Raw genomic sequence first — 57146 nt, 5'->3', positions numbered from 1 at the left:
CGATATCACCGCCGCGCCGTCGGCGGTCAGATTGATGTTGCCGGATGCGCCGAGTTCGGAGGCGACGGTGGTCTCATCATAACTCTTGTGGCTGGACGAACCCTTGGACAGGAAGCCGCTGCGCGAGCCCTTATCGTCCTTGGCGCTGGTATCCATTCCGGAGGCGATGATCAGGTCACCGCCGGCGCTGATGTTGAGGTCCGCCGGGTCGGTGCCGTCGGCCTTGCCGGCCTCGATCTTCGAGGCCGAGATGACCGTATCCTTGCCCGACGTGATATCGACGCCGCCACCGCCTGTGATGGCGGAACCGACGGCCGTCGTCGTCTCCAGATGCGTGGTCGTCTTCTCGCTGCTGCCGAGGAAACCGCCCTTGAGGCTGAGCTTGGTGTCGAGGGTCGCGGTGTCGGTGGCTTCGGCGATCGTTACGTCGCCGTCGGCCTTGAGAGCGATCTTGCCGTCGGCGGCGAGTTTGCTGCCGACGATGTTGAGATCGTGATCGCCGCTGCTGTTGCCTGCCTTCACCGAGAGATCGCCGCCGGCCGATATTTCCGAGCCGACATGGGTGATCGACGAGGCGGACTTCTTGCCGAAGGTGGATGCCGAGTGCTCCTGGGCGGCGGTGATATTGATATCGTCGCCGGCGCCGAGCGCGACATTGCCGGCAGCCTTAACGGAGGAGCCGGAGAGCAGGATGTCGTCGCCGGCCTTGACCGTCGCATTCGTGCCGGCGGAAAGCTGCGATTGCTGCTGATCGGTGGAGAGGGTCCTAGTGTAGCCGGACTGGTTGTCGCGGGCGACATCGGTCGAGACCACGGCCACCGAACCCTTGTCGGCGGTCACCTCGAGTGTAGTGCCCGCCTTGGCGGAACTGCCGATGACGTTGACATTGTCGGTGGCCTTGATCGTCAAGGCCCCGCCGCTGGCGATCTGAGTGCCAGTGGCATTTTGTTGACCACTATTGTCGACCTTGGCAGCATCCAGCGTTACGTTTTTACCGGTGAGCGAAGCGTTGCCTGTGGCATTGACCTTGACGCCCGTCAGCGCCAGATCGCCGCCACCGGCAAGCTGCAGAGCGCCGCCTGCCGTCACGCCTGCATTGGTTTTGACGACGTTCTGGCCGCCGATCGTCATCGTCTGGGCGGCCAGCGTGATGCCGTTGGTGGCATTGAGCGCCGTGTCGCCGCGCGACAGGAAGGTGCCGCTGCCCTGGATGGAGCTGCCGGAGACGTTAAGGCTGCCGGCGGATGCGATCAGGCCGGAATTGTCGAGATTGCCGACATTGCCGAGGTTCATATCGACCGAGCCGCCCGCCATGACGGCGCCGGCGAACGGCAGGCCACAGCTCGGCATCGCCGGTTTTAGGCCCGCGAGGCTTTGCTTTGCCCTTTAGAAGTTCAGTGAGATTGGAGCGCGACACTCCTGAGCCAACGATAGAGAAGGTTTGGCGCAACTCCATGCCGCCGAGCCGCAGAGGAAACGGTCTCCCCGAGGCATAGCCCTGCTCGATGATCTGCAGTTTGCGTTCCGTTGTCCAGCGTCGCCGCCGGACGTCACCTGTCATCAAGTCAACCTGTCGAAACTCGTTAGACATAAGCTTATCCCCAAGCCTGTGCTTGAGCCTTCCTGCTTATGCTGAGTGTCCGGTCGAAAGTGGGGGCAGTTCACCTTCTTTCCCATAAAAAATAATGGTTCTCCGCGATGTCCTTTTAGAAGAGCCAACCGAAATAGCAAAAAAGCGTATATTCGCATTCTGATCCACGAACCCTCAAATCGACTGTTAAGCGATCAAGCCAAAATTCTCAGCGAAATTTTTCAGAAATTCTTTTTTTTCTTTGTTTTTTTCCGCATCTGCAATCTGTTTTACTATAGCGAGAAGATCCGATGCGGATTTCTCATCGATGTCCTGCAATTCAGCCCCAACAAACTCCATTAACTTCACCGAAAAATCGCTATTTATCATTTCCTCATCGGCTTTCTCTATTTGAAAGAGAAGCTCCGCGAAACAAGATGTTAGGGTTCTAATAAGCCTATCTGTCATTCTGGCACCACCTTTACAGTTATGTTCTTCACGCCTAAATCTTTAAACATTTTAAGCAAACAAACAGAATCACAACTGGCTGATTCCACTCAACTCTTTTTCGGTCAGGCTCTTAATTACCACTGTTACACCATCTCTCTGGCCATACTCTACCAGAGCCTGCGCGGCGTCGGCTCCGCCCGGCTACCGAGCGCTGGTCGGCCCGACGGCCTGGACGCCGGAGCGTAGCGGGCTGAGGGTGCAGTTTTCGAAGTTTTCGATCGGACCGGCGATTACGACGGGGCTGCATGATTTGAGTTAGGGGTTTCCAGAATGCGCTCAGGACGCACTCAGAAGCACCGATAATAACAATCCGACGACGCCAAACTATAAATCATGAGTCTCCGCTCGATAACCCTTCTCAATTCGCTCAACCAGCAAGGGTGCACTGATGATACCGTGGACCGGATATCTCTTTTCCTCATCAGAAAGGCCTCGAGTCAGCATCACTTCCGTTTCGCCATTCCATAACCACCAAGGCCCCCGCCGCCCGTCCCTATCCCGGGCACTGGTCCGAAAGATGGGAAAGACGGAATTTGCATCGGTCACGCTACTGTTTCCGACATTTGCCACTAGGCCTTCGTCAACTGCTTTTTGGACAGGAAAAAAGGCAGAAAACAACAGGAGAGCCAACCACTTCGCTAAAATTATCAAGTCTGTCAGCGTAAAATCCATCAAATACGCGGAGCAGGTGTCCATAGCGCAAATGCTTATGAGTGACCTGAGCGTAGGAAACTCCCTTCGACGTTAAAATTTGAATTACGTCTCCAATTTTAATGCGCTTGCCCATATTTAGAATCCTGGATATTTTGCGTTTCGTAGTAATGTGGCGCCCTTGATCAGAGCCCGCTCATAGGCTGTCGGATTCTTTGTTTTTGAAATTGAGTTAATCTTATTGATTAACGTGCCACCATTCTTTTCCAGCCCATAGTATTTTATTAGAGTTTGCTCAACTGCCCCTGGCATCCTGTCTCGACAAATTAGAAAGACCAGGAATTTCTGCAACGACGATTTCTTTCGATCGCAGGTGCTTAATTCCCCGCTTTGCAACATCGTCAGTAATGCCAACGTATCGGACGACACCGTTGATTTCGCAACTATAAACAAAACGCAGAGCGACTACGCGGCGACATTCTTCTTGGGCGCTCAACTTACCAAAACTTCGGACAAGCAGCGAAAGCCTCCCCCAAGTTGCGAAGAAACGGCCCATCCAGGTCGCTCTTCAAGTGAGCTTCGAGGCGTATCGTTCCTTGTGAAGTGATCGGCTCATGCACTTGAATTGTAATTTCAAAGCACGTTGCAGTGCGTTGGATAACAAAACAGAAGTATTCGCTCATGTCCAAAAGCTTGAGGATTTCCGGCTCTTTCGATGACAGATCGATCCTAAATTGATCCCATATCTCTGTATCGAACCAAACATCTGTCGCGAGGTAGGAAAAACATCCTGTGGAATGTTTTATACCCAACCGGACGCTCCAGCGCGTTGAGCGTTGATCGTTTGGATCGAGCTCAAGAAAGCCCAGCTCCAAGGAAACGTTTTCCGAGTCAAAAGTTATATCAGTCATTTGTACAAAGCATGTTTGATCACAGGGAGAGTTTCTTCGCACTGCGATGTGTGATCTATTGGGGCCAGAGCTTACTTCAAAATGGATCATTTAAACGGCGCAAGGTCAAAGGCTTATCCATGGTTGAGTCATCCAAATAATTCAGAAATGCTGTCCGGGACGGTTGGCGCAGACTTACCAATATTGTTTTTGATCAACCAAGGACCGGCAACGAGATCGATATTGTCGATGCCGCCTCCATCAAATAAATTCTCTAAATCTTGACGGAACTCCTCAAATCCACCTTCGTATAAGGTTTTTCTAAAGTTACCATTTTCCTGGCGGATGGATTTTCCAGGACTAAAATCTCCTTCAGAAATCAGGAAATTTGCCAGCCGGAGTGCGTGGTTAAATCTGTCGACTTCAGATTTTTCGTATGGGGCATCCTCTCTGTCGAAGCTAACGACACCGATGATGAACCCAAAGAATATTATATCTCTATCTCCTTCATCATAGAGGTAATCCACCGTTGTCTTTGCATATTCTCGATCCATAGTTTGCTTCTTGTCCGAATGGAAGCTTATCGGCGGCCCCCGGCACTGCGAAACTCAGCGCTTATCCGGAGGAATTTGAATATACTTTTCGGTTGGGCCGGAGAGGGCGCCAGCAGTATCTCGTCGATACACCTCTCAATAAACGTAGAAAACGTCCTGTTCACCACCGTCCAGGTCGTCTTCTCGCCCTTGCAGAGGAACCCGCCATTGGTGCTGACACATTGGAGACCGCCTTCTTTTACTTTCGGAGCTCGGCTCAATTGCTGGGCGGCGTCCTGAAGATTGAATGCATGCCTGGCAATTGATCCGCCTGCGCCAAAAAATCGTGTGCGACTTGTACATTTGCGTTGTCGCCTAAACCTATCACGCCAAAACCAAAATCATCGTGGGGGTAAAAAGCCAGATTCCATTCGCGTGAGATTATGAAGCAATGACCATACAGCCCATACACAACCATCTTTGCGATAAGTAAAGATCTTACACTTTCGATAGGGAAACCATGCACTATCATGAGGGCAATATTCGCCCATTCCCTTTCGACCGATTCAGTATATTCCTGCGAACTAGGATCACGCCCAAATCGTTCTTTGTAACCAAATTCTTTGATAAGCCCAGTCCCCACAAGGCCCTTTATCAAATTGCCGTCTCGCTGGTCATCCGCAGCATCGCCGTAATGCCCAACTTCGTCAGAGTTTGCGTGCACCGAGGATGCAATCACAAAATATTCAAGATCGTTTCTGAAATATCGCATGAAGAAGTCGACGGCGGATTCTTCGCTGCCCGGCTTATATCGGGTGTCTTTTTCGAAAAAACCGAGGAAGCGAGCTGATGCTCCATATCCCGCGAGGTTGACTGATTGCAGTAGCAACTGAAGGGTATCGCTCATTCTTCTCATAGACAGCTTGGTTCCGCCTTCCGGGACGCTGCTAGATGCCTCGTTGCTGAAAATGGACTGAGATTTTTTCTAGGATAGTCCCGACATTTAATCGAGTAGGTAATAGTCAGGTGTAAATCTTAATTCGCCGCGGTCAGTGACCACCAAAGCACCCTTTTGCAGGTTGGCTTCAAATCCAAGCTCGACGAACGTTAAGGCATGTATCGACGAGGGGCTTTTTGTCAGCAACAGAAAATCCCGCCAATGCCGTCGCCCGGCTCCTCCGCCAACTCCCCAGATTTGTCGTCCATTGTCGACACCATGACAAAGTTGGGAAATCGGGCGTCATTACGAAATTTGCCTATATCCCGCATAGCAATCATATCTATCGACGTCCAACATAAATCCATACTTGTCGAAAATCATGCCGTTACTAATTTTGTCTATCTTGTATGACCCGTACATTAATGGATCTTGATCAGGAACCGATAATACGCGCCTGAAAAACTCCAGATCGCTGAATTCTACATCAAGTGTATTCTTCAGAACTTGACCATTCTTCTCATACAACTCTAGAACAAGCGAAACTTGCATAAGGTCATCCTTTTGGTGTCGTTCGTCCAGGCTTAGGAGGTTTCGTTTGCGTCCCGGTCACCGGATCGTATTCACCGAGATGCTTCTTTCCCGACTTATCGAATTTCTCAAGTTTACCGTGTTGGTAGTCCCATTCATAAATGTTTCCCTTGCTGTCATACCACCGCGCCCTGCCGCCAACTGGCTTTCCCTTTTGCAAATCCGGAATTCCCGGTATTCCTTCTGCGGTCTTTGGTGGCGGGAAATATTTCTGATCACCACCTCCATTCGAATTCTGGCTCAACACGATGTTAGGCATGCCCGCATTGCTGAGCGTAATTTGCATGTCCTGCAACATGTACGCTGTCATCGGTTGATTGCCAATTGTCCCGCCGGTTAGGTAAATGGCGCCGCCATCGTCGTATACTTCAATAGTAAGGCTTGCCCTGGTTCCGTCAGGATAGGTCACCAAGACCAATCGGCCGGGTTGCTCACTTTGACCGGAAACCCGCACCGTACTTCCATCCGCAGCAGTAAACCTTTGATCGATATCTTGCCCTGTTGACCCTGCTGACACCAAAAGAATAGCGCCGGCCAAACCTGCGACTGCCACACCCGTGGTTCCTATGATCCCACGGACAATACCCGTCATTTGCTCGTAATCAGACAGGCAGTCCGCCGCCTGCGTCGCAGTAAACAGCTTTGTCTGTCCATTTGGCAGCGAAATCAGGCAGCCCGTCTGCGCGTATGCGGGGGTAATTATCCAGTCGAAGATATTGAAATCGATACTGCCTTGCTGTTGGCCGCACTGTTCGAGTTGATCACGGACTTGGGGGTCGTCAAGATAGGTGAACATTTCTTTTGACAAGGCAGCTTGCTCCGGGCTCCTCACTCCTTCAGCAACCATCCGGTCCAATAGATCACCGAGAACCTCAACTACTGTCTTGCCAGCGGATAGGGCGGCTCTCACGCTAGTGTCGGAAAGATAGAAGTCGATACTGGCATGTTTGTCTTTGGTAATTTCGTAGGCCTTTTGGGGATCCCGGTTGAGGTTTTGCAACGATGGCGTCGCGCCCTGCGCCGTCAGCTCGGACTGCTTCTCTTCGTTGCGAATGGTTATCTCGCCGGGACCGACGGTCGCACGGACGGTCTGGCGCGTGTCGTCGAGCTGATACGTGCCTTCGAGGGTATTGTTGGCCGGCGGCGCACCGGGCAGTTCGTTGCCGGGAACCTCGATGCCGATTTGGGCGCTGAAGCCCTCATAACCCTTCTGCCCGAGGAAATCGCTGTAGGTCAGTGTATCGGTTGAAAGCACCAGGTCGCCGCTATTGGAGATGATCTTGCCGGCCTGAAGATCGGTGTTGCCGCCGACTTCGATATCCATCTTGCCGGTGAACAGCAGGCCGGATTGCTCGCTGATCCAGTTCGTGGCACCCGAGCCGAGACCGCCGCCGAACTGCAAGCCCGAAAGCTGAGTGGTCACAGGCAGAAAGTTGCTTCCTACCGTCCCGCCCAACGAGAAGCCGGCAGAGGCAGAGCTGTTGGCGCTGCTGCCGAGATCGCGCGTAGAGATGATGCTGAGATCGCCGCGGACATCGGCCGTGATCGTATTGCCGGAAACGACGGCGCCCTTGAGTGTCGTGTCGTTGCCGGAGCTGATCGTAATGTCGCCGCTGCCGGTGACATGGCTGTTGACTTGTGTGATCGAGGTAGCATCGGATTTCGACGTTCCCGCGCCGGCGCCACCGGTGACACCTACGCCTACGCCTTGCAGGCCGATACCCGCGCTGACGCCGAAGCTGGCGTTCGCCGATTTGCTGTCGCTACCCGTCTCGCTGGTCGCCTGAGCGCTTTCCAGCGTGATGTCGTGACCGGCCTTCAGCGTGATATCGCCGAACTTGTCGTCGCCCACCAAAGGCGCAACGCCATAATCATATCCCGCCACTATCTGTGCGCCGTGCCCGGTTAGATCGCCAGAGGTCGCTTCGATAGCGACCGAGCGTCCGGCCTCGATGCTGGTGACGACGGGCGTAGAGGTGGACGCGAAGGCGCTGCTCTTTTCGTAGTTGAAGCCTGCCGTCAACGAGACAGAGGCGATGTTGCCTCCGTCCTTGGCGATGCTGGAGAGCTGCTGGAGCGCGTCATAGGCTTTAAGCGAGGCGAAGGCGGCGTTGGCTGCCGTGTACCCGTCGGAAATACCGGCGATCTTCTGTGCAGCGCCGGCAATACTCTGGCCCGCACTGACCAGCCCGGTCGAAACCGACAGCGTCACACCGGCAAAGAACTGCTCGTGTACGCTCTCGTAGTTCGACTTGTCTTCCGCACTGAGCAGATTGACGTCGCGCTCGGCGGTGATCGCAACATCGCGGTCGGCCGAGACATCGGCGGCCTGCAGATTGGCGTCGCGACCGGCCTTGATCGTCAGATCGTTGCCGGCCGAAAGGGTGGCCATCGCATTGGTCTGCGAGCCTTGCTTCGTCGTGTCGGAAACCGACGACATGCCTATACCGATCGAGAAGCCGCCGCTGCTCGAACCGAAGGAAATACCGAAACCGGAGCGTTTTTCCTTCTCCTCGGACGATGCGCTTTCGGCGCCCGGGGTGATATTGACGTCGCGGGCGGCATCGAGCGTGATATTGTTGTCGGCGTAGATCTGCGAGCCGAGAATGTTGACATCGGTGTCGCGGGACTTCAGCGCCACGTCGGTTCCGGCCGACAGCACCGAGGCCACGTTGAGCTCAGAAGCCTGCTTCCCGCTCTTCTGCTCCTTGCCCCAGAGCGACACGAAGCCGTCGCCGGAGCCGACGAAGAGGCCGGACTTCTTGCGCGTGACCTCAAGCTCATGCTGCTCGGCCGCACCGATGACCGAGACGCTGTCACCCTCGACGAAAATCGCGCCGTCGGAATAGACTTGTGAACCCGCGATCACCGCCGCGCCGCCGGCGTTCAGATTGATATCGCCGGATGCGCCGAGTTCGGAGGCGACCGTCGTCTCGTCATAGCTCTTGTAGCTGGATGAGCCTTTCGACAGGAAGCCGCTGCGTGAGCCCTTGTCATCCTTGGCACTGGTGTCCTTGCCGGAAGCAATGACGAGGTCGCCGCCGGCGGTGATGTTCAGATCCGCCGGGGTGGTCTCCTTGCCGGCTTCGATCTTCGAGGCGGAGATGACCGTGTCCTTGCCGGATTCAATATCGACGCCGCCAGCGCCTGTGATGGCGGAACCGACGGCCGTCGTCGTTTCCAGATGCGTAGTCGTCTTCTCGCTGCTGCCGAGGAAACCGCCCTTGAGGCTGAGCTTGGTATCGAGGGTCGCGGTGTCGGTGGCCTCGGCGATCGTTACGTCGCCGTCCGCCTTGAGAGCGACCTTGCCGTCGGCGGCAAGCTTGCTGCCGACGATGTTGAGATCGTGATCGCCGCTGCCGTTGCCCGCCGTCACCGAGAGGTCGCCGCCGGCCGATATTTCCGAGCCGACATGGGTGATCGATGAGGCGGATTTCTTGCCGAAGGTGGATTCGGAATGCTCCTGCGCGGCGGTGATGTTGATATCGTCGCCGGCGCTCAGCGCGACATTGCCACCTGCCTTGACGGAGGAGCCGGAGAGCAGGATGTCGTCGCCGGCCTTGATGGTCGCATTCGTGCCGGCAGAAAGCTGCGATTGCTGCTGGTCGGTGGAGAGGGTCTTGGTGTAGCCGGACTGGTTGTTGCGGGCGACATCGGTCGACACCACGGCCACCGAACCATTATCGGCGGTCACATCGAGCGTCGTTCCCGCCTTGGCGGAGCTGCCGATGATGTTGACATTGTCGGTTGCCTTAATCGTCAAGGCCCCGCCGCTGGCGATCTGGCTGCCGGTGGCATTTTGTTGACCTGAGTTGTCGACCTTGACGGCATCGAGCGTCACATTCTTGCCGGTGAGCGCGGCATTGCCTGTGGCATTGACGGCAGCGCCCTTCAACGTCAGGTCGGTCGCAGCAGCAAGCGTCGCATTGCCGCCGGCGGTGACTGCGGCGTTCGGGTTGACCATCGCCTGGCCGCCGAGATCCATGGATTGCGCGCTCAGCGTCAGCGCGCCGGAAGAGGAGAGCGACACGTCCTTGCCTGATTTGAAGCTGCCGCCGTTCGACGCAATCGAGGAGCCGGAAACGGAGAGGCCGTTAGAGGCGACCATGGCGCCGGAATTGTTGATCGCGCCGCCGCCAATGGTGACGGATGTGCCCGACATCAACGCGCCGGAGGCGGTCAGCTGCGCCGTTGCCGTGCTCGGGAGATAGACGACCGGCGCCCACACCTCGATGCCATTGACCACCTGCTTCTGATAGAGGACGACCGGCTTCGTCAGCGCGGCGACCGCTTCGGGGGTGAGCGCCTGGCCGACCTGCAGATGATTGTCGCGGGCGTAATTGGCGCCATTGTCAAGCAGCGTCTTGACCTGCTCGGTGGCATCGCTGCCGGGGATGAAGGAGCCCGGTCCCAGACCCTGACCGGCAAGCTGCTGGATCTGCTTTGCGATCAGCTGGTTCTCGAAATAGGCGTCGCCCAGGAAGGGAATGGTGGTGTCCGGCTGGTAGCCGATGCGGTCCATGAAATAGCTGGAGCCGTAGAGGGTGCCGACATCGAGGAACTTGGCGCGGGTTTCGAACAGGAAGGTCTGGCCGGGTATGTTGCCGCCGACGCCGCCTGATTGCGGATTGGTCGGGGCGACAAGCGTGGTGCCGAGGCCCGAATTGACGTTGAAGAGGGCGCCGCCGGCGGTCAGGCCGCTGAGAGCCGACAATGGATCGCCGGGATTGCTCGGCGCCGCGACGCTGGCGCCGCCGGCCACCGAGCCGGCCGCCGACGTGTTGTTGACGCTGCCGAAATTGACGGAGAGCGCGCCACCGGCCTTGATATTCGCCGATACGCCGCCGATCGCCTGGACGGAGTTGACGATCGTCGAGCCGTTGGCGATGTTCTTCGAAGGATTGGCGTTGCCGTTGGCATCATAGGCGGTGCAGGCGCCCTGGGCGTTGCAGGTCGTCGTCGTCGTGCGGAAGAGGGTGACGCCCTCATTGGTCAGCGTCGAGCCCTTCAGTGTCGCGTCGCCGCCGGCCTCGATCGAGCTGTAGGCATTGGTGAGATTGGTGGCGTCGATCGTAAGATTGCGGCTCGCCCGGATCGTCGCTTCGGGGCTCAACGTGCCGATCAGGCGGTCCTCATAGACCGACTGGCTGAGATGGGACGACCAATCCCATGTATAGGTGGTGCTTTCGTCCGAGCCGCTGAAATTCACCTCGTCGACGATGAAATAGCGCGACGGATTGTTGGGATCGGCAACCGGATTGCCGTTCGCATCCCGCGGCACGCGGGCCCTGATCCAGTCGATGATCGGCGTGACCTTCTCCGGTCCGTCGGCCGAGATCCAGGTCCAAGCGCGATAGGTCGTGCCGTCGGCCAGCGTCGCCTTCGACCAGAGCAGCGGCTCATAATCCTGCCACAGCCCCGGATCGACGCCGGCATAGAGCTGGAACATGTTCTGATCTGCGGTCTCGAGGTAACCGAAAGGCATGCCGGCAACCACAGGGTTGAGAGTAAAGCCGGTGACGACGCCTGATGAAACCAGTACGCCGGTCGTCCATTGCGGCGCAGCCGCCCGCTCGTTGGTCAGGTTGCCGGTCAGGATCGACATTTCGTTTCCGGCCTGGATGAGGCCGGAGATATTGGTGACCTCAGTGTTTCTCAGTCCCGATGCCGTCCCGGCGATCTCGAGGTCGTTGCCGGCGAGGATGGCGCCCTGATTGTTGGTGAGCACCCCGCCGATGAACAGGCGGGCGTCGTTGCCGGCATAGGCAAGGCCCGTGGCACTGTTGGTGAAATTGCCGGAAATATTGAGGGTCAGATCATCCTTGGCCGCCAATTGTCCGGCATTGGTGAGGGACGGCAGCGTCAGCGTCAGGTCGTCGGCGGCGAGCAGCGCCGTGCTGGCCGAGGTGGAGAGGCCGTCGGCATTGATGACGATGTCGCCGGAACCACCGGCATCGGTGACGGCATTGATGGTGGCGCCGCTGAGATCGGCCATGCCGGAGAGATTGAGGGCGAAGCCACCGAGCGTGAGGCTGTTGTTGCTGAGATCGGCGCTATCGGCGTTGAATGTCAGCGTGCCGCCGACGGCGATGTTGCCGGCGGCGCCATTGGCGAGATCGACGTTGGTGGTGGTGAAGGCCAGGTTGCCGGTGGTGCTGGTGGGATTGCCGTAACTGATCTGGCCCGAGGCCGTCAGCGCAGCGTTGCCGAGACTTCTGGAGTTGGCCATAGGCGATGTTCTCGCTCGCTGCAGCCGAAAGATTGCCGCTGCTCAGCATCGCGTCGCCGATGACGATCGAACCATTTGCGGCGGCAAGGCTCATGTCGCCCGCCTGCTGCAGCACCAATGTGCCGTTGGCGGATTGGGCGGTGGCGGCGAAATCGACGCCGGAGGCGACGGTCGCCGCCGCAATCGAGCGGCCGGTTGCCGTGACGTTGCCCTGCGCCAGGACATCGCCCGATATGCCGATGTCGGCGCCGGCGGAAAGGGTGAGATCGCTGCCGCTGACAAGCGACGCTGCGGAGATCGAGCCTGACGTCGCAGCGATCGTCAGCGTATCGCTGCTCTTGACCGCCCCTGCAATCTGGATGCCGCCGGATGTGGCGGAGAGGTCGAGCGTATTGCCGGCGACGACGCTGCCGGCGGCAATGCCTGCCGCCGAGGAGATCTCGACGTTGACGGCGCTGTTGACCTCGCCGCCGACGCTCAACAGGCCGCTGCCGCTCGACAGCACGATGTCGCCATCGGCAGCGATCGTATCGAGGGTGATCCCATTGTCGGCCTCGATGGCGGCTTTCGCTTTCGAGGTGACCTTGGCGGCCGTCACTTTCGCCTTCGAGGAGATCGAAACGCCCTGCTCACCGGAGACGTTGCCGAGCGAGATTTTGCCGTCGGCCGACAACGACAACTCGTTGGTGTTGGCGGCAAGATTGCCGCTCATGCGCACGCCGGCGCCCTGTTCGGTGACGACGATCTTGATGCGGTCGGCCTGCATGGCGCCGAGTGCGGTGCCGTCGATCGCATATTCGGGCGTGCCGGAGATCGGCGCGAGCGCCTGGGAATCGCCCGTCGCATAATCGAAATTGGACGCACCCGCCGTCACGCGGAGCGACTTGCCGTAGACCGGGCCGTTGACATGGACGGTGCGCGAGACGATGTCGAACAGATCAACCGCGCCGGAGCCGGCGGCGAAATTGCCGCCGTTCGGTCCGATGGTGACGTCGCCGCCATTGACGGTAAAGCCGTTGAGCTTGCCATCGGCACCGATATCGGGAACGCCCGTCGTCAATGTCGCATGCGGCGTGTTGATGAAGCCGCAGCCATCGCAGGTGATGCCGTTCGGGTTGGCGATGATCACATCGGCCCGCCCGCCGAACACCTCGGTCGGCCCGTTCAAGGCCGAGCGGTTGCCGCTGGTGACCTCGTTGAGGATGACCGATGCCGGCCCTGATGTGTTGAGATTGGGATTGCCCGGCGTGACGCCGCCGAGATTGGAATTGCCGATCTCGCCCTTGAAATTGTTGAGGATGAGGCCCGGGGTGCCGACATTGAAATTGTCGTATTTGTTGTGCGACAGACCCTTGCTGTTGGGCGTGACGATGTCGATGAGCGGCACGCCGTTGGGTGCCGCGCCGACGCCCGGCTGATTGGCGGCAGGCGCCGAGGTGCTTGCCGAGACCGACTGGGCATTGGCCAGCATCGGCTGAAAGACCAGCAGCGCGCTGAGCACGAGCGCAAGCGAGCGATGGGCACGCCTGCCGAGCCGGCAGCCAAGACCCTTGCCATTCGAACCAAGACCGGTTTTTTCACGCATCGCTTCGTCTTTCCAAACGCACAACTGGTTATTTGTCTCGAGATCAACCACGGCCCGGCGCTGCCTTGCCGGCAGCGCCTCGCCTCGTCTCATTATTTCTGGGTGAGCCAGGTCTTCACATTGCGGGTGAAGGACTTGGACAGGCGCTGTGCCATGACATCAGGCGCGCCGGACGTTGTCGCCGCATTGACCGCGACTGCGATGATTACGCCGTAACCGCTTCCGCGCATGGAGAGGTCTTCGCCATGGATGTTTTGCGCTTGGGCGATCAGTTGCCCGGTCTTGGCATCCTCCAGCCGAACGGTTCCGTCGATCATGCTGTCGTGACCACCGATAATGCGGGCCTGCTTTGTGGTGACGTCGAACACATGCAGCGTCACGACCAACCTGCCCCTGTTCGGGCCGCCCGGCACGCCGATCAGTTCCTTGGACATCGTGGCTTGGAGGGTACGAACCGCGTCGGAGACCTGCTGGTCGGGCTTATCGCCAAAACCGAATGTCTTGACGTCGGGAGCCAGCTCGATCCGGATCTCGCGCACAGACGTGCGCTGCAGGGCCGCAATCAGCCGAGGATCTGTCCTGGTGGTGACGCAGGACGCCAGTGTCGCCGCCAGCAAGAGAAGGGTTAGAAAACGCACAATACGCATACGGAACTCCGAATTCATGGATAAGATTCAAGGACCTGCTGAACTCAGTCCCGGTTGTCCGACGACGAGGCAGGCTTTGGCTTACTGTCCAGATGCTTGTAGAGCTCGGTCAGCTGGGACTTCGGCGGCGGGCACCCCTTCGATTTGGCGATGCTGGTCAGGACATTGTTCCTGTTGCGCAAGGCATCGATCTCGACCTTCTCAGGTGATTTCGGGTCCATGAAAAACAGCGCCGGCAGAAACAGCAGCACACCGGTCGCCCCAAGCACGATGTTCTTGCCTTGCGCATCGGTGCGCTCCTTCACCGTCGAGGTGATCTGCCGTTCGTTCGCCTCGAATTCGCGGGTGATGCCGGCGCAGTCGAAGGCGCTGTCGGTCGGATTGGTCGAAGCGACCGGACGGGCCTCGCGTCCGGCGCAGCCGGCAAGAGCGATGGAAAGGGAAAGGATCAGCGCCGTCGGCCGCGACAGGCTTCTGCCGCGCTTGATCGTCGAAGTGTCGTGGGTGGTCATTGTCTTGCTTTCGTTACCAATGCGCAGATGCGCTGAAATAAAAGAGCCCGCCGTCGACATGGTCGACGCTGCTGGCAAGGATGTCGGAATAGCCGAGGTCGGCGCTGATCGTGCCGCCGACGGCGCGGATCCCGGCCGTCCAGCCGGCAAGATCGCCGCCTGTCATGTCGAAGCGCTTTTGCGCGTAGACGTGGCCGTAGTCGAACCCGAGATAGGGGCGCAGTTCGCCGAACGCCTTGGCGGCGGCGCCGCCGCTTTCGTTGGATTTCGTTCTCCAGACGATCTCGTTGTGGCTGAACACGCCGTTATTGCCGAAGAGCACGCTTTCGCGGGTGCCGCGGACATTGCTGTAGCTGCCGAGGGACATCTGCTCGGCGCCGAGAAGATTATCCGGGGAATATTGGCCGCTGACGAGCGACGTCAGCTCGAACTGGCGGCCGATGGCCTGGAAGGGCTGCGTGACGGTGATGGTGGCGTTGAATTTCGAAAATCGCGGATCGGCATCTCCCGCGCCGGGCTCTCCAGCCTTGACGGCATCGAAAAGACCGAGCCCCCGGTCGTAGCTGGCATCAAAGACCCAGATACCGCCGAACATCCGCCGGGAATGAGAAATGCCGATCTCGCCGACCGTATAGCGGCGGCTGCCGACCTCGATCAGATTGCCGAGCAGGAAGTTGTTCGTCTGCTTGTAGGTGAGGCTGCTGCGGACCGTGGTGATCGAATCCTTGTCGCGCATGACGACGCGATCGATGCCGATGCCGGCCTGCCCCGAATTGCCGGAGGTTTCGAGCGTGCTGAAGTTTCCTTCGACGGCGCTTTCATATTGGTACCAAGAGCCGTTCAGCGAAACGGTGGAATAACCGTAAGGGACGCTGACGCTGCCAGAATAGCTGTTGCCATAGCCGTTTCCGTCATTCTCCCACGGATAGTCGGGACCGCTGTGCTCGTATGAGAAATTCCACTGGTCATTGATGCCGAGCAGATCGTCGTAGCCGAGCGATGCCGAGCTGCGGGAAAGGCCGGTGCTCTCCTGCCCCATATTGTTGTTGCCGAGCGAGACATGCCATGGCCGGCCCGGACGGTTTTCGATGTTGAGGATGGAGGTTCCATCCTTGGGACCGGGCAGCATGGCCGACTTGGCGTCGTTGGCCTGCAGCCGGTTCATCTGGTCGAGCCCCTGCTCGATGTCGCGGATATTGACGACCCGGCCGATCAGGCCGGGAAAGGCGCTCGCCAGCGAAGCGTTGCCGGCCGCTTTCTTGCCGTTGAGATAGATGTCCCACAGCGTGCCTTCGACGACGAGCAGGCGCAGGATCCTGGTCTTGCGGATATCCTGCTGCGGCACATAGGCCCGCGAGGTCACATAGCCGCGGTCGATATAGAGATGGGTGACATCCCTGAGCACCGCGTTGATCTCAGCAAGCCCGACGCAGCGGTTGCCGTAAGGCGCTGTCACCTTGCCGATCTCAGCCGCCGAGAGCAGGTTCGCCCCGTCGATTTCGACCCGGGCGATGTCGAAACAGGCGCCGTTCCCCTGGCCGGCGGGCAAAGTCCGGTCTTCCGCGTCCGCGCCGCCGCCCGGTGTCGCGCGCCGCAGGGCATCCAGCCGCTGCGTCTGCGACCGCTCCTCCTGACGGCGGTTGAAGTCGTCGGCTGGCGATTGCGCATAAGCAGGTGCGACAGCCGTCACGAGGACGGCGCCGGCGAGCAGGCAGTATCGAATTTCTGTTGTCATGGGTGAAATTCGGCTACTTCGCGGCAGTGGATTGGAGTTGATCGAGGGCCGGGCTCAGCCCTTTGAGCGAAAAGCGGATATTGACGTCCTGGCCGTTCATCAGCCGCACCAGCCCTTCGGCGGTCAAGCCCTTGCGCAGCGCTGCCGTCGTCTTTGCATCCAGGGCCTGCTGCGCCCAGCATCCGGCCTCGTTGCAATTGCGATAATCGAGTTTTGCGAGGGGCTTGCCGTCCGCCTTGATCGCCAGGCCGGAGGGCAGGAAGACGTTGAGCGGCAGAAGCGCGGTCAGCATCAGCCGCGGCTTGCCCTTGCTCTTGCCTTGAGAAGCGGCCGGCGCTGTGGCGATCGCCAGCGTCAGGACATTGACGTTCTTGCCGTCCTTGGCGACTTGCGCCACCTGCGCGACTTCGCAGGCTGCCGTGTCGCCGGAGCCCGTGCAGCGATAGTACCAGTCGTCGAATTTCTGCGATTTGATGGCCGGCGCCTGGCCTTGAACCACCGCATCAGGAGATTGCGAAAGGGACGGGCTGGAACAACCGAGGAATACGAGGAGGGAGGCGACGGTCCGGAGACCTCCCTTCATGTGGCTTATCGAAAACTTGCCCATCAAAAAATACAACTTCAGGAGGATTTTACTTGCGTGCAGTGCCATATCGCTACAATCGCGCTCACCGTCAACCTGAACGTGTCAGAACGGTAAAGTTTCGGTTAGATATTTACGTCGCGTTTCCAGCAGATAAATCCCTGTATTCGCCGGACTCTTGACAGAAATTTACCGGCAAATTCAAGACTCGGTAGTACTGAAATAACGAAAACGATGAGACAACACGCAACTTACGCGGAGCTGTCCAAATGCGCGCATGCATTGAAAATACGGATAGGCAAACGCGAAGGGTGAATAAAATAATACAATTTGAAATTAAGAAAGCCTGCAATGCCTCATCTTCCAAGAAGATTTGCCCGCCGCCCGTCGCACCCTTCCCCGAATAAACACTGAAACTGCGGCAGATCACGCAGGTATTGCGTCACCATCAAATATAATTTCATCTGAATTGCACCCATGGTTGCCGCTGTTATTCCTGACCAAAAAGGGAGGCAAAGGCCGGGCGTTCCGGGACGCCTTCCCGCAATGCTGCTGTCGCAACCCGAATCATTGGGCTCTCCGGCTGGCAAGATCCGCTGATCATCCGCCCCTAACCATGGCTCAGTCGCCCTCAGCCGCGAATGTCATTTTCGGGATGACAGCCGCGTCCTTCTCTGCGAAAAAGAGGGCGATGAGAGACAGGGGCGTTCGTCGACAGACGGGCTGAGAAGAACCCTTCGAACCTGAACCGGATAATGCCGGCGGAGGGAGTCGCTCGGGTCAGCGCCGTAGACGCCGCCCCGCGCCTGCCCCGCCTGAAAGGGGCGCCATGCAGAGCAAGACCACCTCGGGAGCCATGCTGGAGGCGATGCGCGAAAAGCCGCCGCTCGTCCACTGCATCACCAATTATGTCGCCATGAACATCGCTGCCAATGTGCTGCTTGCATCCGGCGCCTCGCCGGCCATGGTGCACGCGCCTGAGGAAGCCGGCGAATTCGCCGGCATCGCGGGCGCGCTGACCGTCAATATCGGCACGCTGTCGACGCAATGGCTCGACGGCATGCAGGCGGCAGCGAAGGCCGCGGCCTCAGCCGGCAAACCCTGGGTGCTCGATCCGGTGGCGCACTACGCGACGGGCTTTCGCCGCAATGCGGTCGCCGATCTGCTGGCGCTCAGGCCCACGATCATCCGCGGCAACGCTTCCGAGATCATCGCGCTTGCCGGCGGAGAGAGCCGCGGCCGGGGTGTCGACAGCCGCGATCCGGTCGAGCAGGCGGAAGGATCGGCCCGCCGGCTCGCGGAGCGGCAGCAGGCCATCGTCGCCGTTACCGGCGCCGTGGATTTCGTGACCGATGGCGCCAGGGCAGTGCGCATCAAGGGCGGATCGGTGCTGATGCCACAGGTCACCGCGCTCGGCTGCTCGCTCACCTGCCTCGTCGGCGCCTTTGCCGCCACAGTGCCCGAGGATCTGTTCGGCGCGACGGTCGCGGCGCTTGCGACCTTTGCCGTCGCCGGCGAAGATGCCGCGCTCGGGGCGGCCGGTCCCGGCTCATTCGCCTGGCGCTTCCTCGATGCGCTGGCCGCGCTCGACGGCGAAGCGCTGGATGCCAGGGCCAGGGTATCGATCGCATGAAGGCTTTCGACCTTTCGCTCTATCTCGTGCTTGATCCGGATCTCTGCGCCCGGATCGGCATGGTCGAGACTGCCCGTCTTGCCGTTGCCGGCGGCGCGACGATGGTACAGCTGCGTGACAAACAGGCCGGCACGCCGGGGATGATCGAGACCGGCCGCGCCTTGAAACAGGTGCTCGATGGCACCGGCGCCCGCCTCATCGTCAATGACGACGTCGAGGCGGCGATCGCCATCGGCGCCGACGGGTTGCATATCGGCCAGGAAGACATGGATGCGCGCACCGCGCGGGAGATGATCGGCCCCGACATGATCCTCGGCCTCTCGGTCGAAACCGAGGCGCTCTCCGCCGCCGTCGATCGAAATCTCGTCGATTATACCGGTGTCGGCCCGGTGTTTGCGACGCCGACCAAGGCCGACTACAAGCAGCCGATCGGCTTTGACGGTCTTGCCAGGCTGGTGCAGCTCTCGCCGGTGCCGTCCGTCGCCATCGGCGGGCTGAAGGCGGAGCATGTGGCCGACGTCTTTGCCGCCGGCGCCAAGGGACTTGCCGTCGTCTCCGCCATCTGCGGCACGCCGGATCCGGAAGCCGCCACCCGCCGCATCGCCGCAGAAATCCGAAAGGTCCCGGCATGATCCGCAACGTCCTCTCCATCGCCGGCTCCGATCCCTCGGGCGGCGCCGGTATCCAGGCCGATCTCAAGGCCTTCTCCGCCCGCGGCGTCTACGGCATGGCGGTGCTGACCGCACTGACGGCGCAGAACACCCGGGGCGTCACCGGCGTGCATCTGGTGCCGCCTCCATTCGTCGCCGACCAGGTCGATGCCGTCTTTGCCGATGTGCGCGTCGATGCCGTCAAGATCGGCATGATCGCCAATGCCGCCATCGCCGAGGCCGTCGCCGCCGCACTTACTGCAGCTCTGGCCGCAGCCAAGGCCAACGGGCGCAGCATTCCCGTCGTCCTCGATCCCGTCATGATCGCCAAAGGCGGTGCCGCCCTGCTCGCACCCGAAGCGGTCGACGTGCTGACCCTCCGCCTTCTGCCGCTTGCTACGCTGCTGACGCCGAACCTGCCGGAGGCCGCCGCGCTGCTGCACCAGCCGGTCGCGACGAGCCGGGCTGAGATGGCGGCGCAGGCCGAACAGCTGCGCGCGCTCGGCCCGGCCGCGGTGCTGGTCAAGGGCGGCCATCTCGACAGTGACGACAGCCCCGACGTGCTGGCCGCCGCCGACGGCCTGCACTGGTTCGAAGCCCGGCGGGTGCCGACCAAGAACACCCACGGCACCGGCTGCACGCTTTCGAGCGCGCTGGCGGCCGAACTCGCCAAAGGCGCCTCGGCGCGAGAAGCGGTCGCCATCGCCAAGGATTACCTTGCCGGCGCGGTCGCCGCCGCCGGACACCTTACCGTCGGCTCAGGCCACGGGCCGGTGCAGCATTTTCATGCGCTTTGGAAAGACGCCGAATAGGTCCCTTCACAGAGACGGAGACATCGCGACCACGATGGAAAACGGCCCCGCCTCCCGGGCCGTTTTTGCATTGCGCCACCTTGCATTGAAACCGCGGCCGCGGGTCGACGGCCGCGAGGCGCGATTTGAAATAGCCTGTTGACAAGACGGGTGAGATGGCCAAGTCTATGACATTAAAAGGGGATATATTCCGCAATAACGGAATAAGAGGAGGAATGACAGCTGCCAGACCTGCTTGTGAGCCTATATTCCGCGCGGCTCGCCGACCTGAAACAGAAAGCCGATGATGTCGGCGCCTCCATCCGCCCGGCCCTCCCCCGGAGCTGCATCTCGTCGTCAACTGGGTTCGCGAACACTTCAGCGAGAACTGGGCAAGCGAGGTCTCGGTCGCCTTCTCCCGCCAGCCGGTCGCCTGCCTGATCGCGATCGAAGGCGGAACGCTTCAAGGCTTTGCCTGCTACGACACGACGGCCTGCGGCTTCTTCGGCCCGACCGGCGTTGACCCGCAAGCCCGCGGCAGGGGCATCGGGCTCGCGCTGTTTTCCGCCTGTCTTGAGACGATGAAGAGGCTCGGCCATGCCTATGCCTTCATCGGCGATGCCGGTCCGGTCGATTTTTACGCCAGGACCGCAGGCGCCATCACCATCCAGGCCCCCGACAAGGGCATTTACGAAGGCATGCTGAGAAGCATGCCGAAATGACCATCTGATCGGAGCACTAGACTTGTCCTCGACCCCACTCGCCCTTTTCGTCGGCCTTCCCAATCCGGTTCTTTCGGATGAGGAATTCGCGCTGTTTCGCGAGACCAATCCGCTCGGCCTCTTCGTCGGCCGGCGCAATCAGTGCGAGCCGGAGCAGACCAAGCGGCTGATCGAGCGCTTTCGCGAAGCCGTCGGCCGCGACGACGCCCCCGTCTTCACCGACCAGGAGGGCGGCCGCGTCCAGCACCTCGATGCCGGTCCCTGGCCGCTCTTCCGCAGCTTCGGCCAGTTTGCCGAACTGGCGCGCCGCGATTTCGAGCTCGGCAGAAAAACATTGCGCCTTTCCTCCCAGGCCATGGGCGCGATGATGACGGAACTCGGCCTTTCGAGCGGCTGCTCGCCCGTTCTCGACCTCGTCTTCGAGACGACGAGCGCGGTTATCGGCGCCCGCTCCTTCGGCCCGGATCCCGATGTCATCGCCGCCCTCGGCCGCGAGGTGGTCGACGGCCTGCTCGAGACCGGCAACATGCCCGTGATGAAACATATTCCCGGCCATGGCCGGGCAACGCTCGATTCCCACAAGGAGCGCCCAGTGGTCGACGCCAGCCGGGAAACGCTGACCACGACTGATTTCAAACCCTTCGTCGCATTGAAGGACACACCCTGGGCCATGGTCGCCCATGTCGTTTATTCGGCTTATGACGCGGAGCTGCCGGCCTCCGTCTCACCGATCATGCACGACGTCATCCGCAAGGACTTGGGTTACGGGGGCGTGCTGATCTCCGACTGCATCTTCATGGAATCGCTCTCCGGTACCCTGCCGGAACGCGTCAAACAGGTGCTCGACGCCGGCTTCGACATCGCGCTCCACAGTCATGGCGATATCAGGGAAAGCGAAGCAGCCGCCAAGGCGGCGCGCCCGTTGACCGACGCCGCACTGCAGCGGATCGCCGCCGGCAAGGCCCGTCTCGGCAATCTCAAGATCGACTATCGGGCCGCCCATGCCGAGGTCGAAGACATATTTGCAAGCGCGCTGGTCTCCTGACTGGCGCGCCAACTCTCACCGTATAAAAGAAGGGGAATAAAACATGAAAAAATATCTTCTCGCAGCCGCTGCCCTGACACTGCTTTCGGGCTCTGCCATGGCGCAGACGATCCTGACGGCCAATATCGAACCGGCGACGACCTGGGTGCGCAACTTCAATCCGTTCAACCAGACCTCGGCGCGCCAGTCGACGCTCGATTTCATCTATGAGCCGCTTGTTATTTTCAATCGCTTCGACAGCAACAAGCCGGTCTACCGTCTGGCCGAAAGCTTCAAGCTTTCCGACGACCTGAAGAGCATCGATTTCAAGCTGCGTCCGAACCTGAAATGGTCGGACGGCAAGCCGTTGACCTCAGCCGACGTCAAGTTCACCTATGACTACCTGAAGAAATTCCCGGCGCTCGATTTCGTCAGCATCTGGACCTTCGTTACCGACGTCCAGGCCGTCGACGGCGAGACCGTGCGCTTCACGCTCGCCAATCCGAGTTCGCTCGCCGCCGAGCAGATCTCGCAGCTGCCGATCGTCCCCGAACATGTCTGGAAGGATGTCGCCGACCCAGTCACCTTCGCCAACGAGACGCCGGTCGGCAGCGGCCCGTTGACCGAGGTCCCGCGTTTCACCGGCCAGACCTACGACCAGTGCCGCAACCCGCACTATTGGGACAACGCGCATCTGAAGGTCGATTGCATCCGTTTCCCGCAGCTTGCCGACAACAATCAGATGCTGACGGCAACGGCCGACGGCACGCTCGACTGGGGCGTCTCCTTCATTCCCGATATCGACAATGTCTATGTCTCCAAGGACCCGGCGCATTTCCACTACTGGTATTCGCCGAGCAGCATGGTCGCCTTCCTGTTCAACCTGGAAACCGCGAACGAGAACAACAAGAAGGCCTTCAACGACCTGAAATTCCGCCGTGCCGTGTCGATGGCGCTCGACCGCAAGACGATGATCGACGTCGCCGGCTATGGCTACCCGACACTGAACGAAGATCCCGGCCTGATGGGCGAGCTTTACAAGAGCTGGGCGGATCCGTCGGTCAAGGCCGATTTCGGCAAGTTCGCCAGCTATGACGCCGACGCCGCCAAGGCGCTGCTCGACGAGGCCGCCTACAAGGACAAGGACGGCGACGGCTTCCGCGACAATCCCGACGGCAGCAAGATCTCCTTCTCGATCATTGTCCCGAACTCCTGGACCGACTGGGTCGATACCGTCAACATCGCCGTCGAAGGCATGCAGGCGGTCGGCATCGATGCCAAGATCGAAACGCCCGAAGAAGCCGTCTGGACCGGCAACCTCATCAACGGCAGCTTCGATGCGGCGATCAACAGCCTGCCGGCTTCGGCCTCGCCCTACTACCCCTACAAGCGCGCCTTCAGCGCTTCGGACAAGGGCAAGACCCGCTTTACCGCGCAGCGCTGGTTCAATCCTGAGGTCGAGAAACTCGTCACCGAGTTCACCCATACCGCGGATCTCGCCAAGCAGAAGGAAACGATGAACAAGGCGCAACGCATCGTCGCCGAAAACATGCCGATGATTCCGGTGTTCAACAACCCGAACTGGTATCAGTACAACACCAAGCGCTTCACCGGCTGGTCGACCAAGGAAAATCCCTTCGTCAATCCGTCTATCTCGCGGACGAACCCGGCACGCCTGTTGAACCTGCTCGCGCTGGAGCCGGCCAAGTAAAGGCATTGATCCCGGGAGCGGTGGCGTTCAACGCCGCTCCCGCCACGACGGAGTTCCCATGGCTTTCCTGCTTCGCCGCCTCGTCTTCTACATGGCGGCCTTCATCGCGGCAGCGACGATCAATTTCTTCCTGCCGCGGCTGATGCCGGGCGATCCGGTGCAGATCATGTTTTCGAGCGCCGGCACCGAATTGCCGCCGGAAAGCCTGCAGGCGCTGAAGCTCACTTTCGGCTTCGTCGACGGGCCGCTCTGGCAGCAATATCTCACCTATCTCGCCAGCATCTTCACCGGCGACCTCGGCCGCTCGATCAAGTATTTCCCGCTGCCGGTCACCTCGGTGCTCGGCCATGCGCTTGTCTGGACCGTCGCCCTGATGGGGACGGCGACGATCGTCAGCTTTGCGCTCGGCACCTTCCTCGGCATCCTCGCCGCCTGGCGTCGCGGCAGCAGGTTCGACGTCATCGTCTCCGTCGGCGCGATTTTCGCGACCTCGGTGCCCGCCGTCGTCACCTCGCTGATCGTGCTCTTCATCTTCGGTTTCACGCTCGGCTGGTTCCCGAACGGCTATGCCGCCGATCCCTCGCTCGATCCGGCCTTCAGCCTGCAATATCTCGGCAGCGTCGCCTATCACGGCATCCTACCGATGGTGACGCTCTGCACCGTGCTGATCGGCGGCTTCACCGTCACCATGCGCAACAACATGATCAACCTGCTCGGCGAGGACTATATCGTCATGGCCCGCGCCAAGGGCCTGTCCGACCGGCATGTGATGATCTGGTATGCGGCGCGCAACGCCCTGCTGCCGACCGTCTCCAGCCTTGCCATCGCCATCGGTACCATTCTCGGCGGCTCGCTGGTGACCGAGGTCGTCTATGATTATCCCGGCCTCGGCAACATTCTCTACCAGGCGATCCTCGCCCGCGATTATCCAGTCATCCAGGGCCAGCTGCTGATCATGACCGCGACCATGCTGATCGCCAATTTCATCGTCGACGTCAGCTACGTCATGCTCGACCCGCGGCTGAAGGGAGCGTGAAATGAAGACCCTGCTTCGGAACCGCAAGGCGCTCACCGGCCTCGTCATCATCGCCTTCATCGTCATCGTCGCGATCGCAGCGCCGCTGCTGACCCAATACGACCCCGCCGCCCGCACCGGGCGGCCGCACCAGCCGCCGTCGCTCGACCACATCCTCGGCACGACCCGCATCGGCCAGGATGTCTTTGCCCGGCTGATCTATGGCGCCCGCACCTCGCTGGCCGTCGGCTTCGGCGCCGGCTTGCTGATCACGCTGGTCGGCACCGCGCTCGGCATCATCTCCGGCTATCGCGGCGGCAAGACCGACGAAGTCATCAGCTTCTTCACCAATATGGTGTTGGTCGTTCCCAACCTGCCGCTGCTGCTGGTGCTCGCCGCCTTCATCGGCCAGGCAAGCCCGCTCGTCATCGCCCTCATCCTCGGCGCCACCTCCTGGGCCTGGGGCGCCCGCGTCACCCGTGCCGAAACCCTCTCTGTCAAGCAGAAGGATTTCGTCAAATCCGCCGAGATGATGGGCGAGCCGCAATGGCGGATCATGACATTCGAGATCTTCCCGAATGTGATCTCCATCGTCGGCATCAATTTCATCGGCAGCGTCATCTTCGCAATCATCACCGAGGCGACGCTGGAATTTCTCGGTCTCGGGGATCCCCGGGCGATATCCTGGGGCACCATGCTCTACAACGCGCAGAAGGCCTCGGCGCTTTCGGTCGGCGCGTGGTGGGATATTCTCACCCCCTGCTTCGCGCTCGCCTTCCTCGGCATCGGCATGTCGCTCCTCAATTTCGCCGTCGACGAGATCGCCAATCCGCGGCTGCGCACCGGCAATCATCTGAAGCGCTGGTCGCTGCTCGTTCGAACAGGGGAGGGCCGCCTGTGACGCAACCGCTGCTTTCGGTGAGAAACCTCACCATCGATTATATCGGCGAAGAGAAGGATTTCCGCGCCGTCGACGACGTCAATTTCGATGTCGCACCCGGCGAGGTCTTCGGGCTTGCCGGCGAATCCGGCTGCGGCAAGAGCACGATCGCCTTCGCCATCAGCCGCCTGCACAGGCCGCCGGCACTGATCCGCAAGAAGAGCCGCATCCTGCTCGACGGCCGCGACGTACTCGATCTCGACCAGCGGGCGCTTGGCGCCTTCCGCTGGCGCGCGGTCGCCATGGTCTTCCAGAGCGCCATGAATTCGCTGAACCCGGTGCTGCGCATCGAGGCGCAGTTTTACGACGTGTTGCGCACCCATAAGGGCATGAGCCGCGCGCAAGCCCGCGAGCGCACCGCCGAAATGCTGACGCTCGTCGACATCGCACCGGACCGCATGCGCGATTATCCGCATCAGTTTTCCGGCGGCATGCGCCAGCGCATCGTCATCGCCATCTGCATGGCGCTCGATCCGAAACTCGTCGTCATGGACGAGCCGACGACCGCGCTCGACGTCGTCGTCCAGCGCGAAATCCTGCAGCGGATCAACGAGCTGCGCCGCAGCTTCGGCTTCTCCGTGCTGTTCATCACCCATGATCTCGGGCTGATGGTGCAGTTCTGCGATCGCATCGGCATCATGCTGTCCGGCAGGCTGGTGGAGCAGAATAGCGCCGAGGCGATCTACCGGACGCCGGCGCACGACTATACGAAGAAGCTCTGGGCCTCCTTCCCCTCGCTTCATGGAGGCGTGCTGCTATGAGCGAGGCTATCCTTGCGCTCGACAAGGTGACCAAGACCTTCGGCCACGGCGCGTCCGCCGTTCATGCCGCCCGCTCCATCGCCTTTTCGCTGCGCGCCGGCCGGGCGCTGGCGCTCGTCGGCGAATCCGGCAGCGGCAAGACCACCTGCGCCCGCTTGGCGATGCGCGAATATCTGCCGACATCGGGCCGGATCCTCTATAAGGGCCGGCCGGTCGAGACGGCGAATTCCGCCGAAATCGCCCGCTACCGCCGATCCGTGCAGATGATCTTCCAGGATCCGTTCGCCTCGCTGAACCCCGCCCACACCATCGCTCACCATCTTCGACGGCCGCTGAAGCTGCATCGCCCCGATATCAAGGGGACTGAAATCAACGCGACGATCCGCGAACTGCTGGAGCGCGTCAGGCTCGATCCCGATCTCGTCGCGCCGAAATATCCGCATGAACTCTCCGGCGGCCAGCGCCAGCGCGTCAACATCGCCCGCGCCCTTGCCGTCAGGCCGGAGGTGATCGTCGCGGACGAACCGACCTCGATGCTCGATGTCTCAGTGCGTCTCGGCGTGCTCAACCTGTTGAACGAGATGAAGCGGGAGATGAATCTCGGCCTGCTCTACATCACCCATGACATCGCCACCGCGCGTTACGTCGCCGAAGACATCGCCGTGATGTATGCCGGCCAGATCGTCGAATGGGGCAGTACTGCCCGAGTGATCGCCAATCCGCTGCATCCCTATACCAGGCTGCTGCTCTCGGCCGTGCCCGATCCCGACGTCCGTTTCGAAGATCCGAAGGCGCGGCTGAGGCCCGACGAGGTCGAGGATATCCGCCGCCGTTCGGCCGCGCCGCAGGACGAGGTCGTCGAAGTGGAGCCGGGTCATTTCATGCGGGTGATCTGACGCCGGTTTGCTGGTTTCGCTCGTCTCCCTATGCTAGGGGACGGTTCTTTCAAGTGAGGCGAAACCGTCATGCTGCCCTGGATTCAACTCGATTCCGCGACCATTCCCGGCGAAGGCGGTGAACTCAGGCTGAAGCAGCGCGGCAGCGAGTTCTCGATCATGCTGGGCGCCAACGAGCTGATGAACAGCCGCCTCAGCGGCTCGGAAGAGGCGCTGGCGACCCTCTCCTGGGAGCGGATCAAAACGCATCCGAAGCCGAGGGTGCTGATCGGCGGGCTCGGCATGGGTTTCACCCTGCGCGCCGCGCTTGCCGTCCTTCCCGATGATGCCGGCGTCACCGTCGCCGAACTGGTGCCGGCCGTCGTCGCCTGGGCGCGCGGGCCGATGGCCGAGGTCTTCAAGGGCTGCCTCGACGATCCCCGCGTCGCCATCCATCAGGGCGATGTCGGCGAGGCGATCCGCGCCGGCAAGAACGCCTATGACGCGATCCTGCTCGACGTCGACAACGGACCGGATGGGCTGACCCGCAAATCCAACGACCGGCTCTACGATTTCGCCGGCCTGCGCGCCGCCCGAGACGCGCTTCGCCCCGGCGGCGTGTTGGCCGTCTGGTCATCCGGGCCGGATCCTGATTTCACCCGTCGCCTCAAAGACAGCGGCTTTTCCGTCGAAGCGGTCAACACCCGCGCCAACGGCAAACGCGGCGGCGCCCGCCACGCCATCTGGCTGGCGATCAAGCCGGCCCGCTGACGAAGATCAGCTGCCCGAAGCGATCCGACGGGCGGCATTGATGGCGCGGCGGGCGCCGGCGCGCAGCTGTATGGTCTCGGCGCCGGCGATGACCAGGTCAAAGCCGAACTTCAGCAGCTCGCCGGCCCGCTCGCCATCGCCGGCATAGGCACAGGCGAATTTGCCGTGGGCGCGGCAGCGCGCAACGGCGTGCTGCATGGCGCTGTCGATCTCGGCCGCATTCGGCGCCACCTGATCGCCGTTCGACAGGGCGATCGAAAGGTCGGCGGGGCCGACGAAAATACCGTCGATACCGGTTACGCCAAGAATGCCGTCGATCGCATCGAGCGCGGCGCGGGTCTCGACCATGGCGATGGCGACGGTGAGCTCGTTGGCAGTCTTCAGATAGGCGTCCGCCGACAGGCCGCTATGGTTCAGCGCCAGGGACGGTCCCCAGCTGCGCTCACCGAGGGGCGGATATTTCGTGGTCCTGACCAGGGCTCGCGCATCCTCGGCCGTATTGATCATCGGCGCGATGATGCCGGAGGCACCGGCGTCGAGCAGCCGCGAGGCGGAGGCGAAATCGCCGACCGGGATGCGCGCGATGGCCGGCTTGCCGGCAAGACGCGCCTGAGCAACGGCATTTGCCGCCGACTGCATATCCCACATGCCATGCTGCATATCGAGCACCACAGCATCGAAAGCTTCCTGCGCCAGATGGTTGACGAGCATCGCGTCGGGAATGCCGACCCAGGCCGAGATCATGCCGCCCTGGTGTTTCCTGATACGCTCGGCAAAACCGTCGATTTCAGCTGCGCTCATGCCATTCTCCTCATTTCGACAGGCCGTCAGCGGCCGGGTTGCCGCCAAACGGCAGCAGCAATTCATCCTCTGCGGCGAAGCCGCGAGATGCTGACCATCACGACGATGCCCGCAGCCGCCAGAATGGCGCCCCAGAGCATCCAGATCTTTTGGGCAATCATGAAACTCGATGCCGGATAGGGAAAATAGCCGCTTCCCTGCCCGATCCAGATCAGGCCGAACAGGACCATAAGCAGGCCGACGACATATCCGATGGTTCGCATGCTTCAGTCACCTCCGCTATGGATTCGGCCCACAATGTCGATCGTCATCGCCGATGACAAGGCTTCTTCCGAGGAGAAATGCAACCGCCGCTAATCATTCCTCTCCACCTCATTCGACAGCCAGGCGCTGAGCCTCTCGCTGTGGACGTTCGGAGATCGCGGAGGCACCAGCCAGTAACCGCGGTCTCGCGCCTCCAGCGACGGGCCGGCTTGCAGCAGCATGCCTGCCGAAAGGAGCGTGTCGACGAGCCCCATCCAGCCGAGCGCCACGCCCTGCTCGCTCAGCGCCGCCTGAACGACCAACGAATAGGTGTTGAAGCTGATATCACCGCGGTCGGCGTGGGCGCCGCGCAGGACGGAGAATTCGCCAAAATATGTGCGCCAGTCGAACCAGGGCGATGGCAGCGGCGCGTCGAGATGGATCAACCTCGCTCCGGCCAATTGTCCTGGATCGTCGAAGGGTCCGTTGCGATCGAGGAACCCCCGTGTGCAGACGGGCACGACCCTCTCCGGCAGCAGAAGTGTGCCGACGGCACCGAATTCCGCCCGCGTCCCGAACACGACCGCGACGTCGGCCTCGTCGCGAAACCCGACCGCAAGCCTCTGCGTCGCGACGATCTGTATGTCCGTTTCCGGGTGCAGCAGGCGAAAGCCATCCATGCGCGGGATCAGCCAAAGCGCCGAGAAAGCATAGTCGGTCCTGAGCCTGACGACCGGCCTCTGGGCTTCGAGGCGAAAACTGCGGGCGAGCGCATCGATATCGCCGACCGCCTTGGCGGCGATCTCCAGAAGCCGCTCGCCTTCCGCGGTCAACTCGACGCCACGATGCTGGCGGCGCAGCAGGCTGACGCCGAACTGCTGTTCCAGCCGGCGGATTTGGTAGCTGACGGCCGGCTGGGTCAGCCCGAGAAGCGTTGCGGCCGCCGAAAGGCTCCCGAGGCGCGCGACCTCGACGAAGAGGCGCATCCATCCAAGCTCGGGAGGGCGTTCTGACATCAAAATTCCTTTAGCCAGCCATCGAAAAAAGCTGTCTTTACAGGCGCGATAATAGGCGTTTCAATAAAATCTTCAAATAGCAAAAGGTATTCACATGGCACGCCCGAACATTCTCATCCTGATGGTGGACCAGTTGAACGGAACCTTCTTTCCCGATGGCCCCGCCGATTTTCTTCACGCGCCGCATCTGAAATCACTGGCAGGCCGCTCCGTGCGTTTTGCCAATAGCTATACGGCAAGTCCGCTCTGCGCGCCGGCGCGGGCGTCCTTCATGTCGGGACAGTTGCCGAGCCGGACGCGCGTCTATGACAACGCGGCTGAATTTGCCTCCGACATTCCGACCTACGCGCATCATCTGCGCGCCGCCGGATACCAGACGGCGCTGTCGGGCAAGATGCACTTCGTCGGCCCCGACCAGCTGCACGGCTTCGAAGAGCGCCTGACGACGGACATCTATCCGGCCGATTTCGGCTGGACACCTGATTATACCAAGCCCGGCGAGCGTATTGACTGGTGGTATCACAATCTCGGTTCGGTGACCGGCGCCGGCGTTGCCGAGATCACCAATCAGATGGAATATGACGACGAGGTCGCCTATCACGCCACCCGCAAGCTCTTCGACCTCTCGCGTGGTCACGACGAACGCCCCTGGTGCCTGACCGTCAGCTTCACCCATCCGCACGACCCCTATGTCGCGCGCCGCAAATTCTGGGATCTCTATGAGGACTGCCCGGCACTCGACCCGGCGGTCGCGGCGATCCCCTTCGAGCGGCAAGATCCTCATTCTCAGCGCCTGATGAAAGCCTGCGACCACGATGCTTTCGACATCCGCCAGGAGCAGATCAGGCGGGCGAGACGCGGCTATTTCGCCAATATCTCCTATGTCGACGAGAAGATCGGCGAGATTCTCGGTGTACTGGAACGCAGCCGCATGGCCGAGGACACGATCATCCTCTTCGTGTCCGACCATGGCGACATGCTTGGCGATCGCGGCCTCTGGTTCAAGATGAACTTCTTCGAAGGTTCGGCGCGGGTTCCGCTGATGATCGCAGCCCCCGGCTGGACGCCCAAGCGCATCGATCAGCCCGTCTCCACCCTTGACGTAACGCCGACGCTTGCCGGTCTCGCCGGAATCGATATCGCGTCATTGAAGCCGTGGACCGAAGGCCAAGATCTTGCAGCCGTCGCGACGGGCACCGGCAGCCGTGGCCCGGTACCGATGGAATATGCCGCGGAAGGCTCGGAAGCGCCGCTCGTCTGCCTCAGGGACGGGCGCTACAAGCTCTCGCTCTGCGAGAAGGACCCGCCGATGCTGTTCGATCTTGAGGCCGATCCGCAAGAGCTCGACGATCTCACGGGAAATCCGGCGCATGCCGAGACGCTGGCGCGGCTCATCGAACAGGCGGGCCGGCGCTGGAACCTTTCCGCTTTCGACGCGGCCGTGCGCGAAAGCCAGGCCCGCCGCTGGGTGGTCTACGCGGCGCTGCGCAACGGCGCCTATTATCCCTGGGATTATCAGCCGCTGCAGAAAGCATCGGAGCGCTATATGCGCAACCACATGGATCTGAACGTGCTGGAGGAAAGCCAGCGGTTCCCGCGCCAGGAATAACAGACGGTTCTAGGCCGTCCTGCTGGCCGGCGCCGCGCGCAGGAAATCCTCGATGAAGGTCTTTTGCAGCAGGATGCCGTCCCATTCGTCGGCGAAGAAGGGCGAATCATAGACCAGCGTGAAGGGACCGGCGTAACCGGCCCTTTCGCACATCTCCAGGCACTTGCGGTAATCGTCTGCATCGAGCCCGCCGGCATTGTAATCGGCCTTGGCGTGGCAGATTTCCGCCCGCCGCATGATATCGGCCAGACCCGCATATTTCGCGGGGCCTGACCAGTTGCCGAGATCGCCGTTGAGCCCGACCTTGCCGCCCAGCCGGTCGAGCAGCCAGTTCATTTCGACCGGCGACGGTAGCAGGTCGAACCAGTTCTCGACGACGATGCGCACGCCGCTGCCTTCGGCCTTCTCGGCCAGCCAGTTGAGGTGGCGAGCCGCACGGTCAAGGTTTTCCTCGCTCGGGTTCTGCTTGCCGGCGATGACGCGCATTCTCTGCGCCCCAAGGGCCGCCGCGATGCCGATCCACTCCGCCATCCAGCCGATGTCGCGCTCGGCCGTCCCGGCATGGCTGGGATCGCCGTCCTCGACGAGCAGGGTCTGGAACAGTACGTTCGAGGCCGCCATCGCATCGCTGAGTTCGCCGATATAAGCGGCATCGAGGCTCGGCAGATGGAAGGAGCAGATTTCCAGCCGGTTGACGCCGCGCGCCGCCAGCATCGCCGGCACGTCGATCAACGCCGCGCCGCCGGGGCCGTAGGGTTCCTTCGGCGCCGCGCTTTTGTCGGGGTCGGGGCTATAGGCGTGAACCGCGCCGAGCAACCGATGCAGTGACCATGTCGAAACCGCGAAGCGTCCGTTTTGCAAATGCTGCATGTTCCCTCCTCCAATTCCTCTCGCGCCAGTCAGTGGCGACAAAATCGAAATCAATCGCGAACTCAGTCGCCGCGGATGACTGCCTCCGCGGCAAGCGCCGTTCCCAACAATGCCTCGTCGCGACGGGCTGCGGCCGAAAGCAGGAGGCCGACGGGCATGCCCGCCTCGCCCGTGCCGCAAGGCACCGACACACCGCACCAGTCGAGAAAATTGCCGAACATCGTATTGCGCAGCGTCTTGTTGTTCGTGGCGAAGAAGAGTTCGTCATCCTGTTCGAGCGGCGCGATCGGCGGCGCCACATGGGCAACGGTCGGAAAGGCGATGAGGCGGTCGCCGACGAAGCGATCGACATCGGCAATGAGGCGGCGGCGAGCTTCGAGAAGCGCCATGTAATGCGGCGCCGTCGTCCTCGCTCCCAAGCGGGTGCGCATGACGACGCGATGATCCATGCGGTCCGCTTCCGGCCCCGCCAGCCGTTCCTGATGAAGGGCATAGGCTTGCGCAGTCACCAGCGGGCCGTAGGTCGTCAGCAGATCGATGATTGCGTCGAAAGCGGGGATGGTGATACGCAAAACTCGAACACCTGCCCGTTGAAGGCGCTCCAGGGCTGCCTCGAAGGCGACGACGACACCCGGTTCGGCCCCATCGAAGACGATGTTTTCAGGCACGAGCAATTCCAGCCCCTGCAAGGAACGCTCCGCGACATCGGGCGCCGTCAGGCCGCACATCGCCGCATCGATCCAGACCGCATCCTTGACGGTGCGACAGAGCGGCCCCAATGAATCCAGGCTTTTCGCCAGCGGATAGACACCGTCCATGGCATGGCGGCCGCGTGTCGCCTTGTAGCCGACGATGCCGTTGAGGGCGGCGGGAATACGCACCGACCCGCCGGTATCCGTGCCCATCGCGACCGGGACCAGTCCAGCGGCGACGGCCACACCGGCGCCGGAGGAGGAGCCGCCGGGGATGCGCGGGCGGTCGGCGCTTCGCGGATTTGCCGGCGTGCCGTAATGCGGATTGATGCCGAGGCCAGAAAAGGCAAACTCGCTCATATTGGTACAGCCGATGGCAACCATGCCGGCATTCCTGAGCAAAGCGACGATGGCCGCATCCCGCTCGGCCGGCGCATCCCCCGCCAGCACCCGCGAACCCGCCGTCGTCGTCCGGCCTTCGATGTCGAAAAGATCTTTCCAGGCGATCGGAATACCGTCCAACAGTCCGAGCGAGCGCCCTTGCCGCAGCCGTTCGGAAGACGCGCGCGCTTCGTCCATCGCCCGGTCTTCAAGCAGCGTGGTGAAGACGGCCTTGTCGGCGTAATTCGCGATGGCGTCGAAGACGGCCTCTGCCACATCGACCGGATCGGCTGCGCCGCCCTGAATGAGGACGGAAAGCTGGGCGGCCGACATGGCGCCGAAGGATTTGCTCATGGGACCATCCAGACGAAATATCCCTCCGGATTACCGCGGATCATTTCGATGAGCCAGAGCTTCACGATATTTTGCATGCATTAGTTCGATTTTTTGAACACTGCGTTTGCAGATCGCCCCTTCAATTGCCGCGATTGAAGACACACATGATGCTCGCATTTGGAGTAGGATTCGGCGCGAGGGTGAGGGTTTACCCTCGGGACGCGACTCTGCATGTGTTGCAGGAGTAATTAGAATGACAGATTGTGAAACTTTAAGCCGTCACCAGGATATGGTGACCGTCCACGTGAAAGAGGATGAAACGGCCGGCGCCGGCGAGCGCGATTATGCGGAACATGTCAGTGCCCAGAAAGTGTCGGGCTTTGAGCGCGTTGTCATTGTCGGCGCATTGCTTGTCTTGAGCTTTGCGGGTTTTGCCGCATATTCTTCCGGCAACACCGATCCGATGACGACGTCGGCCATTGCCGCCTCCGCCGGCGATAATCCGCCGCACCATCCGGCTTACGGCCATTGCCGCGACAGCAGCCCCTACGCTGAAAGGGTCTGCTGACAGCCCGGCCACTTCGCCGGGCAGAAAAGTTTCGCCGGGCATGGAGCCCCTTGGCCCAGGCTGCAAAGACAGCAGGAAAAGGGAAAGAACCATGGCCGGTGATCTCGACTTCAACCTCGACCGCTTCGTCGAAGCCCAGAACGGCATCTATCAACAGGCGCTCTCCGAGCTGCAGGCCGGGCGCAAGACGTCCCACTGGATGTGGTTCATCTTCCCGCAGATATCAGGTCTCGGCACGTCGGAGATGGCGGAAAAATATGCGATCCGTTCGGCCGAGGAAGCCGCCGCCTATCTCGCCCACCCCATTCTTTCAAGCCGGCTGCTGCGCTGCGTCGAGGCGATTTTATCGGTCGAGGACCGATCGGCGCATGACATCCTCGGCTCGCCCGATGACTTCAAGCTGCGCTCATCGATGACGCTGTTTGCCGCGATCAGCGATCACGGCTCGCCCTTCCACCGGGCGATCGAGCGTTTTTATGAGGGGCAATTCGACGAGCGGACGATGGAGATCCTCAGCGCCAAGGCGTAGCCGTTCTGTTCTCCAGGGCGGCGATCTCGTCGGAGACCTCGCTCAATCGCTGACGCAGATCGCTGTCGGTGCCGTCATCGACCTCTTCCTCGCCGAAACAATAGCGCGCATCGTGAAGCTCCAGCTTGGCTTCAAGCTCGGCGCGTTTGGCATATAGGCGCTTGAGATAGACGTGGTTCATCTCTGCCTCCACATCGCCTTCCGGTGATGGAAAAACGGCAGGGAGGCGGTAAGGTTCCCCGGAGGTCAGGTGAAAGAGGCGATCGCCGCCCTGCAGGCCTTGGCGAAATGACCGCAACAGCCGGCGGCACCCATAGCCTGGCGACTGACGCGCGCGCCTTCGAGCAGCAGCGTCAGCGTATCGGCAAGAAGTTGAGGTTCGCGCGCACCGGCTGCCGAACAGAGCGCAGCCAGACGATCGCGCTGTTCGGCCTTGTGCCGCTCGATCATCTCGTGGGCAGGATGGCCCTCGCCCTTGAGTTCGATGGCGGCATTGGCGAGATCGCAGCCGGCGGGCTCGCCGTTCAGACACTGCGCCCGCATCTCGACCCAGGCGTCCAGCTGGGCGCCGGGATCGCCGGGATGGGCCGCCTCCAGATCCCGCCAGATGGCATCCGCCTTTTCGGAGGCACGGCGCAGCGTCTCGCAGACGAGCTCGTCCTTCGAGCCGAAATGCCGGTAAAGCGTCATCTTGTTGGTCGACGCCGCATCGGCGATGGCATCGACGCCGATGCCGCGAATGCCGTGTTCGCGGAAAAGCTCCGAGGCGGTCGAGACGATGCGCTCCCGCGGAGGGATGCGATCTTCTGGAACGGCGGCGGAGATTTCACTCGAAGTTTCTGATTTTTTTGCGGACGAAGTCCTTGACATCAATGTGACCGATCGGTAACAACTGTATTGTTACTTACCGGTAACACCACAGACCGCCAAAGTCAATGCCGAGGGCTTGGCGGCGCAAAGTGGAACACGGGCGACCGCCCACGAAAGGAGGACAAGCCATGAGAAAGACCAGAGACGACCTGACGATATCCGAAGCCCTCCGCGACCCCCTGATCGCCATGGTATTGCGCGCCGACGGCGTGAAGCTTGAAGATTTCAAGCAACTCCTGGAGACGGCCGCCGGCAACCGCGAACCGCGCCCGACGCCGGTCGGCAAAATGATCGGAGCACTCGCAAGCCGTGCCAACCTGCCGGCGATGCCCTGCTTCGGCTGAAACACCCCTCTGAATACCGGGGGATCTTTCCCTGCCCCCGACAAGGGCTGTCGTCATAAAGAGGCGGCAGCCCTTGCTGCTTGGTCGAAGTGGCCGGAAAGCGCCCTGAGCGTCGCCGCCACTGCCGATGTCGCCGCCGGATCGAGCCCAAGCCCTCTGACCGAATCCACCAGCAGCGCTTCGCGCACAGCGCGATATTTCAGGCAGGTTTCAAGGCCCTTGTCAGTGGCGGCGATCAACTTTTCCTTGCCTGCCCGCGTGCTTTTCACCAGACCGCGCCTTTCCAGTTTCTTGATTGCATAAATCACCAGATGCGTATCCTCGACGCCGAGCACGCTGCAAAGGTCGCCGAGCCGCTTCGGCCGCTGCCGGTGGGCCACCGAATGCAGCACCAGCACGTCGATTGCAGCGCAGCCCGGCTCGCCCGCCGCCGTCATGCAGCGCACCATCCAGCGGTCGAAGGCATTGCTGGCGAGGATGAGGCCGAATTCCAGCTCCGAGAGTACAGGAAGCGCGCCATCGGCCAGATGTGCGGAGGAGACGATCGGCCCGATCTCCTGTCGTCCACGCCCTTCCGCCATTATCAACACCTCCGCGATCCAAGACGAGAAACGTTGACATTTTATCGATAAATCGTCAATAAATTTTCAGTTCAACAGGAGGCCGGACGATGGGCGGACAGTGGGATTTCTGGATCGATCGCGGCGGCACGTTCACCGATATCGTCGCACGGCGCCCGGACGGCTCACTCATTGCCCACAAGCTGCTCTCGGAAAATCCGGAAGCCTATCGCGACCCGGCGGTGCACGGCATTCGCGACTTGCTCGGCCTCAAAGCCGATGATCCGGTCCCTTTTGAGCTCATCGGCGCGGTGAAGATGGGAACGACGGTCGCCACCAATGCGCTTCTGGAGCGCAAGGGCGATCCGACCCTGCTGGTGACGACAAAAGGTTTTCGCGATGCGCTGGAGATCGGCTACCAGGCCCGCGCCGATATCTTCGCCAAGAAGATCGTCAAGCCGGAACTGCTCTATGCCGATGTCATCGAGGCCGACGAGCGTGTGCTGGCCGACGGCAGCGTGGAACGCCCGCTCGACGAGGATGACTTGCGGCAAGCCCTGGAAGCTGCCTATGCCCAAGGGCTGCGCGCCGTCGCCATCGTCTTCATGCACGCCTATCGCTACCCCGAAAATGAGCAGCGGGCCGCCGCCATCGCGCGCGCGATCGGCTTCACCCAGGTCTCGCCCTCGCATGTGGTTTCACCGCTGATCAAGCTCGTCGGCCGCGGCGATACCGCCGTCGTCGATGCCTATCTGTCTCCGGTTCTGAGGCGCTATGTCGATCAGGTCGCAGCCGAGATCGGCGCTGTCGAGGGACAAGGCCCGAAATTGATGTTCATGCAGTCCTCCGGCGGGCTGACCGACGCGCATCTCTTCCAGGGCAAGGACGCGATCCTCTCGGGTCCTGCTGGCGGGGTCGTCGGCGCGGTCGAGGTCTCACGCATTGCCGGTTTCAACAGGATGATCGGCTTCGATATGGGCGGCACCTCGACCGACGTTTCGCATTACGACGGTGAATTGGAACGCGCCTTCGAGACCGAAGTGGCCGGCGTGCGCATGCGCGCGCCGATGATGAAGATCCACACCGTCGCCGCCGGCGGCGGCTCGATCCTGAGCTATGACGGCTCGCGCTTCCGCGTCGGCCCGGAATCGGCGGGCGCGACACCCGGCCCGAAATCCTATCGCCGCGGCGGCCCGCTTGCCGTCACCGACGCCAACATCATGACCGGCAAGCTGCTGCCGGAATTCTTCCCTGTTATCTTCGGGCCGGAGCAGGACCAGCCGCTCGATGCCGAGGCGGTGCGCGCAGCCTTTGCCGAGATGGCAGAGACGATCGGCGGCGGGCGGACGGCGGAAGACGTCGCCGACGGCTTCCTCGCCATCGCCGTCGAAAACATGGCCAATGCCATTAAGAAGATCTCCGTCCAGCGCGGCTATGACGTTTCCGGCTATGCGCTCACCTGCTTCGGCGGTGCCGGCGGCCAGCATGCCTGCCTCGTCGCCGACAGTCTCGGCATGAAAACCGTGCTGATCCACCCGTTTTCCGGCATCCTCTCCGCCTATGGCATGGGGCTTGCCGACATCCGCGCCACACGCCAGCGCGCGGTTCTGACGGAGATCACCCAGGCGCTGACGACGATCGGCGGCATCAGGGCTGCACTGGAGAAAGATGTCCACGAGGAACTGGCGCTGCAGGGCGTCAAGGCCGTCGATATGGAGATCGTCACCCGCCTGCACCTGCAATACAAGGGCACCGACACGGCCCTGCCGGTCGCCTTCGGGCCACAGGAGGAGATGGTGCAAGCCTTCGCCATCGCCCACAAGAAGCAGTTCGGCTTTATCTTCGAAGACCGCCCTGTCGTCGTCGACTCCATCGAAGTCGAGGGCATCGGCGGCGGCGCCGATATCGAGGAAGCGGCGACACAGGCACTAGCCTTCGCGCCGCAAGCGCTCCGCACGACCCGCTTCTTTTCCGGCGGCGCATGGCATGAGGCCGGCATCTTCGAGCGGGGTGCGCTGAAGCCTGGCGCCGTCCTCAAGGGCCCGGCCCTCGTCATCGAACCACATCAGACGATCGTCGTCGAACCCGGTTGGCAGGCAGGGCTCACCGACCTCGATCATATCGTTCTCACCCGCGAAATTGCGCTGGCCCGCAATGCCGCGATCGGCACGAATGCCGACCCCGTCATGCTCGAGGTCTTCAACAACCTCTTCATGGCGATCGCCGAACAGATGGGCGTAACGCTGCAGAACACGGCGCATTCGGTCAACATCAAGGAGCGGCTCGATTTCTCCTGCGCCGTCTTCGACCGCACCGGCGCGCTTGTCGCCAATGCGCCGCATATGCCGGTGCATCTCGGCTCCATGGATCGGTCGGTCGAAACGATCATTCGCCTCAACGCGGACCGCATCCGCCCGGGCGACGTCTTCGCGCTCAACGCGCCTTACAATGGCGGCACGCACCTGCCCGACATTACCGTCGTCACACCGGTTTTCGACGACGCGGGAAAAACCATCCTGTTTTACGTCGCCTCGCGCGGCCATCACGCCGATATCGGCGGCAAAGCGCCGGGCTCGATGACGCCGCGGGCAACCAAGGTCGACGAAGAAGGCGTGCTGATCGACAATTTCCTGCTGGTCGATGAAGGCCGTTTTCGCGAAGCCGAATTCGCGGCGATGCTGAAGGATCATCCTTATCCCGCCCGCAACCCCGCCCAGAACCTCGCCGACGTCAAGGCGCAGATCGCCGCCAACGAAAAGGGCGTGCACGAACTGCGCAAGATGGTCGCCCATTTCGGGCTCGACGTCGTCGAGGCCTATATGGGCCATGTCCAGGACAATGCCGAAGAGAGTGTGCGCCGGGTGATCGCCCGCTTGAGCGACAGCGAATTCACCTATCCCACCGATCAGGGAGCCGTCATCAAGGTGAAGATCACCGTCGACCGGCAGGCGCGTGAGGCAACGGTCGATTTCACCGGCACGAGCGCGCAGCAGCCGACCAATTTCAATGCGCCGGAACCGGTGACCCGCGCCGCCGTGCTCTATGTCTTCCGCGTCATGGTCGAGCAGCCCATCCCGATGAATGCCGGCTGCCTGCGGCCGATCCGGATCATCGTGCCGGAGGGTTCGATGCTTCGTCCCGTCTATCCGGCCGCCGTCGTCGCCGGCAATGTCGAGACCAGCCAGCATGTGACGAATGCCCTGTTCGGCGCGCTCGGAACGCTGGCGGCAGCCCAGGGTTCGATGAACAACCTGACCTTCGGCAATGCCGTCTATCAATATTACGAGACGATCTGCGCCGGCGGCCCGGCCGGCAGGCTTAACGACGGCACCGGCTTCGACGGCGCCGATGGCGTGCACACGCATATGACCAATTCGCGGCTGACCGACCCCGAGGTGCTGGAATTCCGTTTTCCTGTCGTACTCGAAGATTTCCACGTCCGCCGCGGTTCCGGCGGCAAGGGGCAGTATAGCGCCGGCGGCGGCACCGAGCGCACCATCCGCTTTCTGGAAATGATGGATTGCAGCATTCTCTCCTCGCATCGAACGATCCGGCCGTTCGGCCTTTTCGGTGGGGAAGACGGGCAGTTGGGGAAAACCGAGATCCGTCGCGCGGACGGCACCGTCGAAAGGCTCGCAGGCTGCGACCAGTCAATGCTCGCCGCCGGGGACGCCGTGATCCTCACGACGCCGACCGGCGGCGGCTTCGGCAGGCCGCACTGAAGCGCGTCGCATCAGACTTGACCGGCAGGCTTCAGCTCCTCGTTTGATGCAGGTCATTGACCCGGAACCGCCAATTCCGTCCGACCTGCATCACAGTATCGGCTTGCCGCCGGTGACCGCGATTGTCGTGCCGGAGACATAGCTCGACAAAGGATCGGCCAGCATCACGTAGGCTGTTGCAAGCTCGGCCGGCTGGCCCGGCCGTTTCATCGGTACCTGCTTGCCGAAATTGCTGACGCTTTCCTCAGGAAGCGTCGAGGGAATGAGCGGCGTCCAGATCGGCCCCGGGGCCACGGCGTTGGCGCGAATGCCGTTCTCGGCCAGAAGCTGGGCGAGGCCGGCGGTGAAATTCTGGATCGCCCCCTTGGTCGTCGCATAGGCGAGCAATGTCGGATTCGGACTGTCGGAGTTGATCGAGGCCGTATTGATGATGGCGCTGCCGGGCTTCATATGGGGGACGGCAGCCTTGGTCAGGTAGAACATCGCGTGGATGTTGACCTTGAAGGTCAGTTCCCACTCCTCGTCGCTGATCTCGTCGATGCTCTTGAAGCTTGCCTGATGCGCGGCATTGTTGACGAGAATGTCGATACCGCCGAGCTCCTTGACCGCCGTCTCGACGATCTGCCGGCAATGAGCCGGATCCTGGATATCGCCGCTGACGAGCACGGCCTTGCGTCCGGCCTGTTCGACGAGCCGCTTCGTCTCGTCGGCATCCTCATCCTCGTCCAGATAGGAAATCACCAAGTCGGCGCCCTCCCTGGCATAGGCGATCGCCACCGCCCGGCCGATGCCGCTATCGCCGCCGGTGATGATCGCCCGCTTACCCTTCAACCGGTCGGAACCGCGATAGCTTTTCTCGCCATGATCGGGAACGGGATCCATCTGTGCGGTAAAACCGGGCATGGGCTGTTTCTGGGACGGGAAAGGCGGTGTCGGATAATTCGTCATCGTGACCTCCTGGGTTCGGGGTCAAACTCAGGCTGCGGCTTGTTGTTCCAAGCGGGATTACGACTGCATTGTTTTCGGATTAAAATGACCTCACGTCGAGACATCAGTTCTCGTCGCCATCGGGACGGCGTCCGATTTCGAGCGCCATCGCGCCCGAATTCAGAATCCTCCTCGACAGACCTCAAGCATGGTTGTAATGGCGAGGAATTACACGCATCACCCAATGAGACACCGAAATGACAACTGACGGATCAGTGCAGCCTCATGGCTTATGGCCACGTGTCAGGGACAGAGAGAGCGCTATTTATGTGACCAGAATGGCCGGGTTACCCACTTTTCTGCTGGGCATTTCCTATGTTCTGGGCCCCTATTTAGAATCCCAAATTTTTGATTTGCGCTCTGGCATCGAAATCCTCGTCGGAGCTTTGTTAATCTTGACGGGCCTGCGCATACGCAGCGGCAAGCTGGGGTTGTTGCCATTTTCGGTTGCGATGGTTTTGCTGCATGCCTTGGGTAGGGTTTTGTGGGCCTGGATGTTCGTGCGAAACGGATACGAACCTGAAATGACTGCGGCATTTCTAACAATGTCGCTGATGCAAGTGCTGACGAGTCTTCTTATGATCAGTGGGCTGCGGGGATGGCGGTGGCTGAAGAATAATCCTTGAGTTTCCCTAGGGCTTCCATCGCTGGCGCACCCGCCCGAACGATCAACCTACAAGATGTTGCGATTTGCCACAGCGACCGCTATGCCATAGTAATGTAACATAATCGCAGTGTTAACGAGGTGCATGAATTGGACGGAAAGACATCACCCGCAGTTTACTCCGAAGATGAGGGCCATGCCGACGAAGCCGCCGGCAAGGGTGCGCGCCGCGCGCGCGTCAGCGGCATCGACCGGGCGCTTCAGGTGATCGATCATCTCTATGAGACGGGATCGCCCGCCGGCGTCTATGCCATCGCCAAGGCGGTGAAGGCGCCGCTTTCGACCGTTTACGTCATCGTCGACGATCTGGTCGAGAAGAACATGCTGACACGCCAGGCAGACGGCTCGATCTGGCTCGGCGCGCGGCTTTATCACTATGGCCTCGCCTATGCCCGGTCGCTGGACTTCATGAGCATCGCCACCCACGAGATGCACGACCTCTGCCGCCAGGCCGGCGAAACCGTGCAGGTCTGCGGCCGCGACGGCGATTATATGCTGGTGCTGGCCATGGCCGACGGCCCGAGCCACTTCCAGGTGGCGTCGCGCGTCGGCACCCGGGTGCCGCTGAACTGGACAGCGTCCGGCCGCCTGCTCGTCGGGCATCTGCCGGAGCAGGAGCGCATCGAGCTCTTCAAGCGCTGCGCCCGCTCGTCGCCGACCGGCCGCGCCGAGATCGATCCGCGCACCCTGTCGGAGGCGGCCGGAAAAGCTTTCGAGTCGCGCCTGTCGATCCAGGCGGGCGAATCGGATTATGCGGTCGCCTGCATCGCCTCGCCGATCTGCGACCGCGACGGCCAGTGCGTCGCCACCATTTCCATCGTGCTGCCGGAGCAGAAAGCCTTCTCCGACGAGAACCATTACACTGCGCATGTGCGCAGTTCGGCGGAGCGGATCGAAAAACTGATGGGCTGGCGCAACCGCTGAGATCTTAGACCTGAAATCCGACTGCTAAGTGCTGTCATTGACAGCGTCTGCTGGGAGTTTGGATATGGCCGTTCTGACAGTTCGCAACGTGCCCGATGAAGTGCATCGCGCAAGCCCGGCGGCGGATCCTACCGGTAGGAATAACCATGGCTATGGCGCACCAGCTTGCGCGCCCGCGGCACATAACGGCTGGCGGCGAAAGCATCGGCGCCCATCACCGCATAGCGCGGCTCGAACAGCTTGTTGAGAACCGAGACATCGCCGTTGGAATCCGTCGCCTCGAGCTCGGAATCGACCAGGTCGAAAATCGTGAATTCGGCCTGCGCGCCGACCGAAAGCCGGTTCTCCATCGGCAGCTTGATGACCGATGCCGGCGCATGGGTGACGGCTTCAACCACCTTGTCGAAGGGCATGCCGACGCTGAGCAGCTTCGACATCGTCGTCGCCAGGTCCCAGACCGGAAAATTCATCGAATGGCCGTGCAGGTCGGTCGAGATCGAGAAGGGCAGCAGGCCGCGGGCGATCGCCGCTTCCGCCACCTTGAAGGAGAAGGAGGCGCCACCATGGCCGATGTCGAGGCGGATGCCCTCCGAAGCGCAGCGCTCGGCGAGATTGAAGAGATCCTCGTCCTCCATGATGCTCGAACCGGCCTTGCCGTTGAAGCAGTGGGTGACGACGTCGCCGGGACCAAGGATTTCGAGTACTTCATCATAGAGCGCCGGCGGCTCGCCGACATGCACCATCATCGGCACTTTGAGGATCTTGGCGATCTTCTTGCCGAGCTTGACCGGGGTCACACCCCAGGAACCGGTGATGACGTGGCTGGCGCGCACCTTGATGCCGACGATATGCTCGCTGTTTTCGGCATAGACTTCGAGGATGCGGTCGAGATCGATATCTCTGATGTCCCTCAGTTCAGCGACCCGGTTGCAGGCGACAAGACCGATCGAGCCGAGGTTCAGGAAGGCCTTGATGCGCTCGCGCGAGGGCTCGATAATATATTCGCGGAAACCGTGGAAATTCGCCTCGCCGGCCGACCCGGCATCGACAAGCGTCGTCACGCCACGCTCGAGACCGCATTCAGAGGGGCGGATCGAAATGTCGGTGCCGCCATGCCAGATATGCACATGCAGGTCGATCCAGCCTGGCGAGATGAAGGCACCCTTGCCGTCGATGCGCGTCACATCCGGGGAGACCGCGAGCGACGACCCGATCTCAGCGATCCTGCCCTCGCCATCGACGAGAATGTCGATCACCCCCTCGCCTGTACCCGCACCGAAAGCCACCGGTTTGACATTGGTAAGGAGAAGCGGCTTCTTCACCTGGTCGCCGGACATGTATGTATTCCTTCCGAAGTCTGGGAATCGCTTCCTGCCCATCCGTCCAAGTCGCTATGGAGAGGGAGGGAAACTAGAGATGGCGGCTCATACAATCACACCTAAGAAATTCCGTAATTATGTCATATGAGGCTTTATAATAGAATAAAGCCAAGCTCATGGCTGTCAAGGAAATCTGTCGCAGAAAATGATCCGGCTCGCGACGACGCAAACGTAAAGGCGCCCTCCTACCGAGCCGGTCTGTTTCGAACATCACACGTTTTCAATCCCGAAGGATCGAATAGTTGATCCGTTGCAGATGATCCGGATCGGCGACGGCGTCGATCGCAACAATCCTGTCATCGCCGATCGCCAGCGTCACCGCGACGCGAATCTGACCGCCAATATCAACGACAAATCCAACTTCGCCGTCGACGATGGCGATCTGCGCCGCCTGTGCCCGACCCTTGAAGGCCTGGGCCACATCGGCCGCGCCGCGCATTTGGCCAATGCCATATCGGGCCGCCGTCGCATCCGGCCGGAAGACAACGTCGGGAGCGAGCACCGCAAGCAGCGCCTCCAGATCGCTGTTGCGGGAAGCGGCAAGAAAGGCCTCGGCGATCGTCCGCTTGCGGGCAAAATCGACCTCCGGCGCCTCGTCGACGCCCTGCACCCTCCGGCGCGCGCGGCTGGCAAGCTGTCGGGCGGCGGCGGAGGAACGGCCGATAATCGGCGCAATCTCATCGAACGGCAGATCGAACATGTCGTGCAGCACGAAAGCGACACGTTCGGCGGGCGCCAGCGTCTGCAGCACGACGAGCAGTGCCAGGCCGACGGAATCGGCAAAGGCTGCCTCGCGTTCCGGATCCTTGGCGGGATCGACGATCGCCGCGTGCACAGGCATTTCCAGCGGCTCTTCTCGCCGGGTCTTGCGGGCGCGCAGCATATCGAGGCAGATGCGCGCCACGACCGTCGTCAGCCAGCCGCCGAGATTGTCGACCTCTGTCGTGTCGGTGCGGTTGAGGCGCAACCAAGCCTCCTGAACAGCATCCTCCGCCTCGCTGCGCGAGCCAAGCATGCGGTAGGCCGCAGCCCTTAAATGCCCCCGGTTCGCCTCGAATTCATCGGCCAGCCATTTTTTCTCATCCACGTGTCACATTCCTCCGCTGCGTTCCGTCAAACCTATGACGAATGGAAGCCGGCCGATGTGACAGGGCCAGCGGATCGTCGAACCGCAAACGCATTAAGGAGACATATCATGCAGGAGAGAATGGGAAATCCCGCCCTCGTCCTTCCCGCGGCCATGCAGGCGCTGACGGCGCTTGGCAAAGTGCCGGCAGAGGCGGGTCTTTCACCGACGCTGCTCGAACTCGTCAATCTTCGCGCCAGCCAGATCAACGGCTGCAGCGTCTGCATCGACGGGCATCCACGCATCGCCAAGAAGCTCGGCGAGACCGATGAGCGGCTTTTTGCCGTCAGCGCCTGGCGCGACACGCCCTATTTCAGCGACGCCGAACGGGCCGCCCTCGCGCTGACCGAGGCGGTGACCCGCACCAGCGACCGCGCCGACCCGGTGCCGGACGAGATTTGGGACGAGGCGACCCGGCACTATGACGGCAGGAGCCTTGCGGCCCTCGTCGTCGCCATCGCCAATATCAACGTCTGGAACCGGCTGAACATCGCCACCCGCCAGATCGCCGGCGCCTGGAAGCCGTAAACGGCAATGGCCGGCAGTGCGTCATCCGCACGGCCGGCCATCCTTTTATTCAGTTTCGAAATTCAGATGATACCGCCGCCGCCGGCAACAGAAGCCGGACGCTCGGACGCAACCTTCTTGCGATAGCCGCTGGCGCGATAGGCGGCGAGCGGGTCGATCGCGCCGCCGGCCCTGCGACGGGCTTCGGCGAGGATCGGCTCGACATCGGCGCGATAGGCCCGCTTCAGGGTTTCCGACGCCATCAGCGCGTCATTGTCCTGCTGGTAGCCTTCGAGCGCCTTGCGGTCGACGATCAGCGCCTGCGCATAGGCGCGGCGTATTTCGTTGGCGCTGTTGATCAGGCTCTCGATCGGATCGGTGACATTGTGCGACTGGTCGATCATATGGGCCGGGTTGAAGTCGTTGACCCCACGCTGTTCGGCATCGACCAGCTCGTTGAAGACGAGGAACAGCCGGTAGGGATCGATCGCGCCGGCGTCGAGATCGTCATCGCCATATTTCGAATCGTTGAAATGGAAGCCGCCGAGCTTACCGAACTGGATCAGCCGGGCGACGATCATTTCGATATTGGTGTTCGGCGCATGATGGCCGAGATCGACCAGGCAATGAGCCTTGGGGCCGAGCGTCTGGGCGATCAGGTAGTTGGTGCCCCAATCCTGCACGATCGTCGAATAGAAGGCCGGCTCGTACATCTTGTGCTCGGTGAAGAGCTTCCAATCGTCGGGCAGCGCCTTGTAAATGTCAGCCATCGAGGCGAGGTAACGCTCGAACGCCCTGGTAAAATTGCTCTGGCCGGGAAAGTTCGAGCCGTCGCCGATCCACACCGTCAGCGCCTTCGAGCCGATCGCCTTGCCGATCTCGATGCATTCGAGATTGTGCTCGACCGCCTGCGCCCGCGTTGCCGCATCCGTATGGCTGAGCGAACCGTATTTGTAGGAATGGGCCTGTCCCGGCGCATCGGAAAAAGTGTTCGAATTCATTGCGTCGAAGCCGAGGCCGAGCGCATCGCCCTTGGCCTTCAATTCCCGTGCATCCGCCTTGTCCCAGGGAATATGCAGCGAGACGTTCGGCGTCGCCTGCGTCAGCTGGTTGATGACGGCGCAATCGTCGAGCTTGTCGAAGATGCCACGCGGCTCGCCGGTTCCGGGAAAACGCGCAAAGCGCGTGCCGCCGGTGCCAACACCCCAGGACGGAACGGCGACGAAAAATTCCGCAACCTTGCGGGTGATTGCTTCGATATCGACGCCGCGCCGATCGAGCGTCGCACCCAATGCGTCGTAATCGGCTTTCAGTGCCGCCACCCGCTTTTCATTTTCGCTCGCCACCAGATCCGGCGCAATCCTGAATTCAGCCATTGTTTCCTCCCACGTCGCGAACCACCGAACCGTGGTTTGCGTTCTAACGCTTGTATGTCTTCAAAACTCAGGAGCTACGATGGACGTTGTCCGCATTCTTCTTGCGATCATCCTGCCGCCCCTTGGCGTATTCCTGCAGGTCGGGATCGGCCTGCATTTCTGGCTCAACATATTGCTGACGCTTTGCGGCTATGTGCCGGGGATCATCCACGCGATATGGGTGATCCTGCGGAAGTAGCTTAGCGCGTGAAGCTTTGGACGTTGCCGGCATCAACATTGATGATGTTGCCGGTCGATTTTGCCGAAAGGTCCGAGGCGAGGAAGTAGATCGCCTCGGCGATATCCTCCGGAAACACGTTGAGTTTCAGCATCGAACGCTTGCGGTAATGTTCCTCGAGATCGTCCACCTCGATTTTCGACGAGGCGGCGCGCTGTTCGCGCCATTCGCCGCTCCAGATCTTCGATCCGCGCAGGACGGCGTCCGGGTTAACGGTGTTGACGCGGATGCCGGCATCAGCGCCTTCCAGTGCCAGGCAACGGGCGAGATGGATTTCGGCAGCCTTTGCAGTGCAATAGGCAGAGGCATTCGGCGAAGCGGCAAGACCGTTCTTCGAGGCGACGAAGACGATATTGCCGCCGAGCGCCTGACGGCGGAACAGGCGGAAGGCTTCGCGCGACACCAGGAAATAACCGGTCGCGAGAATATCGATATTGCGGTTCCAGGTCGCAAGCTCGGTGGCTTCGATCGGCGCGGAAGAGGCAATGCCGGCATTCGAGACGAGGATATCGATGCCGCCGAATTCCACCGAGGCTTCCGCGAAGGAGGCGATCACCGCCTCTTCCTTGGTGACGTCGAGCGGGACGCTGCGCACAGCGTCGGCGCCAAACTTCTTGACGAAATCGGCCTCGGTGGCTTCAAGTGCCGCCTGGTCGATATCGGCAAGCACCACGCAGGCGCCCTCGCCGACGAGGCGCGCCGCCGTCGCCCGGCCGATGCCGCCGGCGCCACCGGTGACGAAAGCCACCCGGCCGGCAAGGCTCTTCGGCTTCGGCATGCGCTGCAGCTTGGCCTCTTCGAGCAGCCAATATTCGATATCGAACGCCTCCTGCTCCGGCAGGCCCTGATATTCCGAGACCGTCGAAGCGCCGCGCATGACGTTGATGGCATTGACATAGAATTCGCTGGCGATGCGTGATGTCGCCTTGTCGCGGGCAAAGGACAGCATGCCGACGCCGGGAACGAGGAAGATGACGGGATTGGCGTCGCGCATGGCGGGCGAATTGTCATGCTTGCAGTCGTTGTAATAGCGGGCGTAATCGGCGCGGTAATCTTCCAGTGCCCGGTCGAGGCCGGCGACGATGGCATCGACATCCGGCTTGGCGGGATCGAAATCGACGATCAGAGGGCGGATCTTGGTGCGCAGGAAATGATCCGGGCAGCTGGTACCGAGCGCGCCGAGCGGACGCAAATCCCTGGAATTGACGAATTCGAGCACAGCGTCCTGATCGTCGAAATGACCGAGCTTGCGCTCTTGCTTGCCGATGCGGCCGCGAATCTCCGGCATCAGCCGGGCGGCGATGGCGCGGCGCTCGGCAACCGGCAGGCTCTCGGAGACCGCGCCGCCGAAGATCGTCTTGCCTTCGGTCTTTTCGGCAAACCAGATGATCGCCTTGTTGATGATCTCAAGCGTCAGTTCGTAGCAGCCCTTGGCGTCATCGGCCCAGGTGAAGAGGCCGTGGCTTTCGAGCACAACGCCCTTGGCATTCGGGTTCGCCTTGACGAAGGCTTCGAGATCCAGGCCGAGCTGGAAACCCGGGCGACGCCAGGGCAGCCAGCCAATTTCGTTGCCGAAAATCTCCCGCGTCAATTCTTTCGAATTCTTCGACGCGGCAATGGCGATGATGGCGTCGGGGTGCATGTGATCGACATGGGTGAACGGCACGAAACCATGCAGCGGCGTGTCGATCGAGGCAGCGCGGCCGTTGAGATTGAAGGTGCAGTGCGGCAGGAAGCCGACCATGCGATCCTCGTCCTCGACACCCTTGTAGATGGATTTCAGCGATTCCAGCTTGTCCTGGTAGAGCGTCGCGAAACCGTCGAGCTTGATCGTACCGACGTCGCCGCCCGATCCTTTGACCCAGAGCACCTTGACCGTATCGCCGGTCAGCGGATCGGTTTCCATCACCTTCGCCGAGGTGTTGCCGCCGCCGTAATTGGTGATGCGCTTGTCGGCACCGAGCAGATTCGAGCGATAGAGCAGCTTGCCGGGCTCATCGAGGCCCGCCGCGTACCCATCATCCCACCGGTTTTCCAGAAGCCGGACGTTCGCCGCCATATCATCCTCCCATATCAGGCCTGTCGAGCACGGCGATCAGCGCGCCCTTTCGCTCACGGTATCGCGCATCAAAACTATGCTTGTCAATCGAAAACGATCAAATTCGATTATGCTGCATCGCAATATGAAAATTTATGATCGTTTGTGATTGACAGCCTTGAACGGATGCGAAATAAATATGACAAGAGGAGGAGCCCAATGCACGAACGCGAACGTCATCGCATCATCTTAAGCGCCGTTCAGGAAAAGTCTGTCGTTACGATCCAGGACATTTCCGAGCTGACGGAAGCTTCTGAAGCGACTATCAGGCGCGATATTGCGGCTCTTCATGTGCAGGGCAAGATCCGCCGTGTCCGCGGCGGTGCGGAAGCGGTGCATCCGCCGCAGCTCGGCAGCCTTGCCGGCCGGCCCTTTCGGGTTTCAGAATCGGTCAACATCGATAAAAAGCGCGCAATTGCACGCGCAGCGGTCGATCTCTGCGAGGCGGGCGACGCCATCATCATCAACGGGGGGACGACAACGTTCCAGATGGTGCATTACATGGCCGGCCATCGCATGCAGGTCATGACCAATTCTTTTGCCATCGCCGAACATCTGGTGAAGCATTCCAAGAACACGGTGACGGTGCCGGGCGGCGCGATCTATCGCGAACAGAGCCTGATCCTGTCGCCTTTCGACAATGACGCCATTCGCAATTTTTATGCGCGGCGTATGTTCATCGGCGCCCAGGGCGTCGGCCCGCTCGGCATCATGGAGGCGGATGCGCTCGTCATCCAGAGCGAGCAGAAGCTGATGCACCAGGCCGATGAGCTCGTCGTCATGGTCGATTCAAGCAAATTCAATCGCCGGTCGAGCCTCATTCTCTGCGCGCTCGACCGCGTGTCTGTGGTCATCACCGATGACGGGATTTCTGAAGAGGCGGCTCGCATGGTCGAGAATGCCGGCGTCCGGCTCGTTGTCGCAAGCCCGGTGACCCAGGCTGTGAGGGAGGATTCCTCGTCGGTCGCATGAGGCGCCGCCGAGGTGTGGAAGTCTAATCTTTAAGGGAGGAAAGCACATGAAACTCGCAAAAACACTTGCGCTCGGCGTCGCGCTCGCCGTCGCCATGATGGCCGGCACGGCAACCGCCGCGGACATCAAGATCGGCCTCGTCGTGAAGTCGCTCGGCAACGGCTTCTTCGACGCCGCCAACAAGGGCGCCCAGGAAGCCGCCAAGGAACTCGGCGGCGTAGAGGTGATCTACACCGGTCCGACGTCGACGACGGCCGAAGGCCAGATCGAAGTCATCAACTCGCTGATCGCCCAGGGCGTCGACGCCATCGCCGTCTCGGCCAACGATCCCGACGCGCTTGTTCCGGCATTGAAGAAGGCTACCCAGCGCGGCATCAAGGTCATCTCCTGGGATTCCGGCGTCGCCCCGGAAGGTCGCATCCTGCAGCTCAATCCTTCGTCCAACGAGCTGATCGGCAAGATGTGCCTGACGCTGGCCAAGAACCATCTGGAAGGCGGCAAGGGCGACTTCGCCATTCTGTCGGCCACGACTACCTCGACCAACCAGAACATCTGGATCGACCAGATGAAGAAGCAGCTCAAGGACTTCCCGGGCCTCAACCTCGTCACCACGGTTTACGGCGACGACCTCTCGGACAAGTCCTATCGTGAAGCCGAAGGCCTCTTGAAGTCGAACCCGAATGTCAAGGTCATCGTCGCTCCGACGACGGTCGGCATTCTCGCCGCCTCCAAGGTCGTCGAAGACAAGGGCCTTGTAGGCAAGGTCTACGTCACCGGCCTCGGCCTGCCGTCCGAAATGGCCGGCGCGATCAAGTCGGGTGCCACGAAGGAATTCGCCATCTGGAACCCGATCGACCTCGGCTACTCCGCAACCCAGATCGCCTATCGCCTGGTCAAGGGCGAGACCGACGGCAAGCCGGGCAGCGAGATCAATGCCGGCCGCATGGGCAAGATCAAGGTCGGCGACAACAGCGAAGCCGCCATGGCCGATCCCTTCGTCTACAACGCTTCGAACATCGACCAGTTCTCCAAGGTCTTCTGATCCGGAGCGACGTTTAAAAGCCCGGCGGCCGATGGTCGCCGGGATTTCCCTTTCGACACTGGTAGAAATCTGATGAACGCCGCCTTTCAACAACCCGTCACGGACAGCAAAACCGGCGACGCGCCCGCCATTCTGGAAATGCGCGGCATCTCGCAGATCTTTCCTGGTGTGAAGGCGCTCGACAATGTCAGTATCGCGCTTCATCCGGGCACGGTGACCGCGCTGATCGGCGAAAACGGCGCCGGGAAGTCGACGCTCGTCAAGATCCTGACCGGCATCTACAGGCCGAACGAAGGCGAGATCCTCGTCGACGGCCAGCCGACGAGTTTTGCCAGCGCCCAGGCCGCCATCGACGCCGGCGTCACCGCCATTCATCAGGAAACCGTGCTTTTTGACGAACTGACGGTCGCCGAAAACATCTTCCTCGGCCATGCGCCGCGCACGCGCCTGCGCACCATCGACTGGCAGACGATGAACAGCCGCTCGAAGACGCTGCTGACCGCGCTCGAAAGCAATATCGACCCAACCATCCGGCTGAAGGACCTCTCGATCGCGCAACGCCATCTGGTGGCGATCGCGCGCGCTTTGTCGATCGAGGCCCGCATCGTCATCATGGACGAGCCGACCGCCGCCCTTTCCCGCAAGGAGATCGACGATCTCTTCCGCATTGTCCGGGGCCTGAAGGACCAGGGCAAGGCGATCCTGTTCATCAGCCATAAGTTCGATGAGCTTTACGAGATCGCCGACGATTTCGTCGTCTTCCGCGACGGCCGCGCCGTCGGCCAGGGCCGGCTCAAGGAAACGCCGCAGGACGAAATCGTCCGGATGATGGTCGGCCGCGACGTCGAGAACGTCTTCCCGAAGATCCATGTCGCCATCGGCGGCCCGGTGCTGGAGATCCGCAACTACTGCCACCGCACCGAATTCCGCGATATCTCTTTCACTCTGCGCAAGGGCGAGATCCTCGGCATTTACGGCCTCATCGGCGCCGGCCGCTCGGAACTGTCGCAGTCCCTTTTCGGTATCACCAAGCCGCTTTCCGGCACGATGATGCTCGAAGGGCGCGAGGTCACCATTCATTCCCCGCAGGATGCGATCCGCGCCGGCATCGTCTATGTGCCGGAGGAGCGCGGCCGCCATGGTTTGGCGCTGCCAATGCCGATCTTCCAGAACATGACCCTGCCTTCGCTCGCCCGCACCTCGCGCCATGGCTTCCTCCGGGCCGCGAACGAATTCGCGCTGGCCCGCAAATATGCCGAGCGGCTGGATTTGCGCGCCGCAGCCCTTTCCGTGCCGGTCGGCACGCTCTCCGGCGGCAACCAGCAGAAGGTTGTCATCGGCAAATGGCTGGCGACGTCGCCGAAGGTCATCATACTCGACGAACCCACAAAGGGCATCGATATCGGCTCGAAGGCGGCTGTGCACGGCTTCATCAGCGAACTCGCCTCCGAAGGTCTGTCGATCATCATGGTCTCGTCCGAACTGCCGGAGATCATCGGCATGTCGGACCGCGTCCTCGTCATGAAGGAGGGCCTGTCGGCCGGGCTCTTCGAGCGCGATCAGCTCTCGCCGGAAGCGCTGGTGCGCGCGGCGACCGGGAATGCATGAGGTAGTGAGCATGGCAAGACTGATCAGAAAACGCGAAACCCTGCTGTTCCTCATCATCGTCGTGATGATCGCGGTCTTTTCGACCCGCGCTGCGGATTTCGCCACACCCGGCAATCTCGCCGGCATCTTCAACGATACCTCCATCCTGATCATCCTGGCGCTCGCCCAGATGACGGTCATTCTGACGAAATCGATCGACCTTTCCGTCGCCGCCAACCTCGCCTTCACCGGCATGGCGATCGCGATGATGAACGCCGCTTTTCCCGGCCTGCCGCTCGTCGTGCTCATCCTTACAGCGATCATCATTGGCGCCGCGCTCGGCACTATCAACGGCCTCCTCGTCTGGCGTCTCGAAATCCCGCCGATCGTCGTCACCCTCGGTACGCTCACCATCTATCGCGGCATGGCCTTCGTGCTCTCGGGCGGCGCCTGGGTCAACGCGCACCAGATGACGCCGACCTTCCTCGCCGTTCCCCGCACGCCGATCCTCGGCCTGCCGGTCTTGAGTTGGGTCGCGATCATCATCGTCGCGCTGATGTACATGCTGCTGCGCTACAGTCAGTTCGGACGCTCGGCCTATGCGACCGGCGGCAATCCGACCGCGGCGGTCTATGCCGGCATCGATACGGGCCGGACGAAGTTCCTGGCCTTCGTGCTGTCGGGCGCCTTGGCCGGCCTTGCCAGCTATCTCTGGGTGTCGCGTTACGCCGTCGCCTATGTCGATATCGCCAACGGCTTCGAACTCGACAGCGTCGCTGCCTGCGTCATCGGCGGTATTTCGATTGCCGGCGGTGTCGGCTCGGTCGCCGGCACGGTCCTCGGCGCGCTCTTCCTCGGCGTTATCAAGAATGCGCTGCCGGTCATCGGCATCTCACCCTTCACGCAGATGGCGATATCAGGCACCGTCATCATCCTCGCCGTCGCCTTCAACGCCCGGCGCGAGCGCAACCGCGGTCGTATCATCCTGCGCGACCGGGCCGCAGCCGACACCAGAACGGAGGCCGCAGCATGAGCGCCGTTTCCACACAGTCCGAAAAGCGGGTCATCCCCGATCGCCTCGGCACACCTTTCCGCCGCATCATCGCAAGCTGGGAAGTGCTGCTCTTTGGCGTCGCCGTCCTGATCTTCATTTTTAATTCTCTGGCTTCGCCCTATTTCCTCGATGCCTGGAACCTCTCGGACGCCACCTTCAACTTCACCGAAAAGGCGATGATCGCCTTTGCCATGGCGCTGCTCGTCATCTCAGGCGAGATCGACCTCTCGGTTGCTGCCATCATCGCGCTCGCCTCGACCGCGATGGGAGCGGCGGCTCAGGCCGGCATCGGCACGCCCGGCCTTGTGCTGATCGGCATCGGCACGGGCCTTGCCTGCGGCATCTTCAACGGCGTGCTCGTCTCGGTGCTGAAACTGCCGTCGATCGTCGTCACCATCGGCACGATGAGCCTTTTCCGCGGCATTTCCTATATCGTGCTCGGCGACCAGGCCTATGGCAAATACCCCGCCGATTTCGCCTATTTCGGTCAGGGCTACGTATTCTGGGTCTTTTCCTTCGAATTCGTGCTCTTCATCGTCGTGGCGATCCTCTTCGCCATCCTGCTGCATGCGACGAATTTCGGCCGGCAGGTCTATGCGATCGGCAATAACGACTTCGCTGCCCGCTTCTCCGGCATCCCGGTCGAGCGCGTCAAATTCATCCTCTTCCTGCTGACCGGCATCATGAGCGGGGTGGCCGCCGTCTGCCTGACCTCGCGCCTCGGCTCGACCCGGCCGTCGATCGCCCAGGGTTGGGAACTCGAGGTCGTCACCATGGTCGTGCTCGGCGGCATTTCGATCCTCGGCGGCTCGGGCAGGATCGGCGGCGTCGTCATTGCCGCCTTCGTCATGGGCCTCGTCACCTTCGGCCTCGGTCTGTTGAATGTGCCCGGCATCGTCATGTCGATCTTCATCGGCCTTCTGCTCATCATCACCATCGCCATCCCGATCATCGCCCGCCGCGTCAAGCTCATGAGCTCCCGATGACCACAGAAAAACACGCCTTCAAGATGCAGCTCAACCCCGGCATGGAAGCCGAATATCGCAAGCGGCATGACGAGATCTGGCCGGAACTGGTCGATCTCCTGCATCAGTCCGGCGCCAGCGACTATTCCATCCATCTCGACCGCGACACCAACACGCTGTTCGGCGTGTTGACGCGGCCGAAGGACCATACGATGGCGAGTCTGCCGGAGCATCCTGTCATGAAGAAATGGTGGGCGCACATGGCCGATATCATGGCGACGAACGCGGACAATTCACCTGTGCAGAGCGATCTCGTCACCGTCTTCCATATGCCATGACAGCCACCTCCTATCGCCGCATCGCCGTTCTCGACATCGGCAAGACCAATGCCAAGGTCGTCGTGCTCGACAGCGGGACGGGCGCCGAGATCGCCGTCCTGAAACGGCCGAACGTTACGATCAAGACCGGCCCCTACCCGCATTACGAAATAGAGGCGCTCTGGTCCTTCGCGCTCGATGCCCTGAAGACGCTGGCGCGGGAAACGGGATTCGACGCCATTTCGATCACCACCCATGGAGCCGCCGCGGCGCTGCTCGATCGGGACGGCACGCTTGCCATGCCTGTGATTGACTACGAACACGAATATCCCGAAGCGATCCGCGATGCCTATACAGCGTTGCGCCCCTCCTTCGACGAGACCTTCTCGCCGCGCCTTTCGATGGGCCTCAATGTCGGCGCGCAGCTGCATTATCAGAAAAGCGCCTTTCCCGAGGCGTTCGCTGAGGTGGCGACCATCCTCACCTATGCACAATATTGGGCGGCGCGGCTGACGGGTGTTGCCGCCAACGAGCTGACCTCGCTCGGCTGCCATACCGACCTCTGGAATCCGAAGGCCGGCGACTATTCCTCGCTGGTCGACAGGCTCGGCATCCGCGGCCTGATGGCGCCGATCCGCTCTGCCTTCGATGCGCTCGGCCCGGTGCTGCCCGAGATTGCCGCGGAGCTTGGGCTCGCAGCCCCCGTGCCAGTCTATTGCGGCATTCACGATTCCAATGCCTCGCTGCTGCCGCATCTCGTCCATCGCGATGCCCCCTTCGCCGTCGCCTCTACCGGCACATGGGTGATCAATTTCGGCGTCGGCGGAGATCTCGATCACCTCGATGCCAAACGCGATGCGCTCGCCAATGTCGATGCCTATGGCCGGGCCGTCCCCTCCTCGCGTTTCATGGGCGGGCGGGAATTCGAGATCCTGTCGGCCGAAATCGGCCCTGTCGATGAAAAGGCGGCCCGGGCGGCGATCCGCCCCGTCATCGAAAAGGGCACAATGCTGCTGCCCAACATCGCCCCCGGTTCCGGACCTTTTCCGGGAAAGACCAGCCGCTGGATCGGCGCGGAAGAGGCGAGCCGCGAGGAGCGTCATGCCGCCGCCTGCCTCTATCTCGCTCTGATGACCGATGCCTGCCTCGGACTGATTGGCGCCAAAGGCCCAGTCATCGTTGAAGGGCCCTTTGCCCTGAACGAGATCTATCTAAAGCTGCTTGCCGCCCTTGCCGGCCGCGAGGTCCTCGCCCTTCCCGGCTCGACCGGCACCAGCCAGGGTGCTGCCCTTCTCACCGGTATCCGGCCGGTATCCGGCGCCGAGACGCATGTTCCGCCGGCCGAAATCGCGGGGCTTTCCGCCTATCGCAATCACTGGTACGCGGCGATGGAGTAAGCTTTCCTAAAAATGGCTCAAGAACGCCCTTGTTCGTTCCTGTCTTGCAGTTAGTGTGCGCCTCGAA

At 61.3% G+C, this 57146-nt stretch carries 48 protein-coding genes, 6 pseudogenes and 1 riboswitch (1 of these 55 running past the window's edge); of the genes and pseudogenes, 28 read left to right on the top strand and 26 right to left on the bottom strand.

The annotated features are described in order from the left end of the window. From MHI61_RS04225 to MHI61_RS04215, 3 genes and pseudogenes are all read right to left on the bottom strand, one after another. Window positions 1-1326, bottom strand: a pseudogene (locus MHI61_RS04225) (hemagglutinin repeat-containing protein) (its annotated part extends 2325 nt beyond the left edge of the window); the annotation flags it as partial. Further along, window positions 1322-1591: pseudogene (locus MHI61_RS04220) on the bottom strand (transposase); the annotation flags it as partial. The pseudogenes MHI61_RS04225 and MHI61_RS04220, both read right to left, overlap by 5 nt. A 186-nt stretch (window positions 1592-1777) precedes the next feature. Further along, window positions 1778-2038, bottom strand: coding sequence for a hypothetical protein (locus tag MHI61_RS04215; protein WP_239789652.1), 261 nt, complete (start codon window positions 2036-2038; stop codon window positions 1778-1780). Between the two features lie 196 nt (window positions 2039-2234). Here MHI61_RS04215 and MHI61_RS04210 point away from each other — a divergent pair. Then, window positions 2235-2339, top strand: a pseudogene (locus tag MHI61_RS04210) (DUF1349 domain-containing protein); the annotation flags it as partial. Window positions 2340-2660: 321 nt separating this feature from the next. Here the strand turns inward: MHI61_RS04210 and MHI61_RS04205 are convergent. From MHI61_RS04205 to MHI61_RS04160, 10 genes and pseudogenes are all read right to left on the bottom strand, one after another. Further along, window positions 2661-2867 carry a hypothetical protein gene (locus MHI61_RS04205; RefSeq protein ID WP_239789651.1) on the bottom strand — a complete coding sequence of 69 codons (207 nt, stop codon included), beginning with the start codon at window positions 2865-2867 and terminating at the stop codon, window positions 2661-2663. Between the two features lie 361 nt (window positions 2868-3228). Next, entirely contained in the window at window positions 3229-3606 is a 378-nt protein-coding gene (locus MHI61_RS04200; protein WP_239789650.1) for a hypothetical protein, read from the bottom strand. A 164-nt stretch (window positions 3607-3770) separates the two neighbouring features. Further along, window positions 3771-4175: a PTD012 family protein gene (locus tag MHI61_RS04195; protein ID WP_239789649.1), complete on the bottom strand. Its 405-nt coding sequence runs from the start codon at window positions 4173-4175 to the stop codon at window positions 3771-3773. Between the two features lie 256 nt (window positions 4176-4431). Then, window positions 4432-5061, bottom strand: coding sequence for a hypothetical protein (locus tag MHI61_RS04190; RefSeq protein WP_239789648.1), 630 nt, complete (start codon window positions 5059-5061; stop codon window positions 4432-4434). Between the two features lie 586 nt (window positions 5062-5647). Next, window positions 5648-5872: pseudogene (locus tag MHI61_RS04185) on the bottom strand (colicin E3/pyocin S6 family cytotoxin); the annotation flags it as partial. A 1119-nt stretch (window positions 5873-6991) separates the two neighbouring features. Next, a pseudogene (locus tag MHI61_RS04180) lies at window positions 6992-13496 on the bottom strand (hemagglutinin repeat-containing protein); the annotation flags it as partial. Between the two features lie 92 nt (window positions 13497-13588). After that, window positions 13589-14143: a hypothetical protein gene (locus MHI61_RS04175; protein ID WP_097628993.1), complete on the bottom strand. Its 555-nt coding sequence runs from the start codon at window positions 14141-14143 to the stop codon at window positions 13589-13591. 44 nt (window positions 14144-14187) lie between these two features. After that, window positions 14188-14655 carry a hypothetical protein gene (locus MHI61_RS04170; RefSeq protein ID WP_239789647.1) on the bottom strand — a complete coding sequence of 156 codons (468 nt, stop codon included), beginning with the start codon at window positions 14653-14655 and terminating at the stop codon, window positions 14188-14190. Between the two features lie 13 nt (window positions 14656-14668). Continuing rightward, window positions 14669-16390 carry a ShlB/FhaC/HecB family hemolysin secretion/activation protein gene (locus MHI61_RS04165; protein WP_239789646.1) on the bottom strand — a complete coding sequence of 574 codons (1722 nt, stop codon included), beginning with the start codon at window positions 16388-16390 and terminating at the stop codon, window positions 14669-14671. A gap of 13 nt (window positions 16391-16403) precedes the next feature. Continuing rightward, window positions 16404-16997: an invasion associated locus B family protein gene (locus MHI61_RS04160; protein WP_239789645.1), complete on the bottom strand. Its 594-nt coding sequence runs from the start codon at window positions 16995-16997 to the stop codon at window positions 16404-16406. Window positions 16998-17663: 666 nt separating this feature from the next. Next, a riboswitch (TPP riboswitch) is annotated at window positions 17664-17760 on the top strand. Between the two features lie 42 nt (window positions 17761-17802). Between MHI61_RS04160 and thiM the strand changes: the two genes are divergently transcribed. The 11 genes and pseudogenes from thiM (at window position 17803) to MHI61_RS04105 (ending at window position 27866) form a co-directional block, all read left to right on the top strand. After that, the gene (gene thiM, locus MHI61_RS04155) at window positions 17803-18606 is read left to right on the top strand and encodes a hydroxyethylthiazole kinase (RefSeq protein WP_239789644.1); all 804 of its coding nucleotides are present in this window, start codon (window positions 17803-17805) and stop codon (window positions 18604-18606) included. Next, window positions 18603-19238 carry a thiamine phosphate synthase gene (gene thiE, locus MHI61_RS04150; RefSeq protein WP_239789643.1) on the top strand — a complete coding sequence of 212 codons (636 nt, stop codon included), beginning with the start codon at window positions 18603-18605 and terminating at the stop codon, window positions 19236-19238. The genes thiM and thiE overlap by 4 nt, the downstream gene beginning before the upstream one ends. Then, a complete protein-coding gene (gene thiD, locus MHI61_RS04145; protein WP_239789642.1) occupies window positions 19235-20068 on the top strand; it encodes a bifunctional hydroxymethylpyrimidine kinase/phosphomethylpyrimidine kinase in 834 nt (277 codons plus the stop codon). Before thiE ends, thiD begins: the two co-directional genes overlap by 4 nt. A gap of 222 nt (window positions 20069-20290) precedes the next feature. Beyond that, window positions 20291-20769 (top strand): annotated as a pseudogene (locus MHI61_RS04140) (GNAT family N-acetyltransferase). A gap of 22 nt (window positions 20770-20791) precedes the next feature. Further along, window positions 20792-21814 (top strand): glycoside hydrolase family 3 N-terminal domain-containing protein, encoded by a 1023-nt coding sequence (locus MHI61_RS04135; protein ID WP_239789641.1) that lies wholly within the window; start codon window positions 20792-20794, stop codon window positions 21812-21814. Window positions 21815-21857: 43 nt separating this feature from the next. Next, entirely contained in the window at window positions 21858-23504 is a 1647-nt protein-coding gene (locus tag MHI61_RS04130) for an ABC transporter substrate-binding protein (protein ID WP_239789640.1), read from the top strand. Window positions 23505-23562: 58 nt separating this feature from the next. Next, window positions 23563-24540 carry an ABC transporter permease gene (locus MHI61_RS04125; protein WP_239789639.1) on the top strand — a complete coding sequence of 326 codons (978 nt, stop codon included), beginning with the start codon at window positions 23563-23565 and terminating at the stop codon, window positions 24538-24540. 1 nt (window position 24541) lies between these two features. Continuing rightward, a complete protein-coding gene (locus tag MHI61_RS04120) occupies window positions 24542-25420 on the top strand; it encodes an ABC transporter permease (protein WP_222140946.1) in 879 nt (292 codons plus the stop codon). Continuing rightward, window positions 25417-26220 carry an ABC transporter ATP-binding protein gene (locus tag MHI61_RS04115; protein WP_239789638.1) on the top strand — a complete coding sequence of 268 codons (804 nt, stop codon included), beginning with the start codon at window positions 25417-25419 and terminating at the stop codon, window positions 26218-26220. The genes MHI61_RS04120 and MHI61_RS04115 overlap by 4 nt, the downstream gene beginning before the upstream one ends. After that, complete coding sequence (locus MHI61_RS04110; protein ID WP_239789637.1) at window positions 26217-27116, top strand: ABC transporter ATP-binding protein; 900 nt, start codon at window positions 26217-26219, stop codon at window positions 27114-27116. Before MHI61_RS04115 ends, MHI61_RS04110 begins: the two co-directional genes overlap by 4 nt. A gap of 69 nt (window positions 27117-27185) precedes the next feature. Further along, window positions 27186-27866, top strand: a complete 681-nt coding sequence (locus MHI61_RS04105) for a hypothetical protein (RefSeq protein ID WP_239789636.1) — start codon at window positions 27186-27188, stop codon at window positions 27864-27866. Between the two features lie 6 nt (window positions 27867-27872). On the opposite strand, the gene MHI61_RS04100 is transcribed toward MHI61_RS04105, so the two are convergent. The 3 genes from MHI61_RS04100 to MHI61_RS04090 form a co-directional block, all read right to left on the bottom strand. Then, complete coding sequence (locus tag MHI61_RS04100; protein WP_239789635.1) at window positions 27873-28667, bottom strand: aldolase/citrate lyase family protein; 795 nt, start codon at window positions 28665-28667, stop codon at window positions 27873-27875. A gap of 62 nt (window positions 28668-28729) precedes the next feature. After that, complete coding sequence (locus tag MHI61_RS04095) at window positions 28730-28930, bottom strand: hypothetical protein (protein WP_239789634.1); 201 nt, start codon at window positions 28928-28930, stop codon at window positions 28730-28732. Between the two features lie 90 nt (window positions 28931-29020). After that, window positions 29021-29926 carry a LysR family transcriptional regulator gene (locus MHI61_RS04090; RefSeq protein ID WP_275593069.1) on the bottom strand — a complete coding sequence of 302 codons (906 nt, stop codon included), beginning with the start codon at window positions 29924-29926 and terminating at the stop codon, window positions 29021-29023. A 94-nt stretch (window positions 29927-30020) separates the two neighbouring features. On the opposite strand from MHI61_RS04090, the gene betC reads away from it, so the two are divergent. Beyond that, the gene (gene betC / locus MHI61_RS04085; protein ID WP_239789633.1) at window positions 30021-31535 is read left to right on the top strand and encodes a choline-sulfatase; all 1515 of its coding nucleotides are present in this window, start codon (window positions 30021-30023) and stop codon (window positions 31533-31535) included. A 9-nt stretch (window positions 31536-31544) separates the two neighbouring features. Here betC and MHI61_RS04080 read toward each other — a convergent pair whose 3' ends face one another. Then, window positions 31545-32405: a TIM barrel protein gene (locus MHI61_RS04080; RefSeq protein WP_239789632.1), complete on the bottom strand. Its 861-nt coding sequence runs from the start codon at window positions 32403-32405 to the stop codon at window positions 31545-31547. Between the two features lie 62 nt (window positions 32406-32467). Next, the gene (locus MHI61_RS04075) at window positions 32468-33832 is read right to left on the bottom strand and encodes an amidase (RefSeq protein WP_239789631.1); all 1365 of its coding nucleotides are present in this window, start codon (window positions 33830-33832) and stop codon (window positions 32468-32470) included. Window positions 33833-34103: 271 nt separating this feature from the next. On the opposite strand from MHI61_RS04075, the gene MHI61_RS04070 reads away from it, so the two are divergent. Together MHI61_RS04070 and MHI61_RS04065 are read left to right on the top strand one after the other, a co-directional pair. Further along, a complete protein-coding gene (locus MHI61_RS04070; RefSeq protein WP_239789784.1) occupies window positions 34104-34382 on the top strand; it encodes a hypothetical protein in 279 nt (92 codons plus the stop codon). Window positions 34383-34473: 91 nt separating this feature from the next. Further along, entirely contained in the window at window positions 34474-34911 is a 438-nt protein-coding gene (locus MHI61_RS04065) for a DUF1810 domain-containing protein (protein ID WP_239789630.1), read from the top strand. On the opposite strand, the gene MHI61_RS04060 is transcribed toward MHI61_RS04065, so the two are convergent. Together MHI61_RS04060 and MHI61_RS04055 are read right to left on the bottom strand one after the other, a co-directional pair. After that, complete coding sequence (locus MHI61_RS04060) at window positions 34895-35092, bottom strand: hypothetical protein (protein ID WP_239789629.1); 198 nt, start codon at window positions 35090-35092, stop codon at window positions 34895-34897. The genes MHI61_RS04065 and MHI61_RS04060 overlap by 17 nt on opposite strands. Window positions 35093-35157: 65 nt before the next feature. After that, window positions 35158-35781 (bottom strand): TetR/AcrR family transcriptional regulator, encoded by a 624-nt coding sequence (locus MHI61_RS04055; RefSeq protein WP_239789628.1) that lies wholly within the window; start codon window positions 35779-35781, stop codon window positions 35158-35160. 128 nt (window positions 35782-35909) lie between these two features. Here MHI61_RS04055 and MHI61_RS04050 point away from each other — a divergent pair, with 128 nt between their 5' ends. Then, window positions 35910-36125, top strand: coding sequence for a hypothetical protein (locus tag MHI61_RS04050; RefSeq protein WP_097588444.1), 216 nt, complete (start codon window positions 35910-35912; stop codon window positions 36123-36125). A gap of 53 nt (window positions 36126-36178) precedes the next feature. Here MHI61_RS04050 and MHI61_RS04045 read toward each other — a convergent pair whose 3' ends face one another. After that, entirely contained in the window at window positions 36179-36706 is a 528-nt protein-coding gene (locus MHI61_RS04045) for a winged helix DNA-binding protein (protein ID WP_239789627.1), read from the bottom strand. An 89-nt stretch (window positions 36707-36795) separates the two neighbouring features. On the opposite strand from MHI61_RS04045, the gene MHI61_RS04040 reads away from it, so the two are divergent. Further along, complete coding sequence (locus MHI61_RS04040; RefSeq protein WP_239789626.1) at window positions 36796-40407, top strand: hydantoinase B/oxoprolinase family protein; 3612 nt, start codon at window positions 36796-36798, stop codon at window positions 40405-40407. A gap of 90 nt (window positions 40408-40497) precedes the next feature. Here the strand turns inward: MHI61_RS04040 and MHI61_RS04035 are convergent, their stop codons facing one another. Next, window positions 40498-41355, bottom strand: coding sequence for an SDR family oxidoreductase (locus MHI61_RS04035; RefSeq protein WP_239789625.1), 858 nt, complete (start codon window positions 41353-41355; stop codon window positions 40498-40500). Window positions 41356-41591: 236 nt separating this feature from the next. Here MHI61_RS04035 and MHI61_RS04030 point away from each other — a divergent pair, with 236 nt between their 5' ends. Further along, window positions 41592-42020, top strand: a complete 429-nt coding sequence (locus tag MHI61_RS04030; protein ID WP_239789624.1) for a hypothetical protein — start codon at window positions 41592-41594, stop codon at window positions 42018-42020. A 128-nt stretch (window positions 42021-42148) separates the two neighbouring features. After that, window positions 42149-42982 carry an IclR family transcriptional regulator gene (locus MHI61_RS04025; RefSeq protein ID WP_239789623.1) on the top strand — a complete coding sequence of 278 codons (834 nt, stop codon included), beginning with the start codon at window positions 42149-42151 and terminating at the stop codon, window positions 42980-42982. A gap of 128 nt (window positions 42983-43110) precedes the next feature. On the opposite strand, the gene MHI61_RS04020 is transcribed toward MHI61_RS04025, so the two are convergent. Next, entirely contained in the window at window positions 43111-44319 is a 1209-nt protein-coding gene (locus MHI61_RS04020) for an amidohydrolase/deacetylase family metallohydrolase (protein WP_239789622.1), read from the bottom strand. Window positions 44320-44581: 262 nt separating this feature from the next. Next, window positions 44582-45448, bottom strand: coding sequence for a sigma-70 family RNA polymerase sigma factor (locus MHI61_RS04015; RefSeq protein WP_239789621.1), 867 nt, complete (start codon window positions 45446-45448; stop codon window positions 44582-44584). A 108-nt stretch (window positions 45449-45556) separates the two neighbouring features. Between MHI61_RS04015 and MHI61_RS04010 the strand changes: the two genes are divergently transcribed. Further along, window positions 45557-46015 carry a carboxymuconolactone decarboxylase family protein gene (locus MHI61_RS04010; RefSeq protein WP_040111478.1) on the top strand — a complete coding sequence of 153 codons (459 nt, stop codon included), beginning with the start codon at window positions 45557-45559 and terminating at the stop codon, window positions 46013-46015. A gap of 62 nt (window positions 46016-46077) precedes the next feature. Here MHI61_RS04010 and rhaI read toward each other — a convergent pair whose 3' ends face one another. Beyond that, window positions 46078-47370, bottom strand: a complete 1293-nt coding sequence (gene rhaI, locus MHI61_RS04005; protein WP_239789620.1) for an L-rhamnose catabolism isomerase — start codon at window positions 47368-47370, stop codon at window positions 46078-46080. A gap of 79 nt (window positions 47371-47449) precedes the next feature. Here rhaI and MHI61_RS04000 point away from each other — a divergent pair, with 79 nt between their 5' ends. Next, on the top strand, window positions 47450-47608 hold the full coding sequence (locus MHI61_RS04000) for a YqaE/Pmp3 family membrane protein (protein ID WP_003547831.1): 159 nt from the start codon (window positions 47450-47452) through the stop codon (window positions 47606-47608). Window position 47609: 1 nt separating this feature from the next. On the opposite strand, the gene MHI61_RS03995 is transcribed toward MHI61_RS04000, so the two are convergent. After that, window positions 47610-49706 (bottom strand): bifunctional rhamnulose-1-phosphate aldolase/short-chain dehydrogenase, encoded by a 2097-nt coding sequence (locus tag MHI61_RS03995; RefSeq protein ID WP_239789619.1) that lies wholly within the window; start codon window positions 49704-49706, stop codon window positions 47610-47612. 198 nt (window positions 49707-49904) lie between these two features. Between MHI61_RS03995 and MHI61_RS03990 the strand changes: the two genes are divergently transcribed. From MHI61_RS03990 to MHI61_RS03960, 7 genes are all read left to right on the top strand, one after another. After that, window positions 49905-50717 carry a DeoR/GlpR family DNA-binding transcription regulator gene (locus tag MHI61_RS03990; protein WP_239789618.1) on the top strand — a complete coding sequence of 271 codons (813 nt, stop codon included), beginning with the start codon at window positions 49905-49907 and terminating at the stop codon, window positions 50715-50717. Between the two features lie 46 nt (window positions 50718-50763). Next, a complete protein-coding gene (gene rhaS, locus MHI61_RS03985; RefSeq protein ID WP_239789617.1) occupies window positions 50764-51759 on the top strand; it encodes a rhamnose ABC transporter substrate-binding protein in 996 nt (331 codons plus the stop codon). Window positions 51760-51831: 72 nt separating this feature from the next. Next, window positions 51832-53367 carry a sugar ABC transporter ATP-binding protein gene (locus MHI61_RS03980; RefSeq protein WP_239789616.1) on the top strand — a complete coding sequence of 512 codons (1536 nt, stop codon included), beginning with the start codon at window positions 51832-51834 and terminating at the stop codon, window positions 53365-53367. 10 nt (window positions 53368-53377) lie between these two features. Then, complete coding sequence (locus MHI61_RS03975; RefSeq protein ID WP_239789615.1) at window positions 53378-54379, top strand: ABC transporter permease; 1002 nt, start codon at window positions 53378-53380, stop codon at window positions 54377-54379. After that, window positions 54376-55386 (top strand): ABC transporter permease, encoded by a 1011-nt coding sequence (locus tag MHI61_RS03970; protein WP_239789614.1) that lies wholly within the window; start codon window positions 54376-54378, stop codon window positions 55384-55386. The genes MHI61_RS03975 and MHI61_RS03970 overlap by 4 nt, the downstream gene beginning before the upstream one ends. After that, window positions 55383-55703, top strand: a complete 321-nt coding sequence (gene rhaM, locus MHI61_RS03965; RefSeq protein WP_239789613.1) for an L-rhamnose mutarotase — start codon at window positions 55383-55385, stop codon at window positions 55701-55703. Before MHI61_RS03970 ends, rhaM begins: the two co-directional genes overlap by 4 nt. After that, entirely contained in the window at window positions 55700-57079 is a 1380-nt protein-coding gene (locus MHI61_RS03960; protein WP_239789612.1) for an FGGY-family carbohydrate kinase, read from the top strand. The genes rhaM and MHI61_RS03960 overlap by 4 nt, the downstream gene beginning before the upstream one ends. Window positions 57080-57146: the final 67 nt, after the last annotated feature.

Source organism: Rhizobium sp. K102 (genome assembly GCF_022385315.1).
Lineage (GTDB): Bacteria > Pseudomonadota > Alphaproteobacteria > Rhizobiales > Rhizobiaceae > Rhizobium > Rhizobium croatiense.
The sequence above is the reverse complement of the archived record's forward strand: the minus strand, read 5'-3'. Positions and strand labels throughout refer to the sequence as shown.

Coding starts and splice junctions, on each gene's coding strand:
- MHI61_RS04215 (WP_239789652.1), bottom strand. CDS start 2,038: ATGACAGATAGGCTTATTAGAACCCTAACATCTTGTTTCGCGGAGCTT.
- MHI61_RS04205 (WP_239789651.1), bottom strand. CDS start 2,867: ATGGGCAAGCGCATTAAAATTGGAGACGTAATTCAAATTTTAACGTCG.
- MHI61_RS04195 (WP_239789649.1), bottom strand. CDS start 4,175: ATGGATCGAGAATATGCAAAGACAACGGTGGATTACCTCTATGATGAA.
- MHI61_RS04190 (WP_239789648.1), bottom strand. CDS start 5,061: ATGAGCGATACCCTTCAGTTGCTACTGCAATCAGTCAACCTCGCGGGA.
- MHI61_RS04175 (WP_097628993.1), bottom strand. CDS start 14,143: ATGCGTATTGTGCGTTTTCTAACCCTTCTCTTGCTGGCGGCGACACTG.
- MHI61_RS04170 (WP_239789647.1), bottom strand. CDS start 14,655: ATGACCACCCACGACACTTCGACGATCAAGCGCGGCAGAAGCCTGTCG.
- MHI61_RS04165 (WP_239789646.1), bottom strand. CDS start 16,390: ATGACAACAGAAATTCGATACTGCCTGCTCGCCGGCGCCGTCCTCGTG.
- MHI61_RS04160 (WP_239789645.1), bottom strand. CDS start 16,997: ATGGGCAAGTTTTCGATAAGCCACATGAAGGGAGGTCTCCGGACCGTC.
- thiM (WP_239789644.1), top strand. CDS start 17,803: ATGCAGAGCAAGACCACCTCGGGAGCCATGCTGGAGGCGATGCGCGAA.
- thiE (WP_239789643.1), top strand. CDS start 18,603: ATGAAGGCTTTCGACCTTTCGCTCTATCTCGTGCTTGATCCGGATCTC.
- thiD (WP_239789642.1), top strand. CDS start 19,235: ATGATCCGCAACGTCCTCTCCATCGCCGGCTCCGATCCCTCGGGCGGC.
- MHI61_RS04130 (WP_239789640.1), top strand. CDS start 21,858: ATGAAAAAATATCTTCTCGCAGCCGCTGCCCTGACACTGCTTTCGGGC.
- MHI61_RS04125 (WP_239789639.1), top strand. CDS start 23,563: ATGGCTTTCCTGCTTCGCCGCCTCGTCTTCTACATGGCGGCCTTCATC.
- MHI61_RS04120 (WP_222140946.1), top strand. CDS start 24,542: ATGAAGACCCTGCTTCGGAACCGCAAGGCGCTCACCGGCCTCGTCATC.
- MHI61_RS04110 (WP_239789637.1), top strand. CDS start 26,217: ATGAGCGAGGCTATCCTTGCGCTCGACAAGGTGACCAAGACCTTCGGC.
- MHI61_RS04105 (WP_239789636.1), top strand. CDS start 27,186: ATGCTGCCCTGGATTCAACTCGATTCCGCGACCATTCCCGGCGAAGGC.
- MHI61_RS04100 (WP_239789635.1), bottom strand. CDS start 28,667: ATGAGCGCAGCTGAAATCGACGGTTTTGCCGAGCGTATCAGGAAACAC.
- MHI61_RS04095 (WP_239789634.1), bottom strand. CDS start 28,930: ATGCGAACCATCGGATATGTCGTCGGCCTGCTTATGGTCCTGTTCGGC.
- MHI61_RS04090 (WP_275593069.1), bottom strand. CDS start 29,926: ATGTCAGAACGCCCTCCCGAGCTTGGATGGATGCGCCTCTTCGTCGAG.
- betC (WP_239789633.1), top strand. CDS start 30,021: ATGGCACGCCCGAACATTCTCATCCTGATGGTGGACCAGTTGAACGGA.
- MHI61_RS04080 (WP_239789632.1), bottom strand. CDS start 32,405: ATGCAGCATTTGCAAAACGGACGCTTCGCGGTTTCGACATGGTCACTG.
- MHI61_RS04075 (WP_239789631.1), bottom strand. CDS start 33,832: ATGAGCAAATCCTTCGGCGCCATGTCGGCCGCCCAGCTTTCCGTCCTC.
- MHI61_RS04070 (WP_239789784.1), top strand. CDS start 34,104: ATGGTGACCGTCCACGTGAAAGAGGATGAAACGGCCGGCGCCGGCGAG.
- MHI61_RS04065 (WP_239789630.1), top strand. CDS start 34,474: ATGGCCGGTGATCTCGACTTCAACCTCGACCGCTTCGTCGAAGCCCAG.
- MHI61_RS04060 (WP_239789629.1), bottom strand. CDS start 35,092: ATGAACCACGTCTATCTCAAGCGCCTATATGCCAAACGCGCCGAGCTT.
- MHI61_RS04055 (WP_239789628.1), bottom strand. CDS start 35,781: ATGTCAAGGACTTCGTCCGCAAAAAAATCAGAAACTTCGAGTGAAATC.
- MHI61_RS04050 (WP_097588444.1), top strand. CDS start 35,910: ATGAGAAAGACCAGAGACGACCTGACGATATCCGAAGCCCTCCGCGAC.
- MHI61_RS04045 (WP_239789627.1), bottom strand. CDS start 36,706: ATGGCGGAAGGGCGTGGACGACAGGAGATCGGGCCGATCGTCTCCTCC.
- MHI61_RS04040 (WP_239789626.1), top strand. CDS start 36,796: ATGGGCGGACAGTGGGATTTCTGGATCGATCGCGGCGGCACGTTCACC.
- MHI61_RS04035 (WP_239789625.1), bottom strand. CDS start 41,355: ATGACGAATTATCCGACACCGCCTTTCCCGTCCCAGAAACAGCCCATG.
- MHI61_RS04030 (WP_239789624.1), top strand. CDS start 41,592: ATGACAACTGACGGATCAGTGCAGCCTCATGGCTTATGGCCACGTGTC.
- MHI61_RS04020 (WP_239789622.1), bottom strand. CDS start 44,319: ATGTCCGGCGACCAGGTGAAGAAGCCGCTTCTCCTTACCAATGTCAAA.
- MHI61_RS04010 (WP_040111478.1), top strand. CDS start 45,557: ATGCAGGAGAGAATGGGAAATCCCGCCCTCGTCCTTCCCGCGGCCATG.
- rhaI (WP_239789620.1), bottom strand. CDS start 47,370: ATGGCTGAATTCAGGATTGCGCCGGATCTGGTGGCGAGCGAAAATGAA.
- MHI61_RS04000 (WP_003547831.1), top strand. CDS start 47,450: ATGGACGTTGTCCGCATTCTTCTTGCGATCATCCTGCCGCCCCTTGGC.
- MHI61_RS03995 (WP_239789619.1), bottom strand. CDS start 49,706: ATGGCGGCGAACGTCCGGCTTCTGGAAAACCGGTGGGATGATGGGTAC.
- MHI61_RS03990 (WP_239789618.1), top strand. CDS start 49,905: ATGCACGAACGCGAACGTCATCGCATCATCTTAAGCGCCGTTCAGGAA.
- rhaS (WP_239789617.1), top strand. CDS start 50,764: ATGAAACTCGCAAAAACACTTGCGCTCGGCGTCGCGCTCGCCGTCGCC.
- MHI61_RS03980 (WP_239789616.1), top strand. CDS start 51,832: ATGAACGCCGCCTTTCAACAACCCGTCACGGACAGCAAAACCGGCGAC.
- MHI61_RS03975 (WP_239789615.1), top strand. CDS start 53,378: ATGGCAAGACTGATCAGAAAACGCGAAACCCTGCTGTTCCTCATCATC.
- MHI61_RS03970 (WP_239789614.1), top strand. CDS start 54,376: ATGAGCGCCGTTTCCACACAGTCCGAAAAGCGGGTCATCCCCGATCGC.
- rhaM (WP_239789613.1), top strand. CDS start 55,383: ATGACCACAGAAAAACACGCCTTCAAGATGCAGCTCAACCCCGGCATG.
- MHI61_RS03960 (WP_239789612.1), top strand. CDS start 55,700: ATGACAGCCACCTCCTATCGCCGCATCGCCGTTCTCGACATCGGCAAG.